Annotated in this window: 50 protein-coding genes and 5 tRNA genes (2 of these 55 cut by a window edge); 33 read left to right on the top strand and 22 right to left on the bottom strand. The window is 62.6% G+C overall.

The genetic code is table 11. The features are described from left to right. The 5 genes from B0G80_RS10670 to earP form a co-directional block, all read right to left on the bottom strand. Positions 1–908 carry the 5' portion of a sigma-54 dependent transcriptional regulator gene (locus B0G80_RS10670; RefSeq protein ID WP_116119622.1) on the bottom strand. The gene continues 475 nt to the left of window position 1, outside the view, so only the first 908 of its 1383 coding nucleotides appear in the window; it begins with the start codon at positions 906–908; its stop codon lies off the left edge, out of view. Between the two features lie 327 nt (positions 909–1235). Continuing rightward, complete coding sequence (locus B0G80_RS10665) at positions 1236–1442, bottom strand: CsbD family protein (RefSeq protein WP_012433871.1); 207 nt, start codon at positions 1440–1442, stop codon at positions 1236–1238. 32 nt (positions 1443–1474) lie between these two features. Beyond that, positions 1475–1693, bottom strand: coding sequence for a hypothetical protein (locus B0G80_RS45230; protein ID WP_147309853.1), 219 nt, complete (start codon positions 1691–1693; stop codon positions 1475–1477). Positions 1694–1724: 31 nt separating this feature from the next. Beyond that, complete coding sequence (efp, locus tag B0G80_RS10660) at positions 1725–2282, bottom strand: elongation factor P (RefSeq protein WP_012433870.1); 558 nt, start codon at positions 2280–2282, stop codon at positions 1725–1727. A 409-nt stretch (positions 2283–2691) separates the two neighbouring features. Continuing rightward, entirely contained in the window at positions 2692–3885 is a 1194-nt protein-coding gene (gene earP, locus B0G80_RS10655; protein WP_116117968.1) for an elongation factor P maturation arginine rhamnosyltransferase EarP, read from the bottom strand. 268 nt (positions 3886–4153) lie between these two features. On the opposite strand from earP, the gene uvrC reads away from it, so the two are divergent. The 8 genes from uvrC (at position 4154) to B0G80_RS10615 (ending at position 10690) form a co-directional block, all read left to right on the top strand. After that, positions 4154–6346 carry an excinuclease ABC subunit UvrC gene (gene uvrC, locus B0G80_RS10650; protein ID WP_116117967.1) on the top strand — a complete coding sequence of 731 codons (2193 nt, stop codon included), beginning with the start codon at positions 4154–4156 and terminating at the stop codon, positions 6344–6346. 155 nt (positions 6347–6501) lie between these two features. After that, the gene (gene pgsA / locus B0G80_RS10645) at positions 6502–7092 is read left to right on the top strand and encodes a CDP-diacylglycerol--glycerol-3-phosphate 3-phosphatidyltransferase (RefSeq protein ID WP_106283830.1); all 591 of its coding nucleotides are present in this window, start codon (positions 6502–6504) and stop codon (positions 7090–7092) included. A 217-nt stretch (positions 7093–7309) separates the two neighbouring features. After that, a tRNA-Gly gene (locus B0G80_RS10640) sits at positions 7310–7385 on the top strand. A gap of 62 nt (positions 7386–7447) precedes the next feature. Then, positions 7448–7523 (top strand) — tRNA-Gly (locus tag B0G80_RS10635). Between the two features lie 105 nt (positions 7524–7628). Continuing rightward, positions 7629–7702, top strand: a tRNA-Cys gene (locus B0G80_RS10630). A 485-nt stretch (positions 7703–8187) separates the two neighbouring features. Then, positions 8188–8946: a TraB/GumN family protein gene (locus tag B0G80_RS10625; RefSeq protein WP_116117966.1), complete on the top strand. Its 759-nt coding sequence runs from the start codon at positions 8188–8190 to the stop codon at positions 8944–8946. 180 nt (positions 8947–9126) lie between these two features. Further along, positions 9127–10107, top strand: a complete 981-nt coding sequence (locus B0G80_RS10620) for a sensor domain-containing diguanylate cyclase (RefSeq protein WP_116117965.1) — start codon at positions 9127–9129, stop codon at positions 10105–10107. An 88-nt stretch (positions 10108–10195) separates the two neighbouring features. Continuing rightward, positions 10196–10690: a GNAT family N-acetyltransferase gene (locus B0G80_RS10615; RefSeq protein WP_116117964.1), complete on the top strand. Its 495-nt coding sequence runs from the start codon at positions 10196–10198 to the stop codon at positions 10688–10690. A gap of 59 nt (positions 10691–10749) precedes the next feature. On the opposite strand, the gene B0G80_RS10610 is transcribed toward B0G80_RS10615, so the two are convergent. The 3 genes from B0G80_RS10610 to B0G80_RS10600 are packed head-to-tail and all read right to left on the bottom strand — an operon-like array spanning position 10750 to position 12746. Next, positions 10750–11634, bottom strand: a complete 885-nt coding sequence (locus B0G80_RS10610) for a cytochrome c oxidase assembly protein (RefSeq protein WP_116117963.1) — start codon at positions 11632–11634, stop codon at positions 10750–10752. A 17-nt stretch (positions 11635–11651) separates the two neighbouring features. Then, positions 11652–12113 carry a copper chaperone PCu(A)C gene (locus B0G80_RS10605; RefSeq protein WP_116117962.1) on the bottom strand — a complete coding sequence of 154 codons (462 nt, stop codon included), beginning with the start codon at positions 12111–12113 and terminating at the stop codon, positions 11652–11654. 18 nt (positions 12114–12131) lie between these two features. Beyond that, the gene (locus tag B0G80_RS10600) at positions 12132–12746 is read right to left on the bottom strand and encodes an SCO family protein (RefSeq protein ID WP_116117961.1); all 615 of its coding nucleotides are present in this window, start codon (positions 12744–12746) and stop codon (positions 12132–12134) included. Positions 12747–13152: 406 nt separating this feature from the next. Here B0G80_RS10600 and otsB point away from each other — a divergent pair, with 406 nt between their 5' ends. Both otsB and otsA read left to right on the top strand, forming a co-directional pair. Beyond that, positions 13153–13902, top strand: coding sequence for a trehalose-phosphatase (otsB, locus tag B0G80_RS10595; protein ID WP_116117960.1), 750 nt, complete (start codon positions 13153–13155; stop codon positions 13900–13902). A 55-nt stretch (positions 13903–13957) separates the two neighbouring features. Then, positions 13958–15418, top strand: coding sequence for an alpha,alpha-trehalose-phosphate synthase (UDP-forming) (gene otsA, locus B0G80_RS10590; protein WP_116117959.1), 1461 nt, complete (start codon positions 13958–13960; stop codon positions 15416–15418). 117 nt (positions 15419–15535) lie between these two features. Here the strand turns inward: otsA and B0G80_RS10585 are convergent, their stop codons facing one another. Continuing rightward, complete coding sequence (locus B0G80_RS10585) at positions 15536–17371, bottom strand: ABC transporter ATP-binding protein (RefSeq protein ID WP_106283741.1); 1836 nt, start codon at positions 17369–17371, stop codon at positions 15536–15538. 690 nt (positions 17372–18061) lie between these two features. Here B0G80_RS10585 and B0G80_RS10575 point away from each other — a divergent pair. From B0G80_RS10575 to B0G80_RS10565, 3 genes are all read left to right on the top strand, one after another. Then, a complete protein-coding gene (locus tag B0G80_RS10575; protein WP_106283738.1) occupies positions 18062–19126 on the top strand; it encodes a glycosyltransferase family 4 protein in 1065 nt (354 codons plus the stop codon). Positions 19127–19361: 235 nt separating this feature from the next. Further along, a complete protein-coding gene (locus tag B0G80_RS10570) occupies positions 19362–20222 on the top strand; it encodes a hypothetical protein (RefSeq protein WP_116119621.1) in 861 nt (286 codons plus the stop codon). 151 nt (positions 20223–20373) lie between these two features. Next, the gene (locus B0G80_RS10565; RefSeq protein ID WP_116117957.1) at positions 20374–20838 is read left to right on the top strand and encodes a DUF2214 family protein; all 465 of its coding nucleotides are present in this window, start codon (positions 20374–20376) and stop codon (positions 20836–20838) included. Between the two features lie 185 nt (positions 20839–21023). On the opposite strand, the gene B0G80_RS10560 is transcribed toward B0G80_RS10565, so the two are convergent. The 5 genes from B0G80_RS10560 to B0G80_RS10540 all read right to left on the bottom strand — a co-directional run bounded on the left by B0G80_RS10560 (position 21024) and on the right by B0G80_RS10540 (position 25644). Continuing rightward, the gene (locus B0G80_RS10560) at positions 21024–22904 is read right to left on the bottom strand and encodes an ABC transporter ATP-binding protein (protein ID WP_116117956.1); all 1881 of its coding nucleotides are present in this window, start codon (positions 22902–22904) and stop codon (positions 21024–21026) included. Positions 22905–23400: 496 nt separating this feature from the next. Further along, positions 23401–23475: transfer RNA gene (locus tag B0G80_RS10555), tRNA-Val, on the bottom strand. A gap of 48 nt (positions 23476–23523) precedes the next feature. Beyond that, positions 23524–24258: a DNA polymerase III subunit epsilon gene (gene dnaQ, locus B0G80_RS10550; RefSeq protein ID WP_116117955.1), complete on the bottom strand. Its 735-nt coding sequence runs from the start codon at positions 24256–24258 to the stop codon at positions 23524–23526. Positions 24259–24337: 79 nt separating this feature from the next. Continuing rightward, entirely contained in the window at positions 24338–24784 is a 447-nt protein-coding gene (gene rnhA, locus B0G80_RS10545) for a ribonuclease HI (RefSeq protein ID WP_106283734.1), read from the bottom strand. After that, the gene (locus B0G80_RS10540) at positions 24781–25644 is read right to left on the bottom strand and encodes a class I SAM-dependent methyltransferase (protein WP_116117954.1); all 864 of its coding nucleotides are present in this window, start codon (positions 25642–25644) and stop codon (positions 24781–24783) included. The genes rnhA and B0G80_RS10540 overlap by 4 nt, the downstream gene beginning before the upstream one ends. 19 nt (positions 25645–25663) lie before the next feature. Here B0G80_RS10540 and gloB point away from each other — a divergent pair, with 19 nt between their 5' ends. From gloB to B0G80_RS10505, 7 genes are all read left to right on the top strand, one after another. Then, on the top strand, positions 25664–26455 hold the full coding sequence (gene gloB / locus B0G80_RS10535; RefSeq protein ID WP_116117953.1) for a hydroxyacylglutathione hydrolase: 792 nt from the start codon (positions 25664–25666) through the stop codon (positions 26453–26455). A 156-nt stretch (positions 26456–26611) separates the two neighbouring features. Next, the gene (locus B0G80_RS10530; RefSeq protein ID WP_116119620.1) at positions 26612–28306 is read left to right on the top strand and encodes a transglycosylase SLT domain-containing protein; all 1695 of its coding nucleotides are present in this window, start codon (positions 26612–26614) and stop codon (positions 28304–28306) included. 209 nt (positions 28307–28515) lie between these two features. Beyond that, complete coding sequence (locus B0G80_RS10525) at positions 28516–29757, top strand: nitrate/nitrite transporter (protein ID WP_116119619.1); 1242 nt, start codon at positions 28516–28518, stop codon at positions 29755–29757. 495 nt (positions 29758–30252) lie between these two features. Continuing rightward, entirely contained in the window at positions 30253–31407 is a 1155-nt protein-coding gene (carA, locus tag B0G80_RS10520; protein ID WP_116117952.1) for a glutamine-hydrolyzing carbamoyl-phosphate synthase small subunit, read from the top strand. A 241-nt stretch (positions 31408–31648) separates the two neighbouring features. Further along, complete coding sequence (gene carB, locus B0G80_RS10515) at positions 31649–34903, top strand: carbamoyl-phosphate synthase large subunit (RefSeq protein ID WP_116117951.1); 3255 nt, start codon at positions 31649–31651, stop codon at positions 34901–34903. Positions 34904–35054: 151 nt separating this feature from the next. Beyond that, a complete protein-coding gene (greA, locus tag B0G80_RS10510; RefSeq protein ID WP_012433846.1) occupies positions 35055–35531 on the top strand; it encodes a transcription elongation factor GreA in 477 nt (158 codons plus the stop codon). A gap of 20 nt (positions 35532–35551) precedes the next feature. Then, positions 35552–36061, top strand: a complete 510-nt coding sequence (locus B0G80_RS10505) for a DUF4149 domain-containing protein (protein ID WP_106309784.1) — start codon at positions 35552–35554, stop codon at positions 36059–36061. A 107-nt stretch (positions 36062–36168) separates the two neighbouring features. Here the strand turns inward: B0G80_RS10505 and B0G80_RS10500 are convergent, their stop codons facing one another. Beyond that, complete coding sequence (locus B0G80_RS10500; protein ID WP_116117950.1) at positions 36169–36696, bottom strand: YhbY family RNA-binding protein; 528 nt, start codon at positions 36694–36696, stop codon at positions 36169–36171. Positions 36697–36879: 183 nt separating this feature from the next. Here B0G80_RS10500 and B0G80_RS10495 point away from each other — a divergent pair, with 183 nt between their 5' ends. From B0G80_RS10495 to phoR, 11 genes are all read left to right on the top strand, one after another. Then, positions 36880–37542, top strand: coding sequence for an RlmE family RNA methyltransferase (locus B0G80_RS10495; protein ID WP_106283726.1), 663 nt, complete (start codon positions 36880–36882; stop codon positions 37540–37542). A gap of 188 nt (positions 37543–37730) precedes the next feature. After that, positions 37731–39620, top strand: coding sequence for an ATP-dependent zinc metalloprotease FtsH (gene ftsH / locus B0G80_RS10490; protein WP_012433842.1), 1890 nt, complete (start codon positions 37731–37733; stop codon positions 39618–39620). Between the two features lie 170 nt (positions 39621–39790). Further along, on the top strand, positions 39791–40603 hold the full coding sequence (gene folP, locus B0G80_RS10485; protein ID WP_408968000.1) for a dihydropteroate synthase: 813 nt from the start codon (positions 39791–39793) through the stop codon (positions 40601–40603). 28 nt (positions 40604–40631) lie between these two features. After that, complete coding sequence (gene glmM, locus B0G80_RS10480) at positions 40632–41990, top strand: phosphoglucosamine mutase (RefSeq protein WP_116117948.1); 1359 nt, start codon at positions 40632–40634, stop codon at positions 41988–41990. Positions 41991–42444: 454 nt separating this feature from the next. Next, a complete protein-coding gene (gene pstS, locus B0G80_RS10475; RefSeq protein ID WP_116117947.1) occupies positions 42445–43476 on the top strand; it encodes a phosphate ABC transporter substrate-binding protein PstS in 1032 nt (343 codons plus the stop codon). 160 nt (positions 43477–43636) lie between these two features. Then, positions 43637–44638 (top strand): phosphate ABC transporter permease PstC, encoded by a 1002-nt coding sequence (pstC, locus tag B0G80_RS10470; RefSeq protein WP_106283723.1) that lies wholly within the window; start codon positions 43637–43639, stop codon positions 44636–44638. Beyond that, positions 44635–45531 (top strand): phosphate ABC transporter permease PstA, encoded by an 897-nt coding sequence (gene pstA, locus B0G80_RS10465; RefSeq protein ID WP_106283722.1) that lies wholly within the window; start codon positions 44635–44637, stop codon positions 45529–45531. Before pstC ends, pstA begins: the two co-directional genes overlap by 4 nt. 17 nt (positions 45532–45548) lie before the next feature. After that, complete coding sequence (gene pstB, locus B0G80_RS10460) at positions 45549–46397, top strand: phosphate ABC transporter ATP-binding protein PstB (RefSeq protein ID WP_106283721.1); 849 nt, start codon at positions 45549–45551, stop codon at positions 46395–46397. A 27-nt stretch (positions 46398–46424) separates the two neighbouring features. Next, entirely contained in the window at positions 46425–47129 is a 705-nt protein-coding gene (gene phoU, locus B0G80_RS10455) for a phosphate signaling complex protein PhoU (protein ID WP_106283720.1), read from the top strand. A 26-nt stretch (positions 47130–47155) separates the two neighbouring features. Then, positions 47156–47857 (top strand): phosphate regulon transcriptional regulator PhoB, encoded by a 702-nt coding sequence (gene phoB, locus B0G80_RS10450; protein WP_006051991.1) that lies wholly within the window; start codon positions 47156–47158, stop codon positions 47855–47857. 110 nt (positions 47858–47967) lie between these two features. Then, on the top strand, positions 47968–49281 hold the full coding sequence (gene phoR, locus B0G80_RS10445) for a phosphate regulon sensor histidine kinase PhoR (protein WP_116117946.1): 1314 nt from the start codon (positions 47968–47970) through the stop codon (positions 49279–49281). 100 nt (positions 49282–49381) lie between these two features. On the opposite strand, the gene ppk1 is transcribed toward phoR, so the two are convergent. Further along, positions 49382–51445, bottom strand: coding sequence for a polyphosphate kinase 1 (gene ppk1, locus B0G80_RS10440; protein ID WP_106283718.1), 2064 nt, complete (start codon positions 51443–51445; stop codon positions 49382–49384). A 200-nt stretch (positions 51446–51645) separates the two neighbouring features. Between ppk1 and ppx the strand changes: the two genes are divergently transcribed. After that, positions 51646–53271, top strand: coding sequence for an exopolyphosphatase (ppx, locus tag B0G80_RS10435; protein WP_106283717.1), 1626 nt, complete (start codon positions 51646–51648; stop codon positions 53269–53271). A 120-nt stretch (positions 53272–53391) separates the two neighbouring features. Here the strand turns inward: ppx and B0G80_RS10430 are convergent, their stop codons facing one another. From B0G80_RS10430 to B0G80_RS45795, 5 genes are all read right to left on the bottom strand, one after another. After that, complete coding sequence (locus B0G80_RS10430) at positions 53392–54204, bottom strand: GNAT family N-acetyltransferase (protein WP_106283716.1); 813 nt, start codon at positions 54202–54204, stop codon at positions 53392–53394. Positions 54205–54534: 330 nt separating this feature from the next. Further along, positions 54535–54993: a histidine phosphatase family protein gene (locus tag B0G80_RS10425; protein WP_106283715.1), complete on the bottom strand. Its 459-nt coding sequence runs from the start codon at positions 54991–54993 to the stop codon at positions 54535–54537. A gap of 219 nt (positions 54994–55212) precedes the next feature. Beyond that, positions 55213–55289: transfer RNA gene (locus tag B0G80_RS10420), tRNA-Pro, on the bottom strand. A 93-nt stretch (positions 55290–55382) separates the two neighbouring features. Beyond that, the gene (locus B0G80_RS10415; protein WP_116117945.1) at positions 55383–55541 is read right to left on the bottom strand and encodes a DUF3309 family protein; all 159 of its coding nucleotides are present in this window, start codon (positions 55539–55541) and stop codon (positions 55383–55385) included. A 354-nt stretch (positions 55542–55895) separates the two neighbouring features. Then, entirely contained in the window at positions 55896–56069 is a 174-nt protein-coding gene (locus B0G80_RS45795) for a hypothetical protein (protein WP_166679042.1), read from the bottom strand. A gap of 182 nt (positions 56070–56251) precedes the next feature. On the opposite strand from B0G80_RS45795, the gene B0G80_RS45790 reads away from it, so the two are divergent. Further along, entirely contained in the window at positions 56252–56422 is a 171-nt protein-coding gene (locus B0G80_RS45790) for a hypothetical protein (RefSeq protein WP_181196632.1), read from the top strand. A gap of 208 nt (positions 56423–56630) precedes the next feature. Here B0G80_RS45790 and B0G80_RS10410 read toward each other — a convergent pair whose 3' ends face one another. Beyond that, a protein-coding gene (locus B0G80_RS10410; protein ID WP_116117944.1) for an MATE family efflux transporter crosses the window boundary here: on the bottom strand, positions 56631–57474 show its 3' portion. 524 nt of this gene lie beyond the right edge of the window; the window shows 844 of its 1368 coding nt (coding positions 525–1368); its start codon lies off the right edge, out of view — the gene reads right to left on this strand; its stop codon occupies positions 56631–56633.

The following is a 57474-nucleotide window of genomic DNA, read 5'->3' as shown; positions in this document are numbered from 1 at the left end:
TCGTGCAGGCTGCCGTCGGCTACCGCCGCGCGCGGCACCTTACGCGTCGACGCGATCAGACGGAAGTCCGTCACCACCTGATTCGTGCCGCCGACCCGCATGAAGGTCTGCGAGTCGAGCGCGCGCAGCAGGGCTTCCTGCTGGGCGCGCGGCAATTCGGCGATTTCTTCGATGAACAGCGTGCCGCCGCTCGCCTGTTCGAACAGGCCCGGTTCGCGCTGCTCGGCGCCGTTGAACGCACCGCGTTCGTGACCGAACAGCTGGCTTTCGAGCGAGCGTTGCGCGACCGCGCTGTTCGCGCTCCGGCAGTCGAGCGTGATGAACGGACCTTTGCGGCGCCGGCTCATGTCGTGCATCGTGCGCGCCGCGATTTGCTTGCCGGTGCCGGTTTCGCCGGAAATCAGCACGGCGGCTTCAGTCGGCGCGATATGTTCGATCGTGTCGTAGACGTGTTGGATCGCACCGCTGCGGCCAAGCATCGAGCCGAAACGGCCGAGTTGACGCAGCGACGCGCGTAGCGTCTGCACTTCCTCGGTCAGTTCGTACGGGCGCGGGATGCGTGCGAGCAAGCTGCGCAAACGCGGAATGTTGACCGGCTTGAGCAGGTAGTCCCAGATGCCGTGGCGCAAACCTTCGATCGCGCTTTCCACCGTCGCATTGCCGGTCATCACGATCACGGGCAGGGCGCCACCGGGCGGATGAGCGGGCAGATGCTGCAGCAGGTCGAGCCCGCTGCCGTCCGGCAGGTTCAGGTCGACCAGCACGACGTCGGGAATGAAGCGCGCCAATGCGGCTCGGGCCTCCGCGATCGTCGTCGCGGTGTCGACGGAAAAGCCGTCGGCCGCGAGGATGGCCGACAGGCCTGACAGGCTATTAGGATCGTCTTCAACAATCAGGGCGTGTGGCATGGCGAGCGCAATTTTTAGATGAATGGAATACCCGATGCGCTGCGCCGATACGTTGGCGCGCGGCACGAGCGCAATGCTGGCCGGTACTGTCGGTCGGATGCCGAGTCGGATCTTGTGCCGCGTGCATAGCCTCGGCCAGCGCGGTCGCGATACAGGAGCGGCCGGCTGGCATAGGCGGACTGGCCGGAGCGCACACCAAGCACGGCACCGGCACAACGGCGGCGATTCGACTCAAGCGGTTCGGGTCCTTTGCGTGATTAAATTGACTGCCTGTCCCAACGTTTTTTCAGCGTGGAACCGGCGCCTGTATTTCCTTCACTCGGGCTGTCAGAAATCCCGATTGCTGTCGAAGAAACGCCGCACTTCGCGTTCCGCCTCTTCGCGCGTCTTGCCGTAACGCTCCTGAATCAAACCGGCGAGCTTGTCGGCGCGGCCTTCGGCCTTGGTCAATTCATCGTCGGTCAATTCCCCCCAAGCGGTCTTGGCCTTGCCAACCATTTGCTTCCACTTGCCTTCAGCGATGTCATTATTCATGCCGCATCTCCAGAGTTGAAGAAGATAAAGCCCTATTGGCTGTATCCAGAGATAAGCATGGACTGTGCCACGACTATTTGTATAGATTTATCAATGGTTTGCTCGACGGCATACGGGAAAATTTGAGTGCGCGGCGTGGCAATTTCGAGAAGACTGCCGGTAAAGTTTTCCTTAACCATACACGGCGGCGCAAAAAAGAAAAAGCGCCCAAATTGGGCGCTTTTTTTGCCATTTTTTTCGCAGCGCCCCAATGGGAGCGCCGGATTCAGGCGAGCAGGGCGCTTAAGCGCGGCTGCGGTACTCGTGCGTACGCGTGTCGATTTCGATCTTGTCGCCGATGTTGCAGAAGAGCGGCACTTGCAGTTCGAAACCGGTGTTCAGCTTGGCGTTCTTCAACACCTTGCCCGACGACGTGTCGCCCTTGACAGCCGGTTCCGTGTAGATGATTTCGCGGACCAGCGTGGTCGGCAGTTCGACCGAAATAGCTTTCTCGTTGTAGAACACGACTTCGCAAGCCATGCCGTCTTCGAGGTAATGAAGGGCGTCGCCCATCATTTCGCCTTCGACTTCGAACTGGTTGTAGTCGGCGTCCATGAACACGTACATCGGGTCAGCGAAGTACGAGTACGTGACTTCCTTGCGTTCCAGTACGACGACGTCGAACTTGTCGTCGGCCTTGTACACGCTTTCCATGCCTGCGCCGGTCAGCAGGTTCTTGAACTTCATCTTGACGACGGCGGAGTTGCGGCCCGATTTGTTGTATTCGGCCTTCTGCACAACCATTGCGTCTGCGCCGATCATCACGACGTTGCCGGTGCGGAGTTCCTGTGCGGTCTTCATAAAACTGTCCTGTACGAATTAAGTAGCTTCAACTTGTGCTCAACGGCATACGGCGCAAGCGGCTTCGGCGCTTTGCTCATTGCGTGCCGCACCGCCGAAGCGGCTCGGCGGGTCGCGAGCGAGTCAAGCGTGGCCGGCTTGCCGCCGGGCGCGGCGGGAGCGCCGCAAACGCGCGGTCTCTGCCACTCCCAGCAATCCGTTACCTGCTTTTTTACCCTGTGCGGGCGTGTACACGAGTGGCGCCGATTCGCAACATGCGTCCCTTTTTTAACATTCCCCCCATCAAGCTTTGACTCAGGAGATGTCTGGCCTCTTTCGAAGCCAAGGTTGACGGGCCGCCAAAGCGAGTTGTTTGGATTGCGCCGCTGCGATCGGGCCGCGCTTGCGTCGTCGGCCGTTGGATAACCGCTTATTTTAACTGACTTTTTGCGAACAAGGCCAGATTTCCGGCAAGGTCGCCCACTTGAGCCAGTTCGCGGGCCCACGCTGCTGCGCGTTGCCTGAGCGCAGGCAGGTGACGCTGGAATTCCGTCCAGTCCGGTCGGCCCATGCCGTTCCAGGCGCGCCAGAAGCGCGCGAGCGCGTCGCGGGCGTCGGCGGGCAGGGTGCGCGCGTAGTGCGCGAGCGCGGCGTCGAGCTTTGGCAGATGGGCGTCGTCCGCTTGCGGGTAGATATGCCAAACGAACGGTTTGGCGGCCCACTGGGCGCGCACGAACGAATCCTCGCCGCGCACGAAATTGAGGTCGCTCGCCCACAGCAGCGTGTCGTAGCCGGGCTGGTCGGTAAAGGCGAGGGCGTGCGCGCTGAGGTTGCCGCGCGCCGCATGCGAGCCGGCGCCGAACGCCGGGAGGTCGAAAAAGCGCGCTACCGAGCCTGAAATGCGGCCTTCCGGCACGAGCAGGACGACCGGCTCCGCGCTGTCGCGCCATTGTTCGAGCAGGCTGTCGACAGCGGGGTTTTCGTAGGAGAACAGCGAGACAACGGTCGCGCCAGCAGGCGGCGGCGCGTGGCCGGTGGTTTGCCGCCACCATGCTTCGCGCGTGCTGGGCGACGCTTCAAAATCCGCCCGCGCGCCGTCGAGATGCCGTTCCTTCAGCACGCCGCCGGTGCCGGGGCCGAGTCCGGGGAAAAAAAACGTCTTGGTCAGCGGATAGCGCGGATGAGGCGACGGCCGCAGATGAAAATCCGCGACCCAGTCCTCGGCGCTCAGATATTCGAGGTTGAACCACACCGGCGTGCGCTCGCGCGCCGCCATCGCCGCGATATAGATGGGCGGCAGTTCGCAGCCGAACGCTTCGATCACGACGTCGGCCACTTCGAGCGTATCGCCCGCATGGGCCGGCTCGTGCCAATGTTCAACGACGACCCCGTCCACCGTCTGGCGCGCATGTCCCAGCGTCAGCGACGGGCACAGCTTCTGGAACGCATGCAGGTCGTCGACGAACACGCGCACTTGCCAGCCGTGTTCGCTCGCGAGTTGACGCGCGAGGCGCCAGCACACGCCGATGTCGCCGAAATTGTCGATCACCGCGCAGAAGATGTCGCAGGCGATTGCCGAGGGCGTGTCGGCGGCTTGCTCGGGTTGGGACGTAGCGGAAGACATGATGGCCTGGGTCGCGGATTCGAACGGATGAGGGAAGCGAGGCAGTGCGAGCGATGCGACCGCGTTGCACTTCGCCGCAAGCTGACGAAGCTGCCGCCGATGCGTGTCCCGATTCGAGCCGACAAGGTTCGGACGCGCGCGGAATGTTCTAAACTGGCGATTCTAAAGCACTCGTTCACGATTGCGCGCGCAGGGCGCCCTCCGGTTCGCCGCGGCGCGCGGCAACGGAGCAACGCTTCGCGAGACCGTCCCACCCGACCGATTCTGCATGACCGAACCCGAAGCAACCGACGTTTTCGAGCCAAAAAAAGTGCTCGCCCAACTGCCGCATCTGCCCGGCGTCTATCGCTATTACGATACGCACGGCGCGGTGCTTTACGTGGGCAAGGCACGCGATCTGAAGAAGCGCGTCTCGAGCTACTTCACCAAGACGCTGCTGTCGCCGCGCATCGCGATGATGGTCACGCGCATTGCGCGCATCGAGACAACCGTCACGCGCTCTGAGGCCGAAGCGCTGCTGCTCGAAAACAACCTGATCAAGGCGCTCGCGCCGCGCTACAACATTCTGTTTCGCGACGACAAGTCGTATCCCTACCTCAAGCTGACCGGCCACAAGTTTCCGCGCATGGCGTATTACCGTGGCGCCGTGGATCGCAAGAATCAGTACTTCGGTCCGTTTCCGAGTGCGTGGGCGGTGCGCGAGAGCATCCAGATCCTGCAGCGCGTGTTCCAGTTGCGTACGTGCGAAGACTCCGTGTTCAACAACCGCACGCGGCCTTGTCTGTTGCATCAGATCGGTCGCTGCACGGCGCCGTGCGTCGCGGCGATCAATGAAGAGGATTACGCGCGCGACGTCGCCAACGCATCGCGCTTTCTGCTCGGCCGTCAGGGCGAGGTGATGAAGGAGCTCGAGCAGAAGATGCATGCCTTCGCGAGCGAACTGAAGTTCGAGCAGGCCGCGGCGGTGCGCAACCAGATGAGTTCGCTGTCGACGGTGCTGCATCAGCAGGCGATCGAAGTCGGCAGCGACAGCGACGTGGATATTCTTGCGGTCGTCGCGCTGGGCGGCCGCGTGTGCGTGAATCTGGCGATGGTGCGCGGCGGCCGGCATCTCGGCGACAAGGCGTATTTCCCGGCGCACGTGGAAAGCGCGTTGACGGCGGACGAGGGCGGACTGGAAGAAGATAGCGCCGCGTTGGCCGATGTGGCGCTCGCGTCGAACCCGCTCGCGCAAGTCAGTGTCATCGACGATGAAACGGCGGGGTTGGCCGATGCCAGTGACGCTCTTGCGCTCGCGCAAGAGATGCCATCGGAGGACGAGCAGGATGAAGAGGACGCCGCCGAAGAAGCCGACGTAGCCGACGAAGCCGGCTCCGAACCCGCAAAGCCGCGCAAAGGTCGTGCCGCAACCGGTGGAATCGAAGCCGAAGTCCTCGAAGCATTCATCGCCCAGCATTACCTGGGCAACCGCGTGCCGCCGGTGCTGGTGGTCAGCCACGCACCCGCCGATCGCGAGCTGGTCGACGTGCTGATCGAACAAGCCGGCCACAAGGTCACGGTGCTGCGCCAGCCGCAAGGGCAACGGCGCGCGTGGCTCGCGATGGCCGAACAGAACGCACGGCTCGCGCTCGCGCGCCTGCTTTCGGAGCAGGGCTCGCAACAAGCCCGCACACGCGCGCTGACGGACACGCTCGGCATGGAGTGCGACGATCTCGCGCACTTGCGTATCGAATGCTTCGACATCAGCCACACGATGGGTGAGGCGACCCAGGCTTCCTGCGTGGTGTATCACCATCACAAGATGCAGTCGTCGGAATACCGCCGCTACAACATCACCGGCATTACGCCCGGCGACGACTATGCCGCGATGCGCCAGGTGCTCACGCGCCGCTACGAGAAGATGGTCGAGCAAGCCGCCGCGAACGCCGCCGACGAAGCCGCCGAGTTGCAGAGCGATGCGGCCGCCGATCCGTCGCTCACGCCGGACGCCGCGGAGCCGGTCGCGGCCGGCGGCATCCTGCCGACTATCGTGCTGATCGACGGCGGCAAGGGCCAGGTCGAAATCGCGCGTCAGGTGTTTACGGAGCTGGGTCTCGATACCGGCATGCTGGTCGGCGTCGCGAAGGGCGAAGGGCGTAAGGTCGGCCTCGAAACCCTGATTTTCGCCGACGGCCGCGCGCCGCTCGAACTCGGCAAGGAAAGCGCCGCACTCATGCTGGTCGCGCAGATCCGCGACGAAGCGCACCGCTTCGCCATCACCGGCATGCGCGCGAAGCGCGCCAAGACGCGCCAGACCTCGCGGCTGGAAGAGCTGGAAGGCGTGGGCGCGAAGCGGCGTCAACGGTTGCTCGCGCGCTTTGGTGGATTGCGCGGCGTGGTTGCGGCCAGTGTCGAGGATCTGGCGAGCGTCGAAGGCATTTCGCAGGCGCTCGCGGAGCAGATTTACCGGCAATTGCACTGATGGCGGCGGTCGCGGCCGGCCGCTCAACCGCTTTCGAGCAGCGCCGCGGCGGCGCGCACGGCAACATCTGCGCGCTGCTTTGCCGCCGCTTTGCTTGTGGCAGGCCTTATGACACGGCACAATTGCATCTCCCTTGCCAGACGCTGCGCCTGCCCATGCCGTTTAATTTCCCGATTTTCCTGACCTGGCTGCGGATCGTCCTGATCCCGCTCGTCGTCGGTGTGTTCTATTTGCCCAACATGATGATGAGCCCCGCGCACCGCAATCTGGCGGCCGCGACCATCTTCATTCTGGCGGCGCTGACCGACTGGTTCGACGGCTATCTGGCGCGCAAGTGGAATCAGACCTCGGCATTTGGCGCGTTCCTCGATCCGGTCGCCGACAAGCTGATGGTGACCGCCGCGTTGCTGGTGCTCGTGCAACTCACGCGTATCGATTCTGCGATTGCGCTCGTGATCGTCGGGCGCGAAATCGCGATCTCGGCGTTGCGCGAATGGATGGCGCAGATCGGCGCGTCGAAGAGCGTCGCGGTGAATTCGCTCGGCAAGCTCAAGACCGTTTGCCAGATGGTGGCGATTCCCATGCTGCTGTTCTACGGCCCGCTGTCATTCGGCGGCGTGGTGATCGACACGCGCGTGTGGGGCCTGTGGCTCATCTATCTGGCCGCGTTCCTGACGATCTGGTCGATGCTCTACTACATGAAGCTCGCGTGGCCGCAGATCCGCGAACGGGGCGGCGTGGCCTGAGTTTTCGTCGTAGTGGAGCGCGCCCGGCGTATGTCCGAACTTCGCTGCCGCATGAGTGAAATCTGTTCGGTAAAAGAGATTCGCAAAAGGGGTTGACACGTTTCAGTCGTTTCTCCATAATCTCGTTTCTCCGATGCGCGCAGTTCGAAACATCGGTGGCAGTAAGCGAGCAGTTGCAGTAACAAGGCAGCAGATAGCACGGCAAAAGCAGCACAATGCGGGAGTAGCTCAGTTGGTAGAGCGCAACCTTGCCAAGGTTGAGGTCGCGAGTTCGAGCCTCGTCTCCCGCTCCAGATTTTTAAAGCAGCGCATTGTTTGGCAAGTGGAAGTGCAGTGCGTTGTGAAGCAGTTCAATGCGGGAGTAGCTCAGTTGGTAGAGCGCAACCTTGCCAAGGTTGAGGTCGCGAGTTCGAGCCTCGTCTCCCGCTCCATACATAAGGGGAAGCAACGCTTCCCTTTTTGTTTGGTGGCCCGGTTCTTCCGGTTGCCCGCCAGACAAAATCTGCGAATCTGTTGCTAGGTTCCAGTCCGCTTGCGGCGCGATAGCAAAGCGGTTATGCAGCGGCCTGCAAAGCCGTTTAGGCCGGTTCGACTCCGGCTCGCGCCTCCAGTAGTTGATGTAGCGAAAAGCCCCGACTCGTCGGGGCTTTTCGTTTTTCGGCCTCGGTTTCGCTGGCGAAGCGGCTGCGGGCGCTCGCGCGGTTGCAGGTTTCGATGCAAGGCCACAGGGTAGCGAGAGCACGTTGCCCACTTGCGATCATCAGCGCTTCGAGTGGGCGCGAATGACCAGCGCTGCGCGGCACGTTCGACCACCAACATCAAATGCTTGGCTACCATTTGCGTTGCCCGCACTTTCACCTTCGTTTCATAGTCTTTCAAATCTGATTTGCTCATCGTTTAATACACAGAACGATGCATCGAGGGCATTCGGCGATTGCCATTAACGTAGCGTGTGCAATAGCATCCTCGCGTTCATAAGCATTGCTTGTCACCGCTTCCAATTGATGGCAATGCTTTGTATCGCGAAAGCACAGGGCCGGGCAAACCCGCGACAACTGCTGGAACATCGTCATTGCCTATCAATACCGAGGCTGCATGTACCTACAACTCACCGGCACTCAAGTTCGCCTGCTCGGCTCGATGCATCTGTTTCCGGCGACGAGCCGCAGAACGCAGCCGTGGATCGCCGAGGCCTATGACTGGGCCGAGGCGCTCGTCTTCGAGTCCGATCCGCCGACGATCCTGCCGTTTCTAAAGGCCGACGGGCAAGGCAGTGCGGAGCAACTGCAGCCCTTGCTATCCGCCGACGCATGGCGGCAACTTCACGCGGCATGGCCCGTTGATGGACCGCTGGCGCCGCTCGCGGATCTGCGTCCGTGGGCTGCGCTGATCGTCGCGCCGACGTTGTTCCAGCAGGTCGTCGAAGGTGTCGAGCCGCGTATGCTGCGCTCGGCGATCACGCAGGCCAAACCTTATCGGTATCTCGAGACCGCGGAGGAGGTGGCGACGGCGCTCGAATCGATTCCGCTCGATGCCGTCGGCGCGGCGCTCGGCCTGCTCATGGCTGATCTCGCCGAACCACAGCGCACGCTCGAGCGCATGCACGCGGCCTGGCTGAATGGCGACCTGCTCGCTGTGCATCAGATCGCCATCGAGTCGCCGATGTTCAATCTGCCGGGCATCCGGCATGCGATTCTCGACGCGCGCAATCGCGCATGGGCGGCGCGCCTGACCGGGTTGCTCACGCGACCGGAGCGCACGCTGGTGGTCGTCGGCGCGCTGCATCTGTGCGGTCCCGGCAATCTGATCGACTGTCTCGCGCAGCCTGTCGAACCGGTCTTCGCCAACCCGTAGTAGAGCCATAGCCGCGCGAGCGTGCAGGACGATGCAACCAGCATCGGCGCGAACACGATCCGGCGCGCACACGAAATCGGCGGGAACTCTCGCGCCCCGGTTTTGCCCCAGCGTAAAGAACGTCGCTATACACTACCTGCCAGCCACTTTAGCCACGCCGGCCGACCCAGGGAATACAACATGCATGTCCCACCGACGCCCAGTAATGAAAGCGCCCGTCTCGACACCCTGCGTGCGCTGCATATTCTCGATACGTCGCCGGAAGAGCGCTTTGATCGTCTGACCCGGCTCGCCAGGCGGCTCTTCAGCGTGCCCATCGCGCTCGTGAGTCTGGTCGACGCGGAACGTCAATGGTTCAAGTCATGCGTCGGCCTGAAGGCGAGCGAGACCTCGCGCGACGTATCGTTCTGCGCGCACGCGATTCTGGGCGACGAAATCCTGATGGTGCCCGACACGCTTGCGGACGAGCGGTTTCACGACAATCCGCTCGTCACGGACAACCCAAATATCCGCTTCTATGCCGGCTGTCCGCTGACCGTGCCCAACGGCAACAAGCTCGGCACGCTGTGTCTGATCGACACCAAACCGCGTGGCCTCGACGAAGAAGAACGCGAACTGCTGCGCGATCTGGCGCATATGGCCGAGCAGGAGTTGGCGGCAGTGCAGTTGGCCACGCTCGACGATCTGACGCTCCTGTCCAACCGGCGCGGTTTCGAGGCGCTCGCGCAACATGCGCTGAACGTTTGCAAGCGGATGCACAAATCGGCGTCGCTGCTGTTCTTCGACCTGAACGATTTCAAGCAGATCAACGACACGCTCGGGCATGCCGAAGGCGATCGCGCGCTGAAGACCTTCGCCGAGGTCTTGCGCACCGCACTGCGTGAAAGCGATGTGATCGGGCGGCTCGGCGGCGACGAGTTCGTCGTGCTGCTCACCGATTCGGACAGCGGCACCACGCAGGAAGTGACGCAGCGTCTCGCGCAGATGCTGGACGCCCGCAATGCCGAAGCGCAGCGCGGTTATCACATCCGCTACAGCGTCGGGCAGATTCAATACGATCCTGTCTGGCACCAGTCGATTGCCGAACTGCTGGCGGCCGCCGACGCTGCGATGTACAGCCACAAACAGGCGTCGAAGGCGCGTGCTGCGCGTCGCAACTGAGCGCCGCACAGCGGCGAAGCCGTCACGCGCGGCATAATCACGCATCGCCGCTTCAAGTGCGGTGCGACTCTTCTCTTAGAACGTTGTCATGACTGAACCGCAGCAAACCGCCGCCATGCGGCTCGCGCTACTCGATTGGCGCTGGAAATTCTTCGATGAACTCTCGGGCGTCGAGGTCTACACGATGCTGGGCGCACGCGCCGCGGTGTTCGTCGTCGAACAGAATTGCCTGTACGGCGATATCGACGGGCTCGACATGGATGCGTGGCACCTGCTGGTCTACGGCTCCGATAAAGGACGGCCGGCGCTCGCGGGTTATCTGCGCGTGCTGCTGCCCGATGCGGACGACAGCGATATCCGCATTGGCCGCGTGCTCACGACCGCCGGATTCCGCGGTATCGGTCTGGGCAATTCGATGCTCGAGCGGTCGCTGACGCATATTCGCGCGCAGTGGCCTGGCACGCCGATTCGGTTGCATGCGCAGGCGCATCTGCAAGGTTTCTATGGTGCGTTTGGCTTCACGCCGGTTTCGGAGATTCACGAGGAAGACGGTATCCCGCATATGTGGATGCGGTCGGCCTGAAGCGGCTCCTGCAATCAGAGCCTCGCGCGGCGCGCCAGGTTGTTAATCGAATCGTGGTGTCAGCGTTGACCGCGCGCCGGCGCTGAAGCGGTGGGCGCCGCCGCCTGCTTCGCCGTCGCGCGCCGTTCGCCACGCAAACGTCCGCGCGACGACAGCCGCATCCAGTGACGCAAGGCGAGCAGCGCGCCGATCACGCTCATCATCGAACCCGGAATCCACAGCAACAGCCCGCCGATCTGCTGGTCGCGCATCGGGCTCAACCACGTGAATGCGCGGCCGCAGATCGAGTAGATCGGATACAGCTCATGCGGCGTGAAGAAGATGAACGCGCCGAGAATGATCTGCGGCGGAATCGCGGCGATCACCACCAGCACGCGCTTGCCCGGCGACAGCCGCGCGGGCGGCGCGGGACGCGGATCGAGCACGAGCCACCAGAACAGCAGGCCGTCGATCACCATGCTCCAGTTCATCACGCGATAAAGCCGCCAGTCGAGCATCGCCACGAAATGAATCGGCGACATCAGCCAGAAGTAGATCAGCCCGACGAACAGCGTCACCGCGACCACGGGATGCATCACCACGTCGAGGAACTTGCGCACCACCGGAGTTTCGAGCGCGGGCCGCACGAAGCGTTGCCGCCAGCTGAACGGAATACCCGCACGTAACGCGGTGCCCGGATACGACAGCGCGATGAAAAATGGCCCGAGGTGATGCAGCACCAGATGCTGCGCGCGATGCATGAAGAACTCATGCTCGAAGAAATAATCGAGCCGCGTATGCAACGCGACATACAAAGCCGCCAGTCCGAACCAGAAGGAGATACGCCGCGCGACCGACACCTTCGCTTTACGCGCGCCACGCACGAACAGGATCGCGGGCACCAGCAGCGCGATCACGACGGTCGGCGAAAACTCCCACGGATCGAGCCAGTAGAGCAGATTCATCGCGGCACGTTACCCGGTTACTTGGTTTGCGCCGGCGACTTGACGGCGAACGGCGTATCGAGCGTTTCGCCGTCGGAGAATTTGAGCTTGAGATGTACGGTGTCGCCCGGCGCGACCTTGTGCTTCGCGTCTTCGAGCATCACGTGATAGCCGCCGGGCGCGATCGAGACCTGGCCGTGCGCGGGTATCGTCAGCTTGTCGACCATCACCATCTTCTGCGACGAACCGTTCGACACGGTCTGATGCAGCATTGCGTCGCCGTAGTCGTTGCTGGAAATATCGACGAGGTCGACCGGTTTGTCGCTCGCGTTGACGAGCGTCGCATAGCCGGCGGCGGGCAGGTTGTTGGGCAGCCAGCGAACCCACGCGTCCTTGACGCTGACCGCATTGGCGCCCGCGGCTTGCGCGGTCGATGCGACACCGAACGAAAGGGCAAGGGCGCAACTCAGTGCAGCGAACGTTTTGATCTTGATCGACATGGTTGAACTCGGGAAAGGTCAGGAACGGTCATTGATGATGCGGCGCAGGTCTTGCGCGATCGCATCGGGCGTGTCGTGGTCGGTAGCCAGCAGGCGCGCGTGGCCCTGGCTGTCGAACACATAGACGGCGGAACTATGGGTGACTTCATAGTTGCCGGAAGGGTCGCGCTTTTCCATCTGATAAGCGACGCGATAACGCTTGGCGAGCGACTCGATCTGCCAGTCGGTGCCGGTCAGCCCTTCGGCGTGTTGTGCGTCGAAGGCGCCGACATAATCGTGCAAGGCCTGCGCCGTGTCGCGCGCGGGATCGACGGTGATGAACAGGATGCGCACCTTCTGCGCGTCGGGGCCGAGCTTGTCGAGCACCTGCATCAGCCGGCCCATCGTTTCAGGGCAGACGTCCGGGCAATGCGTGTAGCCGAAATAGACGAGCGAGGTGCGGCCCTTGAATGAATCGCCGGTGACGGGGCGGCCATCGTCGCCGGTCAGCGTAAAGTCGAGATCCGGCAGATGGCCGGTCACATTGGTCAACTGCCAGGTTTCCGTGCGATGCGTGCAGCCGGCGAGCGCGGTCAGCGCGCCCAGCGTCAGGGTCAGCGCAAGCAGGCGCGCGGACCGCAGCCTGCGTGACATTGCGAAGAACGGTTGCGAGTGCCGGGATGAGAAGATCGGGAACAAAGCAGGGTTTAGTTACTCGATTGAATTGCGGCGCCGCTCGATGCGCGTGCCGCGCTTGCGCGGTCATAGTGTGCAAATATGGTCGTAACCGCGATGTTTCGCGTGGCTGCGACTTTAGCGCAAATTTCCCGATGACGTCGCGCAGCGCCCACGGGCGCACGGTTTGCGAGGCAATTTGACGCAGGCGGCTGAAAGCCGGGTGAAGCCCGATTGTTCCCATTTTGAACGCAATCGCCGCCGACCGTGGCTGCGACGCCCGGCTGGGCCGGTGCCCAGCCTTACTTTCTCGAAAAATTGATGGATGCGCGGTAAGATGCGCACACTTTTCCGGCCGCAGAAGGCTGAAAGGCAAAACTAACCGATGCAAGCACTTCCGGCTGTTCTGTCTCCGAGCGAGACAGCATTCTTCTTCGATTTCGACGGCACGCTGGTCGAACTCGCGCCCACGCCGGACGGCGTGCTGGTGGAACCTCGCGTGATCGATTTGCTAACCGAACTGCGCAGCTTGACGAACGGCGCGGTCGCGGTCGTGTCGGGGCGCGGTATCGACAGCATCGACAGTTTTCTCAACATGCCCGATCTGCCGATAGCCGGCCTGCACGGCGCCGAGCGGCGCGACGCGAACGGCGACACGCAGCGCATCGGCTTCCATGACGAGCGGCTGCTGCGCATGGAGCAGGTGCTCGCGCAGGTGGTCAACGAGAACGCGGGCATGCTGCTCGAGATCAAGGGCGCGGCCGTGGCGCTGCATTACCGCAATGCGCCCGATCGCGAGCCGGTGGCGCGGGAGGCGACCGAGCGGCTGGTGGCCGATTACGCCGGCTCCTACGTGCTGCAGCCCGGCAAGATGGTCTACGAAATCAAGCCTAAAGATGTCGACAAGGGCCGTGCGCTGCGCGCCTTCCTCGACGAGCCGCCATTCGTCGGCCGCAAGCCGGTCTTTGCCGGCGACGATCTGACCGACGAGAAAGGCTTCGCGGTCGTCAACGAGCGCGGCGGCGTGTCGATCAAGGTCGGTCCGGGCGAGACGCTGGCGCATACGCGTATCGACTCGGTGTCGCATCTGCTCGACTGGCTGGCATCGATCGTCGCGGCGGCGCGCACCGCATGATGGCCGCGTCGCATCGCCCCAGGCAAACCGAGCAGTGCATCGGGAATCGCGCTTCATGAGCCGACTGATCATCGTATCGAACCGGGTTGCGCCGATCTCGGAGGGCGGCCCGGCGGCGGGCGGTCTGGCGGTCGGCGTGTACGACGCGCTGAAGGAAACCGGCGGCATGTGGTTCGGCTGGAGCGGCGACGTGCTCAGCTCGGGCCAGCCGCAGATCAAGGTCGAGGAGCGCGGCCCGGTGACTTTCGCGACCATCGCGCTGATGCGCCGCGACTACGATCAGTACTATCGTGGCTTCTCGAACGCTACGCTGTGGCCCGCATTCCACTATCGCGCCGATCTGCTGCAATACGACCGGCACGATTTCGAGGGCTACGGCCGCGTCAATGCGTGGCTGGCGCAACAACTCGTGCCGCTGCTGCGCGACGACGACGTGATCTGGGTCCACGACTACCATCTGATTCCGTTCGCGCAGGCGCTGCGCGCGGCGGGTGTGAAGAATCGCATCGGCTTTTTCCTGCATATTCCGTTTCCGGCTTCGCAGGTGCTGCTGGCAGTGCCGCCGCATCGCGAACTGGTGGAAGCGCTGTGTTCGTTCGATCTGCTCGGCTTCCAGACAGCGCCGGATCTGCGCGCGTTTTGCGACTATATCGTCAATGAGGCGAACGGCTCGGTCGACGCATCGGCGAAAGGCCCGCTGACGATCGACGCGTTCGGCCGCACGCTGCGCGCGGCGGCGTATCCGATCGGCGTTTATCCGGACGAGATCGCCGAACTTGCGAAAGCGGGTGAGCGCGGCAAACCGGTGCGCACCATGAAAGCGACGCTGCATTCGCGCAAGCTGATCATGAGTGTGGACCGACTCGATTATTCGAAGGGATTGGTCGAGCGGTTTCGCGCGTTCGAGCGTCTGCTCGAACACGCGACCGCGCAACGCAACAAGGTGTCGTTCCTGCAGATCGCGCCGCCGACGCGCGCCGACATGCATGCGTATCAGGATATCCGCTTGCAGCTGGAAGGGGAGTCGGGGCGGATCAACGGGCGTTTCGCCGAACTGGACTGGACGCCGATTCTCTACATCCACAAGCAGTACGAGCGCTCGGTGCTGGCCGCGCTGTTCCGCACCGCGCACGTTGGCTATGTGACGCCGTTGCGCGACGGCATGAACCTCGTCGCCAAGGAGTATGTGTCGGCGCAGGATCCGGAAAATCCCGGCGTGCTCGTGCTGTCGCGCTTTGCCGGCGCCGCGCAGGAACTGGACGGCGCGTTGATCGTCAATCCGGTCGATATCGACGGCATGGCCGAGGCGCTCGCACGGGCGCTCGACATGCCGCTCGCGGAGCGTCAGGCGCGTCATCGCGACATGATGGTGCAGTTGCGCGAGAACAATGTGTCGGTGTGGCGCGATAACTTCATGCGCGATTTGCAGGGCGTCGCTGGTGCAAAGAGCACCCGAAACAGGAAGGCGCGCGCGGTGTCGGGGAAAAAGGCGGCGCGGGAGACGCAGGCTGGGTAGGCCGCGGTCGGAACTGCTGTTGTGGCAACGCGCGTAAAAGAAAAGCCGCTCCGAGAGCGGCTTTTCTTATGAATGGCGACGACGGCGCGCGGCTCAAAGCATGCCGCGCTCGCAGGCTTACACCACGTGCTGTTCGTCGACCTTCTTGCCGCCGATGTGCAGCGTATGGCCCTTGCCATACTGCTTGGTCAGCAGATCGCGATACAGGCCGGGACGCTGGCGCAGTTCTTCCGGACTGCCGTCGTCGATGACCTTGCCGGCGCTCATCACGATGATCCGGTCGAAGTTGTTCAGCGTCGACAGCCGGTGCGCGATCGCGACCACGGTGCGGCCGACCATCAGCCGGTCAAGTGCTTTCTGGATCGCTTCTTCCGACGCGCTGTCGAGCGCCGACGTGGCTTCGTCGAGGAGCAGGATCGGCGCATTCTTCAGGATCGCGCGTGCAATGGCGATCCGCTGACGCTGGCCGCCCGACAGCTTCACGCCGCGGTCGCCGACGATCGTGTCGTAACCTTCCGGCATCGCCTCGATGAAATCCGCGCAGCGCGCCTCGCGCGCGGCTGCGAGCACTTCTTCGCGGCTCGCCTCCGGACGTCCGTAAGCGATGTTCTCGTACACCGTGCGGTGGAACAGCGAGATATCCTGCGGCACCAGCGCGATCGCATGGCGCAAGCTGTCCTGCGTGATGGTGGCGATGTCCTGGCCGTCGATCTTGATCGCGCCACCTTGCGTCTCGTAGAAACGCTGCAGCAGCGCCAGCACGGTGGATTTGCCCGCGCCCGACTTGCCGATCAGGCCGACGCGCTGGCCGGGTTCGATATGCAGATCGAAGTGATCGAGAATCGGGCGGCGGCGCGGATAGGCGAACGTCACGCTTTCGAAATCGATGCGGCCGCCTTGCGGCACGAGTTCGGTCGCGCCGTCGCGGTCCGGCATGCCGTGCGGTTCGAGCAGCGTGCGCACGGCTTCCGCAAGACGCGCCACGTGCTGCGTGACGTCGACGAGCGCCACGGCGAGGTCGCGCGTGCCGTGCAGGATCGTGAAGCCGAGCGAACTGACGAGCACGATGTCGCCCGAGGTCGCTTTGCCTTGATCCCACAGCCACAGCGCCCAGCCCAGCAAACCCGCCGACAGCAGCGCGGTGATCACGGCATGCAGCAGACGCAGCTTCTCCAGATACAGCAGGCTCTGCTGGCGCGCGTCCATCTCGGCCTTGACCGTTGCGCCGAAGCGCTGCTGCTCGCGAAACGTCATGCCGAAAGCACGCACGAGGCCCATGTTGCTGATCACGTCCACCAGTTCGCCGTCCACCGACGCCGCCTTGGTCGCGAAATGGTGATGGCGCGCCGAACCGCGCCCGGCCAGCTTGTACAGCACGACCGACAGGATGGCCGAACACAGCATCAGGCCGCAGGCCATCAGCGGATTCACCGCGATGATCATGACGATCGCGCCCAGCACCGCGATACACGGCGGCAGCACGTTCCACGCGGTGGTGTTCTCGGCCGTGTAGACCGCGTTCGAGGTCGCCGTGATCCGGCTTGCGAGCATGCCCGGCTGCTTCTCGGAGTAGTACGTGGGCGAGTGTCCGCTCAGATACTGGAACAGGTCGCGCCGCAGATCGCCGGTCACGGCGACGAACGTATGCGCGGCGACCCAGCCGCCGACCCGCCATAGCAGGTTGTCGGCGGCGATCAGGCCGACCAGGATGGCGAACGCGCCCCACAGCGGGCCGGGATGGTGCCGGCCCTCGCCAAGCACGTCGATCAGATGTTTGATCGCGTACTGCGAAGCGAGCGCGCAGCCCACGGCCGCAAACACGCTGCACAGGACGATCGCATGCGCGAGCGGATGGCGACGGATGAAGCGGAAAAGGAACGCGAGCGGCCGGTGCGCATAGCTCGCGAGCTTTGCGTTCTCGGCATTACGCTGGGCGATGGTTAAATGTTCCAATTGATCGTGAGGTTCGTATGTTTCGGGTTGTGCATGCAAAGCGTGGGCCACATGGAAAGGTTCGCCGCGAAGCCGATGCTTCGCATTGTAAACATGCAAAAGCGATTGCGCCCTGTGTATCCGGGCCGCGGCGCGATTGATTTCGCGATAGACGTCCGCCACCTGCGGCTGTTCGACCCGTCTGAAAGGCCGGGGGCCGCACGAGTTGCGGAAAATTTCGGGATATAATTACAAATTGCATTCAACCGCAGTGCGGCATTTCTTCAACGCTTGCCGGCAAAGTTGACGCAGGAGCTTGCCGGACCACTTCGGCGGTCCCGTGCCGCAAGCCAGTTGCCACTGTAGAACTGTCTTAGAAAACAAGGGTTTGCAAAGTGTTTCGCGTTTGTAACAACGTAAAGACTTTGAAATGTTGTGGTGCAGCGTGAACCCCGGCATCGATAATGCATGCTCTGTAGGCCCACCGAATTTTCTGACAGTTTGTCAACGTAGGTGTCATGTGTGCGTTTACCGGCACATGCGCAGACATTGATCACGGGTCTGGGCTCACTACCCAAGCGATCCATCGCGGGATTTCTCGAAAGAATCAGGCCCGCGCCGGCAAGTCCGGCCAGACTGCCCTGGCGAGCAAGCGAGTCGCTTTTATCAAACGCAGCACCTTTGCCTGATTTTTTACGAGGAGTTTTTCATATGCGAATCGCTCAAATCGCTCCGTTGCACGAGGCGGTTCCTCCCAAGCTGTATGGCGGTACGGAACGCGTGGTGTCTTATCTGACTGAAGCTTTGGTCGAGCAGGGCCACGACGTCACGCTCTTTGCGAGCGGCGATTCGATAACCTCGGCGAAACTCGAAGCTTTCTGGCCGCAGGCGCTGCGCCTCGACCCGACCATCCGCGACGTCATGGCGCCGCACATGCTGCTGCTCGAAGAAGTGCGCCGCCGCGCGGACGAATTCGACGTGCTGCATTTCCACATCGACTACTACCCGTTCTCGCTGTTCGCCCGTCAGCCGGTGCCGTTCCTGACCACGCTCCACGGTCGTCTCGATCTGCCGGAACTGCAACCCATTTTCAACACGTTCAACGACGTGCCGGTGGTGTCGATTTCGGACAACCAGCGCATTCCGCTGCAACAGGCGAACTGGCTGCAAACCGTCTATCACGGTCTGCCGGAAAACGTGCTCACGCCGATCCCCGACGTCGAGCCGGGCTACCTCGCTTTCCTCGGCCGCGTCTCGCCGGAGAAGGGCCTTGACCGCGCGATCCGCATCGCCGGCCAGGCAGGCATGAAGCTCAAGGTCGCGGCCAAGATCGACAAGGCCGACCGCGCCTATTACGAAGAAGTGATCAAGCCGCTGATGGCGCTCCCGCACGTCGAGTACATCGGCGAAATCGGCGAAGCCGAAAAGCGTGAGTTCCTCGGCAACGCGCATGCACTGGTGTTCCCGATCGACTGGCCGGAGCCCTTCGGTCTGGTCATGATCGAAGCGATGGCGTGCGGTACGCCGGCAATCGCGTTCAACCGCGGTTCGGTGCCGGAAGTGATCGAAAACGGCGTGTCGGGCTTCGTCGTGGAAGACGAAATCAGCGCGGTCGCCGCAGTCAAGCGTCTGCACACGCTGTCGCGCGCCGGTGTGCGCAAGGCGTTCGAGTCGCGCTTTTCGTCGAAGGTCATGGCGAAGAACTACGTCGCGACTTACGAAGAACTGCTGCGCCAGAAGCACCGCACGGTGCTGCGCGAAGTCAACGCCAGCTAATGCGCGACAGGTAAAGTCATAACGGTTCGAGAAGCGCTCACGCGTTTCGACGACCGCCAGCAACGCCCCGTGCGCCGTCCGCCCACGGGGCGTTGTTGCAAGCGCGCCGCGTTTTTTTCTTTCAACCGACGAAAGTGTGGGTTTCGGTCCGTAAGAATGAGCCGCTGTCCGTAATATCCCTATAATGGCCGTGCCGCAAATTTGGCTGCGGCGCCGCCGACGACAGGAGGATGCCTTGGCGAGAACGAAAGAGACGCGCGCGAACGCGGCGCCCGGCGCCGGAACGATTTTCGCGCTGCGCGCCATCGGTCTCGTGATCCTCGCTCGCTGGCTTTTTTCGATGGCGGATCTGGATGCGGGCGCGTCGCTGCTGGCCATGCTGTCCTCGCCGTGGGCGTGCATCAACCTCGTCTTCCTGTTTCTGCTGATCTTCCTGCCGGGCGCTCGCGCCGTGGCCGAGCGTCCATTTCATCCGCTGCCGCAATGGCTGCGGCAGGCGCTGCGTCTGTTTGCTTTCCTCGGGTTCCTGTTTGCGGTCTGGTCGGTCGGCGCGTTTGCCGCGAGCGCCGGCTGGCGGCGTGCCGCCAATGCGGTGGCGGCCTCCAACGGCTGGTTGCTGGCCGCGCCTGCGCTGTATGCGGCCGTGCTGTGGATCTGCCGGCCGCGCGCGCTGTGGCGCACCAATATCGCCGCGCGCCGTTTCGCGATCGGCCGCTATGCGGTCGCGCTCGATCCGGCCACGCGGACGGTGATCGTGTGGGCGGAGCGCCGCAAGGTGGGGCAATACGACGCTCGCGAATTGACCGTGCGCTGGGCAGCGGGGCACGACGCACGAGCCACGCCGACGCCAACGCCCACTCCCGCCGTGGCGTTCGGCGCCGTCGGCGAGTCGAATGGATCCGGCGCGTCGCTTGGTGCGGCGACTGCGCCGTCGTTGACCCGCGGCGACTTCGGCCGCCGTCCGAAGATCGAGTTACTGTGGGATTCGCCGGCCGCTGCGGGCCACAACCGTCAAACCGTGTTCCGCACCGCGCTGACGACCGAAGGCGATCGGGTCGCCGCCCGCGCGCTTGACACATCCTTGCAGCAGGTCTGAATCTGCCGATTTGTGCAGTCGGCCACACCCCGTGGCCGAAGCAGGCGTTGTAGATTGAGCCGTAGTCGATAATGAAGTCATGGCGCCCGGCACTTCAGCGCGGGCGAGTGAGACATACAACGATCGTGTCGCGTCCTTTGCAGGAGTCGCCATGCTGGTTCGCTGGTTGCTTGCCGCCATCCATCTGCTTGCTTATGGCTTTGCGCTCGCGTCGATTCTGCGGCGCACCTGGGCGTTGCGCCGTGCCACCGTGCCCGCCGCGCTGCGCTCCGTGTTCCGGGCGGATACAGGGTGGGGCATTTCGGCATTGGTGCTGATCGTCACCGGATTGATGCGCGCTTTCGGCGGTTTCGAAAAGGGCGCCGACTACTATCTCCACGAGCCGCTCTTTCATCTCAAGATGACGCTGCTCGTGATCATTCTCATCCTCGAAGTCCCGTCGATGCTCGCGCTGATGCGATGGCGCGCCGCAATCAGGAAAGGCGCCGCGCCGGATCTGCACAAGGCGCGCTCTTACGCACGCTATAGCGTGATACAGACGATTTTGATGGTGTTGATGGTGTTTGCAGCGACCGGGATGGCGCGCGGGGTGGGGTTGCCTGCGGGCGTGGTGTAGTTCGCAGCGCCCGGCATTCGCGCGGCGCATGAACGAGGCGTTTGGACGGTTCGCGCCGATGAGCACATACGCTTGCGCGTTAGAACCCGCACCCGCGCGCATAAAAAACGGGCGGTGGAACGCCAACCGAAAGCGCGCCTGAATACTCGCGATTTCTAGCTGACGTCCCGCACGCCCACTTCAATTTACTTCCCGACCAGCAAGCTGGAGTCGTCGGTCCGGTTCACGCTCTGCCGCGCGGCCCGAGTCGTCGCGAGTTCCGGTTCACCCAGACCCTTGATCAACTCCAGCGCCTGGCGCTCGAACAACCGCCGGTACAGGCCGTTCTCGAGTCTGATCAGCGCGTCGTGGCTGCCTTCCTCGATTACCTTGCCCTTATCCAGCACCAGCAGCCGGTCCAGCGCGCGCACGGTGGAAAGACGGTGCGCCACCACCAACGTGGTGCGGCCCATCATCAGCCGTTCCATGGCCTGCTGGATCAACACTTCGCTTTCGCTGTCGAGACTCGACGTCGCCTCGTCCAGAATCAGGATCGGCGCGTCGGCGAGAAACGCTCGAGCGATGGCGACGCGCTGACGTTCGCCGCCCGAGAGCTTGACGCCGCGTTCCCCGACCAGCGTGTCATAGCCATTGGGCAGCGCCGTGATGAAGCCGTGCGCGCTCGCAAGCTTCGCGGCGTGCTCGATCTCGGCACGGCTCGCGCCGGGCCGCGCATACGCGATGTTCTCGGCGAGCGAGCGGTGAAACAGCACCGGCTCCTGCTGAACGATCGCGATCTGGCTGCGCAGCGACGCCTGCCGCACCTGGGCGATGTCCTGACCGTCGATCGTGATCCTGCCTTCCGAAATGTCATAGAGCCGCTGGATGAGCTTGATGAACGTAGTCTTCCCCGAACCCGAATGTCCGACCAATCCGACGCGCTCGCCCGGCGCAATGCGCACGGAGAATTTGTCGTAAAGCGGCTGACCGTTCGTTCCGTAGTGGAAGGTGACGTGCTCGAACCGGATCTCGCCTTTGCCGATCGTGATCGGACCCGCGCCGGGGCGGTCCTCGATACCGAGCGGCTGGCTTTCCTGCGACACCAGTTCCTCCATGTCGTTGACCGAGCGTTGCAGGTTACGGATGTGCATGCCCACTTCGCGCAAATAGCCTTGCAGCATGAAGAACATGGTCAATGCGAATGTGATGTCGCCGACACCCGCCTCACCGCGCGCCCACAACAGCAGCGCCGCGCCGAGGATCGCGGTCTGGATCGCCACCAGCATGCCGCCCTGGACGCCGCCGTTGATCGTGCCGCGCATCCATGTGCGGCGCGTGCGGTGCCGCCACTTGGCGATCACGCGCGCGAGCAGCGCTTCTTCGCGCTCTTCCGCGCCGAACGCCTTGACCACGCCGTTGCAACTGACCGCGTCAGCGAGCGCGCCGCCCATGCGCGTGTCCCACGCATTCGCGAGACGTGCGGCCGGCGCGACAAAGCCCAGCGACATGGCCACCGTCACCACGATGTAGAGCACCGAGCCGATGCCGACGACCGCGCCCATCATCGGCCAGCGCCAGCCGAGCAGAACGGTCGCGCCGAGCAGCATGACGAGAGACGGCAACAGGGCGACCAGCAGCGTGTCGTTGAGCAGGTCGAGCGCCCACATGCCGCGCGTGATCTTGCGCACGGTGGAACCGGCGAAGCTGTTGGCGTGCCAGTCGGTCGAAAAGCGTTGCACGCGATGAAACGCGTTGGCCGCGATCTCGCTCATCATCTTGAGCGTGAGCCGGATGATGTTGAAATACACGCCTTGCCGCAGCAACGTGGCGCCGAGGCCGAGCGCGCCCAGCACGCAAAAGGCCGTGATCGCGGCACGCCAGGCGACGGCGTTGCTCGCCGCGCCGGACGCGATGGCGTCCACGAGGCGTCCCGCGAACATCGGCGTGAGTACGTCGGCCAATGCCGAGAGCAGCACCAGCGCCGTGATGACGACGATGCGCCAGGGCTGCTGCGCCCAGTGGTGGAAGGTAAAGCCGAGGACGTCCTTGAAGGCTTGTCCGCGAAAGTCGAGTTTTTTTCTGGTCATTTGTCACGCCCCGTGGCGCATGAGCGCAGCGAGGTTCCAGTCAGAAGCGAAAGGGCGAGACAGTCAAAACGCGCCGGAATACATCGGCGATTGAACTGCGGACTGTCTGGGAACGCGCGGAGTGCCTGATTCAGGCGACACCACGTGAACGGCAATTCGGCGACTTAATCGGACAGATTAAGGTCGCGAAAACGCTCGCGAGACCATGCCGGGGACGGCGATACGCATTGCAAACATGTGACGCCTCCCTATGGTCGAATGAAGTGGAAAGATGGACGGGGCGAAGCCCGAGTGCGAACTATATCAGTAGTTTCAGGCGGCCGCAAACGTACGAAGATTCGGAGTTGACGACTGGGCCCGACGTTGAGCGTTGGAATCTGCCTGGCATTCCGTACGGTTTCCGCACACAGATCCATAAGCCAAACAAGAAATGAAAAAGGGCTCGCGCATTTCTACGTGAGCCCTTTAGTCTTCGGTGATCGACACACCAAAATTCTGGTGGGTAGTACTGGGATCGAACCAGTGACCCCTGCCGTGTGAAGGCAGTGCTCTACCGCTGAGCTAACCACCCGAAGAGAGCCGAATTATGTCAGCAATTTTCGGGCTCGTCCAGTACTTTTTAAGCGGTTTGCTCATCCGCAGCGGGCGCCGGTTCGAGGCGCCACACGCTCGTGCCCTTGACCGCCTTGTCGAGACCGTCAAGCACCGACTGGTGCGCGGCGAGTTCATCCTCGCTGGCGGAAATCACGATCAGGTCAAGCGAACTGATCGCCACGCGCGGCGCATGCGAATCGCCGCCGCCGTGCGACTCGCCGAGCATGTCGATGACAAGGCTTTCCTGGCCGCGCGTCATCGCCAGATAAACTTCGGCGAGCAGTTCCGAGTCGAGCAGGGCGCCGTGCAGCGTACGGTGCGCGTTGCTGATGCCGAAGCGGTCGCACAGTGCGTCGAGCGAATTGCGCTTGCCGGGGAACATCTGCTTGGCGCGCGCCAGCGTGTCGATGATTTCGCCGCAGTAGGTTTTCACCGGCGGCAAACCCAGCAGCGCGAACTCGGCATCGAGAAAGCCGATATCGAACGGTGCGTTGTGGATGATCAGTTCCGCGTCCTGGATGAAGTCGCGAAACTGATCGGCGATCTCGGCGAACTTCGGCTTGTCGCTCAGGAACTCGGTGGTCAGTCCGTGCACGGCCAGCGCGCCCGGATCGCTGTCGCGTTCCGGATTGATATAGAAGTGCAGGTTGTTGCCCGTCAGCCGACGGTTCACCATTTCGACGCAACCAAGTTCAAGGATCCGGTCGCCGGTGCGGGCATTCAGGCCCGTGGTTTCGGTATCGAGGATGAGTTGACGCATGTCGGATTAGCCTGCCTAAAGATATTTGCGGAAAAAAGGGTGCGCACGCGGTGGGCGGCGCGCGCCGTCGCGGCAGGAGTTACATCTGTGCGAGCGATGCGACGCCGCGATTGGCCAACTGATCGGCGCGCTCGTTTTCCGGGTGGCCGTTGTGCCCGCGCACCCAGCGCCACTCGATTTCGTGTTGCGCGACGAGCGCGTCGAGCCGCTTCCACAAATCCGCGTTCTTGACCGGTTGTTTCGCGGCGGTGATCCAGCCTTTCTTCTTCCAGCCGTGGATCCATTCGCTGATGCCTTTCTGCACGTATTGCGAGTCGGTGTGCACGACCGCTTTGCAAGGGCGCTTCAGTGCTTCGAGCGCGGCGATCACGCCCATCAACTCCATGCGGTTGTTGGTGGTGTTGGCTTCGCCGCCGAACAGTTCTTTTTCCTGGTCGCCGAAGCGCAGCAGCGCGCCCCAGCCGCCCGGGCCTGGGTTGCCCTTGCAGGCGCCGTCGGTATAAATATCGATGAGATCGGAAGTCATTGAGTATGGTTGCGTGTATTCGGTGTGGCGGCGGGCGCGAGGCCTGCGGCGAGGACGGGTTTCTTCACTTTCAGCGGGCCGACGAGACGCATGCCGCGCACGCGCTTGATCGCCTTGATCATGTAGGTGGCGCCGAAAATCGGCCACCAGCGGTCGCCGGCGGCTTCCATGAAACCGTAGCGGGCGAGCCATTGCTCGCTGCCAAGCGGCGGACGATAGCAGCCGAAACGCCCGCGTTCAAGGTCGAAGCCGAGCAGCTTGATCCAGTCTTTCAGGCGCGTGAAGGCGATCAGGTCGACGGCGGCCGGCACGAACGGCCGGCCGGTCATCTTGCCGACCGATTGCCGCGCGCCCCACAGCGACAGCGAATTGAAGCCGAGAATGATCAACTGGCCTTCGGGCATCAGCACGCGCTCGGCTTCGCGCAACAGACGGTGCGGGTCGCTCGTGAATTCCAGCGTGTGCGGCATGACGATCAGATCGACGCTTTGCGCTTCGAACGGCAGGTCCAGCAGGTCGCACCAGACGGCGCTCCGTCCAGCCGGCGCCGGCAGGCCCACAAGTCCGCTCTGTGTGGTGCCGTTATGCGAACCGTTGCGATCGCCATTGCCGGCACGCCCCGCGCCGCGCGGATACGCATACGGCGCGCTCGCTCCGCTCGCGGCGTCGAGCACAAGCCCGCGGCACGGCATGCGGTTCTCGCGCAAGGCGTCGAGTTGCGGCAGGCCAAGTTGCAGCGCATGGTAACCGAACACGTCCGACACCACGCGGTCGAGTTGGGTCTGCTCCCACTCGAGTACGTATCGGCCAGGTGGCGAGTCGGTCCAGGCGGGCCAGTCTATAATCGCTCGGTCAGTCATATCAAAGAATGCGTCGCCTATGAATGCGCTCGAGTACGTACCGGTCCCGGCGTTTGATGACAATTACATCTGGGTCGTTTCCGACGGACACCACGCGGCGGTCGTCGATCCGGGTGAGGCCGCCCCCGTAAAAGCCTATCTGGCGAAACGGGGTTGGCGGCTGAGCGCTATTTTACTCACGCACCATCATCAAGACCACGTCGGCGGGGTGGCCGATCTGCTGAATGGCCAGGCCGTGCCCGTCTACGGCCCCGCTGGTGAAGCGATCGAGCATCTCACGCATCGTCTCAAAAATGGCGATCACGTGTCGATTGCCGCGCCCGCGCTCGAATTGAGCGTGCTCGACGTGCCGGGCCACACCAGCGGCCACATCGCCTATTTCCAGGCGGCCGACCCGCACGGCACGCCGCACGTGTTTTGCGGCGACACGCTGTTCGCCTGCGGTTGCGGCCGGCTGTTCGAAGGTACGCCGAAGCAGATGCTCGCCTCGCTGGACGCGCTGGCCGCGCTGCCCGGCGCGACCGAGGTTCACTGCGCGCACGAATACACGCTGTCGAATATCCGCTTCGCGCTCGCCTGCGAGCCTGGCAACGCCGAACTGCAAGCCTGGCGGGACAAAGCGAGCGAACTGCGCGCGCGCGACGTGCCCACGCTGCCCACCACGATCGCCCATGAACGCGCCGTGAATCCGTTCTTGCGCGCGGGCGTTGCGGCGGTTCAGGCGACCTTGCAGGAGCAGTTGCACGAGAAGGTGCCGGATCGATTAACAGCCTTTACCTTGATGCGCGAATGGAAGAACCGCTTCCGTTGACCCACCTCCCGGCAGGGTAATCCTCACGCGAAGAATCGGAAAAATTCGCCAAGCCCAAGATTTACTTGATTTTTTCGTAATTTTCCGATTGACGTAAACGTTGCCGTTTCGTACTATCGGCTGCAAATTCCAGCCCTTGTGGAAGCCGAGATTTTCATGCGATTTATCTTTAGTGCGTTGCTGGTCCTGACGCTCGCCGCCTGCGCGAGCCAGGGACCGACGACGAGCATTCCGAACACCGCAACCAACCCCGCCAGTCAGCAAGCCGTAGCAGACGCCCTTCGCAAGTCAGCCACCGCCAAAGAGACGATCAACGTCGATCAAGGCTCCGTCACTCAGTTGACGAGCGCCGACGCCGACCTTTGGGGCCGTATTCGCCGTGGTTTCCAGATGCCTGACCTGCAAACCGACCTCGTCGACATGCAGGTCAACTGGTATGCGCAGCGTCCTGATTACGTGCAGCGCATGACCGAGCGCTCGCAGAAGTACCTGTACCACATCGTCGAAGAACTCGAGGCGCGCCATATGCCGACCGAGCTCGCGTTGCTGCCGTTCATTGAATCGGCGTATAGCCCGCAGGCGTTGTCGGTGGCGAAGGCGGCCGGCATGTGGCAGTTCATGCCGGGCACGGGCCGCACCTACAACCTCAAGCAGAACATGTGGCAGGACGAGCGCCGCGACGTGCTGGCCTCGACCAGCGCCGCGCTCGACTATCTGTCGCGTCTGCATGACATGTTCGGCGACTGGCAGTTGGCGCTCGCGGCGTACAACTGGGGCGAGGGCAACGTGCAGCGCGCGATTGCGCGCAACGAGGCGGCGGGCTTGCCCACCGACTACCTCAGCCTGCGCATGCCGAACGAGACGCGTAACTACGTGCCGAAGCTGCAGGCGGTCAAGAACATCGTGATGAACCCGCAAATGTACGGGCTCACGCTGCCGACCATTCCGAACCACCCGTATTTCGTGACGGTGACCACCTCGCACGACATCGACGTGGACATGGCCGCCAAGCTCTCCAATCTGTCCCTTGACGAGTTCCGCTCGCTGAACCCGTCGTTCAGGAAGCCGGTGATTCTCGGCGCAACGCAGCCGCAGATCCTGCTGCCATTCGACAACGCCAGCGCCTTCGAGCGCAATCTGAAGACTTACTCCGGCTCGCTGTCGTCGTGGACCACGTACACGGTCACCGAACGCGCGACACCCGCGGCGATCGCGCAAAAGATCAGTGTCGACGCCGACACGCTGATGGAAGTGAACAAGATTCCGGTCGGCATGCGGTTGAAACCCGGCTCCACGATTGTGGTGCCGCGCGGCTCGGACGACGACGAGGACATTAGCGCCGACGTTGCCGAAAGCGCCGTGCTGGCTATGGAGCCCGACGTCCCCGATACGCGCAAGATGCTGATCCGCGTACGCCGCAATCAGTCGATGGCAGCCATCGCCGTGCGTTATGGCGTATCGGTCGGGCAGTTGAAAGCATGGAACCGTACACATCGCGACGCCGTTTCGCGCGGTCAGGTGATCGTGCTGCATGTGCCGGTCGGCAAGGCCATGCCTAGCGAGCCGGGTCCGGAACGCATCGCGACCGATGTGCAGGGCGGCGGTGTCGAGAAGATCGGCACCCGCGTCGCGGACACCAGAAGCGAATCGCGCTACGACAAAAAGAAGGGTCGTGGCCGGGCCGAGGTAGTGAAGGTTTCCGAGCCGGTAGGCAGGGTCGTCAAGCCGACCGCATCCAGCGCCAGCAAGGGCAAGGTGACCAAGGTGTCGGCTTCCACGTCCAGCAAGGCGTCGAAGGCTGCGGCAGAGAGCCGCCCAAAGACCACGGCCAGCGCGAAGAAGAGTAAGTAGGCCAATAACGGCTCACACGGCAGTGACCACATGCGTTGCGGGGCAGCGCATGAATTGCGCTCCGATCACGCACCGCGCTTTTTCCAACGCCGTCACCTGTGGTGACGGCGTTTTTCATTGTGCAGATCGTTTCGCGCAAAGCCGGCGCTTTTCCTTTATCTTTCGTGCTTCGGTCAAACCCATTCGGCCAGCCGCCTAACTCAAAGCTCATGTCGTCGACCCAGTTGCGCGTCTTCTTGCTGTTCTCCGCCGGCTATTTCGTTTCCTACGTGTTCCGCGGCGTCAATCTCGGCTTTGCGCCGTTCATTACGCATGATCTCGGCCTGTCGGCTGCGGATCTGGGCTTGCTCACGAGTCTTTATTTTCTCGGCTTTGCGGGCGCTCAGATTCCGGCCGGCGTCCTGCTCGATCACTTCGGCGCGCGGCGTGTCACGGCCGTCACGTTGCTATTTGCCGCGCTCGGCATTTGGGTGTTCGGCGCCGCTCATAGCATCGGCGTGATGATGGTGGGGCGGCTGCTGATCGGCGTCGGCGTCTCCGTGTGTCTTGGCGCCGCGTTCAAGGCATTGGCGCAACACTTCGCCGCCGCGCGCTTGCCGCTGATGAACGGCCTCGTGATGGCGATCGGCGGCTTCGGCGGCGTGATGGTCGGCTCGCCGCTGACGTGGGCGCTGACGTTCGCCAGCTGGCGCACCGTCTGCGTCGGGCTCGGTATCTTGACAGTGCTGGTCGCGCTGGCGCAGTGGACGCTCGCGCCGGACACGAAGGAATCGCATCATCAGGCGAGTCTGGGTGCCCAGTTCAAAGGCACGCTGCATATTCTGCGCAGCGCGGCGTTCTGGAAGATCGCGTCGTTCTCGGTGGTCACGCAAGGCGTCTTCTACGCGATGCAGTCGCTTTGGGTCGGCGCGTGGCTGCGTGACGTGCAGGGCTTCGAGCCGCGCGAAGCCGCGGCGCTTGTTTCGATTCTCGGCTTCGCGATGATGGCCGGCTGCGTGGGCTTCGGCGCGGCGGCGCGCGGTCTCGAGCGGCGCGGCATCTCGCTTTACGCGTTTTGCGGCATCGGCATGGCGCTGTACGTCGTGACCCAGTTGCTCATCATGTTCAAGGCGCCGCTGCCCGCGGGCCTGTTGTGGGCGGCGTACGGCATTTTTGGCGGCACCGGCATTCTCAGCTACGCGGTCATGGCGCGGCACTTCCCGGCGCAGATGATCGGCCGCGTGAATACCACGCTGACGCTGATCATATTCCTGCTGATTTTCGGCTTCCAGATCGGCGTCGGCGCCGTGCTGTCGCATTGGCCGGCGAGCGGCGGCCACTATCCGGCGGCCGCGCATCTGATGGCTTGGGGCATTCTCGTGGCGTTGCAGGTGGCGAGCGCGATCTGGTATGTCTTGCCGGGCCGTAAGCTGGTTCACCCGGCCGAGGTCCACGCCGAACAGGACGCTTGAAGCAAAATCAGGCCCGCAGTCTGCCGCCGGACACGCCCATTCGCCGGTCGTCACGGCACCTGGCGCCGGGTGATTCGCCGGTGGTGCCCCATCTCCCGGCACTGTCCCGATTTGCGCTGGCAGAAACGCTCCAGATCACCGTCCGCGCCAGACATGACAGCACTTTCAGCGATTTCGAGCCGCACCGTGCCATATGCCGACGTCATCTCGGATTTGGAGGGAAGGGCAGTTTCACGCTATAATTCCGAGGTTTGAGCTTATCAACCCGCACCCTAGCGCCTACCTCTCCCATACCGTTCATCCGCCGCGCGCCACCGGCGTAGCAAGCAGGGCCACGCCCCCAGCCGATCCGTCCACACAATGGACTCATCGCGCCCCTTGCAACGTCAACGGCAGTTCGCGAGCGAGTCTGCGCGCGCATCCCGGATGCGTTTCGCTGCGGCTCGCAGTCGGATAGACAGGTCGGCAACAGGGTGTTCCCCCAAGGAGTCTCCCGTGTTGCCGTCATTTTCTCCCGCTCTGCTCGCGCTCGCCGACGGCACGGTCTTTCGTGGTTACTCGATCGGCGCCCCCGGGCATACCATCGGCGAAGTCGTGTTCAACACCGCTATCACCGGCTATCAGGAAATCCTGACTGACCCGAGCTACGCGCGCCAGATCGTGACCCTCACGTATCCGCATATCGGCAACGTCGGCGTGAACGCCGAAGACGTCGAAGCTACGAAAGTCCATGCCGCCGGCCTGATCATTCGCGATCTGCCGGTTCTCGCGTCGAACTTCCGCATGGAGCGCACGCTCCCGCAATACCTCAAGGACGAAGGCGTGGTTGCCATCGCCGGTCTCGATACCCGCATGCTGACTCGCGTTCTGCGCGACAAGGGCGCGCAGAACGGCGCGATCCTCGCCGGTTCGGACGACGAAGCCAAAGCCATCGAACTCGCACGCTCGTTCCCGGGCCTCTCGGGCATGGACCTCGCGAAGGTCGTGTCGACCAGGGAAACCTACGAGTGGACCCAGACCGAATGGCGTCTGGGCGAGGGCTACGGCACGCAAAAGGCGCCGAAGTACCGCGTCGTGGCGTTCGACTACGGCGTCAAGTACAACATCCTGCGCATGCTGGCCGAACGCGGCTGCCACGTCACCGTGCTGCCGGCGCAAGCCAGCGCTGCTGACGCGCTCGCTCTCAATCCGGACGGTATTTTCCTGTCGAACGGTCCTGGCGACCCAGAGCCGTGCGATTACGCAATCACGGCCACCAAGGAACTGATCGAGCGCGGCATTCCGACCTTCGGCATCTGCCTCGGCCATCAGATCATGGGTCTGGCGGTCGGCGCCAAAACCATGAAGATGAAGACCGGCCACCACGGTGCGAACCATCCGGTGAAAGATCTGGAGGATGGCCGCGTGGTGATCACGTCGCAGAACCACGGTTTCGCGGTCGATGCCGACACGCTGCCCGCCAACGCCCGCGCCACGCACGTTTCGCTGTTCGACGGCACGCTGCAGGGCTTCGCGCTGACCGACAAGCCGGCGTTCTGCTTCCAGGGTCACCCGGAAGCGTCGCCTGGTCCGCATGACATCGCCTATCTGTTCGACCGCTTCACAGCGTTGATGGACACGAAGAAGGCTGGCAAGACCGCAGCGGCATAAAGCGGCAGACAAGTCCCGGCGGCGCACGGCTCACGCCGCGCCGCGCGTGACCGGCGCACACGCCGACGTACATGGCGTAAAGCGACGCACACGCGGCGAGCCGCACCGGACAGAGTAGAGCGCGCGCAACGCCACGGCGGCGCGCGCCGACGGAAAGAATAGCAACCAGGTTGCATGGCACCGGAGTAAGGCGCTAAAGCGCCAACTCCGGTGGACACAGGAATACATTAGCGAGAGCGTTATGCCCAAGCGGACAGACATCAAGAGCATCCTCATCATCGGCGCGGGTCCGATCATCATCGGCCAGGCGTGCGAGTTCGATTACTCGGGCGCGCAGGCATGCAAAGCGCTGCGTGAGGAAGGCTACAAGGTCATTCTCGTCAACAGCAATCCGGCGACGATCATGACCGACCCGAACACGGCCGACGTGACCTACATCGAGCCGATCACGTGGGAAGTCGTCGAGCGCATCATCGCCAAGGAGCGCCCCGACGCGATCCTGCCGACGATGGGCGGCCAGACCGCGCTGAACTGCGCGCTCGACCTGCACGCGCACGGCGTGCTGAAAAAGTACAAGGTCGAGCTGATCGGCGCGTCGCCGGAAGCGATCGACAAGGCGGAAGACCGCCAGAAGTTCAAGGACGCGATGACCAAGATCGGCCTCGGTTCGGCCAAATCGGGCACCGCGCATTCCATGGAGGAAGCGCTCCAGGTGCAGGCCGAGATCGCTCTGCAAACGGGCAGCGGCGGCTATCCGGTCGTGATCCGTCCGTCGTTCACCTTGGGCGGCTCGGGCGGCGGCATTGCGTATAACCGCGACGAGTTCGAAGAGATCTGCAAGCGCGGTCTCGATCTGTCGCCCACGCGCGAACTGCTGATCGAAGAGTCGCTGCTCGGCTGGAAAGAGTACGAGATGGAAGTGGTCCGCGACAAGAAGGACAACTGCATCATCGTTTGCTCGATCGAAAACCTGGACCCGATGGGCATCCACACCGGCGACTCGATCACCGTCGCGCCGGCGCAAACGCTCACGGACAAGGAATATCAGATCCTGCGTAACGCATCGCTTGCGGTGCTGCGCGAGATCGGCGTCGACACCGGCGGCTCGAACGTGCAGTTCTCGATCAATCCGAAAGACGGCCGCATGGTCGTGATCGAAATGAATCCGCGCGTGTCGCGCTCGTCGGCGTTGGCGTCGAAGGCGACCGGTTTCCCGATCGCGAAGATCGCCGCGAAGCTGGCGGTTGGCTACTCGCTCGACGAGCTCAAGAACGAAATTACCGGCGGCCAGACTCCGGCGTCGTTCGAACCGACCATCGACTACGTCGTCACCAAGATCCCGCGTTTCGCGTTCGAAAAATTCCGCGAAGCCGATTCGCGCCTGACTACGCAGATGAAGTCGGTCGGCGAAGTGATGGCGATTGGACGCACCTTCCAGGAATCGTTCCAGAAGGCGCTGCGCGGACTGGAAGTCGGCGTCGACGGTCTGGACGAAAAGACCGATAACCGCGACGAGATCATCCGCGAGATCGGCGAAGCCGGTCCGGATCGCATCTGGTACGTGGGCGACGCGTTCCGTATCGGCATGACGGCTCAGGAAATTTTCGAAGAGACCTCGATCGACCCGTGGTTCCTCGCGCAGATCGAACAGATCATCCTTAAGGAAAAGGCGCTGGCGGGCCGCACGCTCGCAAGCATCTCGAAGGAAGAGCTGAAGTACCTGAAGCAGAGCGGCTTCTCGGATCGTCGTCTGGCAAAGTTGCTTGGCGCGAAGCCGGCGGAAGTGCGTCAACGCCGTATCGAGTTGAACGTGCGCCCGGTGTACAAGCGCGTCGATACGTGCGCGGCCGAGTTCGCCACGAAAACCGCCTACATGTACTCGACCTACGAGGAAGAGTGCGAAGCGAACCCGACCAGCAACAAAAAGATCATGGTGCTGGGCGGCGGCCCGAACCGGATCGGCCAGGGCATCGAGTTCGATTACTGCTGCGTGCACGCCGCGCTCGCCATGCGCGAAGACGGCTACGAAACGATCATGGTCAACTGCAACCCTGAAACCGTTTCGACCGACTACGACACGTCCGATCGTCTGTACTTCGAATCGCTCACGCTCGAAGACGTGCTCGAAATCGTCGACAAGGAAAAGCCGGTCGGGGTGATCGTGCAATACGGCGGTCAAACGCCACTGAAGCTCGCGCTCGACCTCGAAGCGAACGGTGTGCCGATCGTCGGCACGTCGCCGGACATGATCGACGCCGCCGAAGACCGCGAGCGTTTCCAGAAGCTGCTGCAGGACCTCGGTCTGCGCCAGCCGCCGAACCGCACCGCGCGCGCCGAAGACGAAGCGCTCAAGCTGGCCGACGAGATCGGCTATCCGCTGGTGGTGCGTCCGTCGTACGTGCTCGGCGGCCGCGCGATGGAAATCGTCCACGAGCCGCGCGACCTCGAGCGCTACATGCGCGAGGCCGTGAAGGTGTCGAACGACTCGCCGGTGCTGCTCGACCGCTTCCTGAACGACGCGATCGAATGCGACGTGGATTGCATCTCCGACGGCGAAGCCGTGTTCATCGGCGGCGTGATGGAACACATCGAACAGGCGGGCGTGCACTCGGGCGACTCGGCGTGCTCGCTGCCGCCGTATTCGCTGTCGAAGGAAACTGTGGCTGAGTTGAAGCGTCAAACCGGCGCGATGGCGAAGGCGCTGAACGTGATCGGCCTGATGAACGTGCAGTTCGCGATCCAGCAAGTGCCGCAGGCGGACGGCTCGAAAGAAGATGTCATCTATGTGCTCGAAGTGAATCCGCGCGCTTCGCGCACGGTGCCGTACGTATCGAAGGCGACCAGCCTGCCGCTCGCGAAGATCGCGGCGCGCGCCATGGTCGGTCAGAAGCTCGCTGAACAAGGCGTGACGAAGGAAATCGATCCGCCATACTTCAGCGTGAAGGAAGCCGTGTTCCCGTTCGTCAAGTTCCCGGCAGTCGATCCGGTGCTCGGACCGGAAATGCGTTCGACCGGCGAAGTGATGGGCGTGGGTCAGACTTTCGGCGAAGCGCTGTTCAAGTCGCAGCTCGCGGCGGGTTCGCGTCTGCCGGAGTCGGGCACGGTGCTGCTGACCGTGATGGACGCCGACAAGCCGAAGGCCGTCGAAGTGGCACGCATGCTGCACGAACTCGGCTATCCGATCGTCGCGACCAAGGGCACGGCTGCCGCGATCGAAGCGGCCGGCGTGCCGGTGAAGGTCGTCAACAAGGTGAAGGACGGCCGTCCGCACATCGTCGACATGATCAAGAACGGCGAGATCGCGCTGGTCTTTACGACCGTCGACGAAACCCGCGCCGCGATCGCCGACTCGCGTTCGATCCGCATGAGCGCGCAGGCGAATAAGGTCACGTACTACACGACCATGTCCGGCGCGCGTGCCGCAGTGGAAGGGTTGCGCTATTTGAAGGATCTGGAAGTCTATGATTTACAAGGCCTGCACGCTCGCCTAAACTAAGGCTTCGAATACCTGTCCAAGATGTAAGTGCCGCGGTTAAGCGGCGTTCCGCAGGTGCTTGGCGCCGGGTTTTGCCCGGCGCTCTGGCCCCTGCGGAATGCACTTAACCGCGGTGATTTTTTTTACGGCTGTTTTTTGCATAGAGTTGTTTATGAGCACTGTTCCATTGACGAAGCGCGGCGCGGAAATGTTGCGCGATGAACTGCAGCGCCTGAAATCGGTTGAGCGTCCTTCGGTGATCAATTCGATCGCGGAAGCGCGTGCCCAGGGCGATCTGTCGGAAAACGCGGAATACGACGCGGCGAAGGAAAAGCAGGGCTTTATCGAAGGCCGGATTGCTGAAATCGAATCGAAGCTGGCCGGCGCGCAGGTGATCGACCCGGCGGCAGTGGAAGCGGACGGGCGCGTGGTGTTCGGCGCGACCGTGGAACTGGAAGACCTGGATTCGGGAGCGTCGGTCAAATACCAGATCGTCGGCGACGACGAGGCCGACATCGATCATGGCCTGATCTCGATCAGCTCGCCGATCGCGCGCGCCCTGATCGGCAAGTCGGAAGGCGACGTTGCGTCGGTGCAGGCACCGGGCGGCGTGCGCGAATACGAAATCATCGCGGTTAGCTACGTTTGAAGGCGGCTCCGGTGTCCTTGATGCCGCATCGTTTTTTCCGCTTATTGACGGTGGTGTGGGTCGGTAGTCTGCTGACTATCGGCTATGCGGTCGCGCCTGTGCTGTTCACGTCGCTCGACCGGATGACCGCTGGCGCGGTGGCCGCGCAACTGTTCCGCATTGAAGGCGTACTGGGTGCGGTATGCGGCATTTTGCTGCTCGGTCTCGCGAACGTGCTGGTTCGACGCGGCAGCGATGCGTATCGTCGTTTGCGCTGGCTGATCGCGGGGATGCTGGTGTGCGTGCTGGTCGGTTACTTCGCGTTGCAGCCGTTTATGAATGCAATGCGCATCGCCGCGCTAGAAGCGGGCAGCGATGTCGGACATTCGGCTTATGCAACACGCTTCGGCATTTTGCACGGCGTGTCGAGTCTGTTCTACCTGATCGAAAGCCTGCTGGGTGTGGCGCTGGTGTGGAAACTGCCTGCGGGCGCAGGCGTGGCGTCGGCTGAGCAGGGTGCTCGCGGCACGGCAGGGAACGTGGCCGGCTGACTGCAAACCAGAACGCGGCGAGCTTGCTGAGCGATCTCAGGTTTTGAAGTCGTGATCAAGCCGCCCACGTCGAGGTGCGGACGCCGCCCGCACCTTTCATCATTCGCTTATTTCGACGACTGATGCGAGCGCTTCGCGCTGGCCTGGCGTTTCTTGGCGCGCTTGATGTTGCCGCCTTGCGTCACGCGTTCATTGCCACGCACCACGACGGCTTTGGCCTTGGGTTTGCGCATCGGGATTTCGCTGGGCTTCACCACGGTCACGACGCGCGGCGCGCGGCCCTTGCCCGGTTTGGCTTCGACAGCGGCTTCGCGGGCGCTCGGCAGGGCGCCACGTTTGGCCTTCACCGCCGGTTGGGCGGCTTCCGGCTTCCAGATCACCAGCAGCTTGCCGATATGCTGGATCGGCGCGGCGTTCAGCTTGTCACAGATTTCTTCGTAGATCGCGATGCGCTCTTCGCGTTCGTCACCGAACACGCGGATTTTGATGAGCTGATGAGCGCCAAGGTGAACCTTGATCTCGGAGAGCACAGCGTCGGTCAAGCCTTCGGCGCCGACGAGCACGACCGGTTTGAGCGCATGTGCCTGGGAGCGCAACTCGGCGCGTTGGTCGGAAGAGACTTTGAGGGCGGGCATGGAAAGTGGGAGACTCGACTAAAATGGCGGCACCTGCATTTCCGAGAGATTCGGCTAATAGGGCAGGGCGGCGCGTCAGAACAACAGAATCGCGGATGACTGCCAGTTTTGGCGGCGTCCGCGCGAATTAACCGCGTATTATCCCCTAAAGCGTGTCATAACGCAGCAAGAGTTCAACGCTTAATGGCAAAAAACAAATTCAACACGGCGTGGTTGCATGATCACATCAACGACCCGTACGTAAAAATGGCGCAGCGGGAGGGCTATCGTGCCCGCGCGGCCTACAAGCTCAAGGAAATCGACGAACAGGACAAGCTGATCCGTCCCGGTCAGGTGATCGTCGATCTCGGTTCGGTGCCCGGCAGTTGGAGTCAGTACGCGCGTAACAAGCTTGCCAAGGGTTCGCAGCGCGACGCCGAGCGCGAAGGCGGCATCGACGGCACGATCATCGCGCTGGACATCCTGCCGATGGAACCGATTGCCGACGTCACTTTTATTCAGGGCGACTTCCGCGAGGACAGCGTGGTTGGTCAACTGGAAGAATTGGTCGGCGAACGCCAGGTTGATCTTGTAATTTCGGATATGGCGCCCAACCTGTCGGGAGTGGCGGTGGCGGATGCCGCGCGAATCGAGCATCTGTGCGATCTCGCGCTGGAATTCTCACAAAATCACCTCAAGCAGGATGGTGCCCTTTTAGTCAAATGCTTTCACGGCAGCGGTTACAGCCAGATTGTCGAAAAGTTCAAGCATCAATTTAAGGTGGTGGCGGCCCGTAAGCCGAAAGCGTCGCGGGACAAATCGTCAGAAACGTTTATTTTGGGTAAGCATCTCAAGCGGCCCGCATAGGACGCTGCAGGACGGTTCCGCATCTGCCGATAATGCGATCATGGCCTCGGAAATGGGTGCGGCACTGACCCGCTGTCCTATTTCTGTGGTAGTGAAACCTTATGGCAGGGGTCTGCGGACTGGATTAGAATGCTTTCGTGGTGCCGCAAGGCAAATGTAGGCGCCCGTCTAAGTGAAGGAGTGGTGCTTTGAACAACAATATGTTTTCGAAAGCAGCAGTGTGGCTGGTTATCGCACTGGTGCTGTTTACGGTGTTCAAGCAGTTCGACAAGCCCCGTGTCCAGGAAGGCGTTTCCTATTCGCAGTTCATGGACGACGCGAAGAACGGCAAAGTCAAGAACGTCATTGTCCAGGGGCGGAACCTCACGGTCACTCCAGCAGACGGCCAGAAGTACCAGATCGTGTCGCCCGGCGACATCTGGATGGTCGGCGATCTGATGAAGTATGGCGTTCAGGTGAGCGGCAAGGCTGATGACGAACCCAACGCGCTGGTGTCCGCGCTGTACTACCTCGGACCGACGATCCTGATCATCGGCTTCTGGTTCTACATGATGCGACAGATGCAGGGGGGCGGGAAAGGCGGTGCGTTCTCGTTCGGCAAATCCCGTGCACGTCTGATCGACGAAAACAACAACGCAATCAATTTCACCGATGTCGCCGGTTGCGACGAAGCCAAGGAAGAAGTCTCCGAACTGGTCGACTTCCTGCGCGATCCGCAGAAATTTCAGAAGTTGGGCGGCCGCATTCCGCGCGGCGTGCTGCTGGTTGGGCCGCCGGGAACAGGTAAGACGCTGTTGGCGCGTGCTATCGCGGGTGAAGCGAAAGTGCCGTTCTTCAGCATCTCAGGTTCGGACTTCGTCGAAATGTTCGTCGGTGTCGGCGCGGCTCGTGTGCGCGACATGTTCGAGCAGGCCAAGAAGCATGCGCCTTGCATCGTGTTCATCGACGAAATCGACGCGGTCGGCCGTCATCGCGGCGCCGGCATGGGCGGCGGTAATGACGAACGCGAGCAGACGTTGAACCAGATGCTGGTGGAGATGGACGGCTTCGAAGCGAACTCGGGCGTGATCGTGATCGCCGCAACGAACCGTTCGGACGTGCTCGACAAGGCGCTGCTGCGTCCGGGCCGTTTCGACCGTCAGGTGTACGTCGGTCTGCCGGACATTCGCGGCCGCGAGCACATCATGAAGGTTCACCTGCGCAAGGTGCCGATTTCGAACGACGTCGACGCAGCGGTGATCGCGCGCGGCACGCCGGGCTTCTCGGGCGCCGATCTGGCGAATCTCGTGAACGAAGCAGCTTTGTTTGCGGCTCGCCGCGGCAAACGTATCGTTGAAATGAACGACTTCGAAGACGCGAAAGACAAGATCTTCATGGGTCCGGAGCGCAAGTCGGCTGTGATCCGCGAAGAATCGAAGCGTGCTACGGCGTACCACGAGTCGGGCCATGCGGTGATCGCCAAGCTGTTGCCGAAGGCCGATCCGGTGCACAAGGTCACGATCATTCCGCGTGGCCGTGCGCTGGGTGTGACCTGGCAATTGCCGGAGCATGACAACGAAACGTATTCGAAGGACTACCTGCTGGATCGCCTGGCGATCCTGTTCGGTGGCCGCGTCGCGGAAGAGTTGTTCCTGAACCTGCTCAGCACCGGCGCGTCGGACGACTTCAACAAGGCCACGCAAACCGCGCGCGCCATGGTGGCCCGCTTCGGCATGACGGACGCACTTGGACCGATGGTCTACGTCGACGACGAAAACGACGCCACGCCGTTTGGCCGCGGCTTTACGCGCACCATTTCGGAAGCGACGCAGCAGAAGGTCGATGCCGAAATCCGTCGCGTGCTGGACGAGCAATACAATCTCGCGAAGCGCTTGCTGGACGAGAACCGCGACAAGGTCGAAGCGATGACCGCCGCGCTGATGGAGTGGGAAACGATCGACGCCGATCAGATCAACGACATCATGGCAGGCCGTCCGCCGCGTTCGCCGAAGAGCTCGCCGCCGTCGGCAACCGACGCCTCGTCGGGCGGCAGCCCGGGCACCGAGGTCAAACCGGGCAGCGCGACCGCGCCGGCCTGATAGGCGACCAGTAGAAAGTGCGGGCCGGTGTGTTTTCACACCGGCCCGTTTTGCATTTATCCGTTTGCATGAAGCACTTCCACGTGTCGAAAGTCGAATTCCCTTTTTTGCCTATTCCCGAGCCGCTGCAGTGCGGCCGTTTCAAGCTGACCTTTGAGCGCCCGTTGGTCATGGGCATTCTGAACGTCACTCCCGATTCTTTTTCCGACGGCGGCAAATACGCGATGCGCGGCGATGCGTTGCGCCAGGCCGAGCGTATGATGCTCGACGGCGCTGACATTATCGATATCGGCGGCGAATCGACGCGTCCGGGCGCGCCGCCGGTGTCGCTCGACGAAGAACTGGAGCGGGTGATCCCGCTCGTCGAGCAGTTGCGTGGCGCGAATGTGCCGTTGTCGATCGACACCTACAAGCCTGAAGTGATGCGCCATACGCTGGCCGCCGGCGCCGATCTGATCAACGACATCTGGGGCTTCCGCATGCCGGGCGCAATCGACGCGGTGCGCGACAGTCAATGCGGCGTGTGCGTCATGCACATGCTCGGCGAGCCGCAGACCATGCAGGTCGGTGAGCCCGCTTATGACGATGTGGTGAGCGAGGTTCGCGATTTTCTCGAGGAGCGGGTCGCGGCGCTCAAGCAGGCGGGCATTGCGCGTGCTCGTATCAGCGTGGACCCAGGTTTCGGCTTCGGCAAGACTGTAGTCGAGCATAATTACACGCTGCTCGCGCATCTGCCGGACACGGCGCCGCGAGCTGAGCCGCCATATCCCATTCTTGCTGGCATGTCGCGCAAGTCGATGGTCGGCGCGGTGGTGGAACGCCCGGCGCCGGAACGCGTCGCGGGCAGTATTGCGGCGGCCGTGTGCGCCGCTGAACGGGGCGCTGCGATTCTGCGTGTACACGACGTCGCGCAAACTGTAGATGCATTGAAAGTATGGGCAGCCATGCGCGACGCGGCGAAGCACAGCCGCGCGCGCGGTTGAACCCACAAGCCAAGGAGGAAGATAAAACATGGCACGTCGTTATTTCGGAACGGACGGCATTCGGGGCAAAGTCGGCGAAGGACCTATCACGCCGGAGTTTGTATTGCGGCTCGGCTACGCGGCCGGCAAGGTGTTGGCAGGCGCGGACCGCTGGGCCAAAAGCGGCACGCGGCCAACCGTGTTGATCGGCAAAGACACGCGTGTGTCGGGCTACATGCTCGAAGCCGCGCTCGAGTCAGGTTTCTCCGCAGCGGGTGTGGACGTGATGCTGGCCGGTCCGATGCCGACTCCCGGCATCGCCTATCTGACGCGCGCGTTGCGGCTCGCCGCGGGCGTGGTGATCAGTGCATCGCATAACCCGTACTACGACAACGGCATCAAATTTTTCTCCGCCGACGGCAACAAGTTGCCGGACGAGGTGGAAGCGCAGATCGAGGAGCAACTCGATCTGCCGCTCGCCTGCGCGGCATCCGAGCAACTCGGCAAGGCGCGGCGTCTCGACGACGCGGCAGGCCGCTACATCGAGTTCTGCAAGAGCACGTTTCCGGCGGCGTTCGACCTGCACGGCCTGAAGCTGGTGGTCGACTGCGCGCATGGCGCCGCGTATGACGTTGCGCCGCACGTGTTCCACGAACTCGGCGCCGAAGTGATTCCGATCGGCGTCGCGCCGAACGGCTTCAACATCAACGACGGTGTCGGCGCGACCGCGCCGGATGCGCTGGTGCGTGCCGTGCGCGCGAATCATGCGGATCTGGGCATCGCGCTCGATGGCGACGCCGACCGTCTGCAGGTGGTCGACGCGGCAGGGCGTCTCTACAACGGCGACGAACTGCTCTACATCCTGGTCAAGGATCGTGTCGCGACCGACGGCAAAGTGGACGGCGCAGTCGGCACCCTGATGACGAATATGGCGGTGGAAGTGGCGTTGCAGGAAGCCGGCGTGAAGTTCGTGCGCGCGGCGGTCGGCGATCGCTACGTGCTCGAACAGTTGCGCGAACACGGCTGGCAACTGGGCGCCGAGGGCTCCGGCCATATTCTTTCGCTCGACCGTCATTCCACGGGCGACGGCATCGTCTCGGCGTTGCTGGTGCTGGCAGCCATGAAGCGCAGCGAGAAAACGCTCGCCGACCTGCTCGACGGCGTCACGCTGTTCCCGCAGAAGCTGATCAACGTGCGCATGAAGCCTGGCGCGGACTGGAAGAGTAGCGACGTAATCCGCCGCGCCATCGCCAAGGCGGAGAGCGCGCTGAACGGCCGTGGCCGCGTGCTGATCCGCGCGTCCGGCACGGAGCCGGTGCTGCGCGTGATGGTGGAAGCGGAAAATGCCGCCGACGCACTTCTTCATGCGGAATCGATTGCCGGCGCGGTCAAAGAGGCCACGGCGTAAGCCACACGCGCTTGCGGCGGGCGGGATGTTGGGACGATGCGTATCGCGTCCTGACGCCCTCGCTCGCTGCCCTCAGTCTCAGTCGGCGAACTGCGCAAAAGGCACATCGCAAAGTAGGCCGGCGCCCAAAAACACAAAATCAAAAGCCAGTCCCAACGCTCACAGCCATGCCCGAACCACCCTCTCACCCGTGGCCCATTGCCGCACGACCCAGGCCGCATCTTTTTCCCGAACGCGCACTCGCAAACGTTCGCGCCCCATCTTTCTTCGACTAATCTAAAGAGCGTCACGGCTTTCGCCGGAAGTCCAGGTTTTCTCTGACAAATCGGCTTTCAGCCGTGTAATCCTACTGTCACATCCGTTTCACGTTAAGTCACGTTACTGTCACAAAGAGACCCTAAGCTTCGCGGTGTTCGTCTTACACGCTCACACCGCTCACACCTTTGGAGGTCTCATGAAATTGATGCAAACCGTGTTCGCTGGCGTCGCTGGCGCGCTTTTCGCGATCGCAGCGCAAGCCGCAGACATCACCGGCGCGGGCAGCACCTTCGCAGCACCGATCTACACGAAGTGGGCCGACTCGTATCAGAAGTCGGGCGGCGGCAAGGTTAACTATCAAGGCATCGGCTCGTCGGGCGGCGTGAAGCAGATCGTCGCGAAGACCGTCGACTTCGCTGGTTCGGACGCTCCGCTGAAGGACGACGAACTCGCCAAGGAAGGCCTGTTCCAGTTCCCGACGGTGGTCGGCGGCGTGGTGCCGGTCGTCAACGTGCCGGGCGTGAAGCCGGCTGAACTGACGCTGTCGGGCGAAGTGCTCGGCGACATCTATCTGGGCAAGATCAAGAAGTGGAACGATCCGGCGATCGTTGCGCTGAACCCGAAGGTCAAGCTGCCGGATACCGACATCGCCGTGGTTCGCCGCGCTGATGGCTCGGGCACCAGCTTCATCTGGACGAACTATCTGTCGAAGGTCAACGCAGACTGGAAGTCGAAGGTCGGTGAAGGTTCGACGGTCAACTGGCCGACGGGCACGGGCGGCAAGGGCAACGACGGCGTCGCGGCCTTCGTGCAACGTCTGCCGGGCGCAATCGGCTACGTGGAATGGGCGTACGCGAAGCAGAACCACATGACGTATGTCGCGCTGAAGAACTCGACGGGCACGGTTGTCGAGCCGAAGACGGAGACCTTCAAGGCAGCGGCAGCAGGCGCGGACTGGTCGAAGTCGTTCTATCAGATCCTGACGAACGAGCCGGGCAAGAATGCATGGCCGATCGTCGGCGCGACGTTCGTGCTGTTGCACACGGCGCAGGACAAGCCGGCGCAAGGCGCCGAAACGCTGAAGTTCTTCGACTGGGCATTCAAGAACGGTACGCAAGCCGCAAACGATCTGGACTACATCTCGCTGCCGGATTCGGTCGTGGCGGAAATCCGCACGCAATGGAAGGCAAAGGTGAAGGACGCTTCGGGCAAGGCAATCACCGAGTAAGCGAAGCAACGGGTGCGGCAATGAGCAAAGCGCCCGGCATCGGCAGTACGTAACACGTTGGCCGTCCTCCTGTGAGGACGGCCAATGGCTTTAACCCCCGGCATTACCGGCCGCATGACACGTGTCGTACGGCAACTGGAAACAGGTCCATCAGGCTCTCATGTCCGATATCCAATTAGCGCCCGGCGCGAGCAGGTCGACCCCGCCCGGCAGCGCGTCGCAGCAGAAAGCGCCCAGCCGCGCCGGCGACGTGATCTTCGGCGGTCTCGCGCGCTTCGCCGCCATCATCACTTTGCTGCTGCTCGGCGGCATCATCGTCTCGCTGATCGTCGCGTCCATGCCGTCGATCAAGCAATTCGGCCTCAGCTTCCTGTGGACCGCCGACTGGGATCCACCCAGCAAGCAATTCGGCGCCCTGGTGCCGATCTACGGCACGATCGCCACGTCGATCATTGCACTCATCATCGCGGTGCCCGTCAGCTTCGGCATCGCGCTTTTCCTGACCGAACTCGCGCCCGCGTGGCTGCGCCGTCCGCTCGGCATCGCGATCGAACTGCTCGCCGCGATTCCGTCGATCGTGTACGGCATGTGGGGTCTGCTGGTGTTCGCGCCGATCTTCGCGACGTACTTCGAAAAACCGCTCGGCGTCGTGCTCGGCGGCATTCCGTTTGTCGGGGCGTTGTTTCAGGGCGCGCCGATCGGCATCGGCATCCTGTGCGCGGGCGTGATTCTCGCGATCATGATCATTCCGTATATCGCCTCGGTGATGCGCGACGTGTTCGAAGTCACGCCGGTCCTGTTGAAGGAATCGGCATACGGCATCGGCTGCACGACGTGGGAAGTGATGTGGAAGATCGTGCTGCCCTTTACGAAGAGCGGCGTGATCGGCGGCGTGATGCTGGGTCTGGGCCGCGCGCTCGGCGAGACCATGGCTGTCACCTTCGTGATCGGCAACACCAATCTGCTCGATAACGTGTCGCTCTTTTCGCCGGGCAACAGCATCACGTCGGCGCTCGCCAATGAATTCGCCGAAGCGGATCCGGGCCTGCATACGTCGGCGCTGATGGAACTCGGCCTCATTCTGTTCGTGATTACCTTCATCGTGCTGGCGATCTCCAAGGTCATGCTGCTTCGCCTCGAAAAAGGGGAGGGCGCGAAATGAGCCAGCCCACTTTGAATATGCCGGGATCGAACGACGCCGTCGCGCTCGAAGCGATGCGCGTGCGTCTGCAAGGCCGCCGCCGCATGAAGAACGCGGTTGCGCTGACCATGTCGCTCGCCGCGATGGCGTTCGGTCTGCTGTGGCTGATCTGGATTCTGTACACGACCTTGCGCCTGGGCATCGGCGGCTTGTCGGTCGAACTATTCACGCAATCGACGCCGCCGCCGAACACCGATGGCGGTGGTCTCGCCAACGCGATCGTCGGCAGTCTGATGCTGGTCGCACTCGCGACTTTCGTCGGCACGCCGATCGGTATTCTGGCTGGCGTCTATCTCGCCGAATACGGCCAGAAGGGCTGGCTCGCGAGCGTCACGCGTTTCATCAACGACATTCTGTTGTCGGCGCCCTCGATCGTGGTCGGCCTGTTCGTCTATGCGCTGGTGGTGGCGAAGATGGGCCACTTCAGCGGCTGGGCCGGCGTATTCGCGCTTGCCTTGCTGCAGATCCCGATCGTGATCCGCACCACGGAAAACATGCTGAAACTGGTGCCGAACGCACTGCGTGAAGCAGCCTTCGCACTCGGCACGCCGAAGTGGAAGATGGTGCTGTCGATCACGCTGAAGGCTTCCATCGCGGGTATCGTGACCGGCGTGCTGCTCGGCGTGGCGCGTATCGCAGGCGAAACCGCGCCGCTGCTCTTTACGGCGCTGTCGAATCAGTTCTTCTCGATGGACATGGGCCAGCCGGTCGCGAACCTGCCGGTCACGATCTACAAGTTTGCGATGAGCCCGTTCGCGCAGTGGCAATCGCTCGCGTGGGCCGGTGTCTTCCTGATCACGCTCGCGGTGCTGGGACTCAACATCCTCGCGCGCACGATCTTCTCGAACAAGTAAGGGCGGAGTGTAATCCGATGAATATGGCAGAAACTCAACTCAATCCGATCGCGCGTCCTACCGCGCCCGCCGGTTTCGATCCCGCCCAGAGCGGCCAGTCGCAGGCGCCGTCGCGCCCGAAGATCGAGATCAACGACCTGAACTTCTTCTACGGCAAGTATCACGCGTTGAAGAACATCAATCTGCAGATTCCCGAAGGCAAGGTGACCGCATTCATCGGCCCGTCGGGTTGCGGCAAGTCCACGCTGCTGCGTACGCTGAACAAGATGTACGCGCTCTATCCGGAACAACGCGCTGAAGGCGAGATCCTGATGGACGGCGAAAACCTGCTGACCTCCAAGCGCGATATTTCGCTGCTGCGCGCACGGATCGGCATGGTGTTCCAGAAGCCGACGCCGTTTCCCATGTCGATTTACGACAACATCGCGTTCGGCGTGAAGATGTTCGAAACGCTGCCGCGCTCGGAGATGGACGACCGCGTGGAATGGGCGCTGACCAAGGCCGCGCTGTGGAACGAAGTGAAGGACAAGCTCGGCCAGAGCGGCTACGGTTTGTCGGGCGGCCAGCAGCAGCGTCTGTGTATCGCGCGCGGTATCGCGATCCGTCCGGAAGTGCTCCTGCTCGACGAGCCGTGTTCGGCGCTGGACCCGATTTCGACGGGCCGTATCGAAGAACTGATCGCCGAATTGAAGAGCGATTACACGGTGGTAATCGTCACGCACAACATGCAACAGGCGGCCCGCTGTTCGGACTACACTGCCTATATGTACCTCGGTGAGTTGATCGAATTCGGCGACACCGAAAAGATCTTCATCAAGCCGGTCCGCAAGGAAACCGAGGATTACATCACTGGCCGCTTCGGTTAACACGCCGAACAAACAAGGGAGTACGACATGTCCGACAAACACCTGTCCAGCCAGTTCGACGCCGACCTGAATCTGGTTTCCTCCAAAGTGCTCGAAATGGGTGGCCTGGTCGAATCGCAGATCGTCAAGGCCATGCAGGCGCTCAACGAATTCGATCTCGACATCGCCGAACAGGTGATCGCCGCGGAAGAGCGTCTGAACAAGATGGAAGTGGACATCGACGAAGAGTGCAGCAACATCATCGCGCGCCGTCAGCCGGCCGCGCGTGACCTGCGTCTGTTGATCGCGATTTCGAAGACCATCACGAATCTCGAGCGCGCCGGCGACGAAGCCGAAAAGATCGCCAAGCGCACCAAGCGTTTGATGGAAGACGGCGCGTCGCGCACCATCAACATCGCTGAAATCAAGTTGTCGGGCGAGATGGCGGTGTCGATTCTGCGCCGCGCGCTGGATGCGTTCGCGCGCCTCGATACGGTCGCCGCCGCGCAGATCGTGCGTGACGATAAAGCGATCGACGAAGAATTCCGCGCCTTCGTGCGCAAGCTGATTTCGTACATGACCGAAGATCCGCGTTCGATCTCGGTGGGCCTCGACTTCCTGTTTATCGCCAAGGCGATCGAGCGGATCGGCGACCACGCGAAGAACATCGCCGAGTTCATCATTTACATCGTGAAGGGTACGGACGTGCGGCACAAGTCGCGCGACGCGCTCGAACGCGAAGCACTCAGTTAATCCAGATATAAGGACAAGAGGTGCCGATGCCCAGCAGCATTCTCGTCATTGAAGATGAGCCCGCCATTTCCGAATTGATTTCGGTCAATCTTCAACACGCCGGACACTGCCCGATTCGCGCGTACAACGCGGAGCAGGCGCAGAACCTGATCAGCGACGTATTGCCGGACCTCGTCCTGCTCGACTGGATGTTGCCGGGTAAATCGGGAATTGCGTTCGCGCGCGATCTGCGCAACAACGAGCGCACCAAGCATATCCCGATCATCATGCTGACCGCGCGCGGCGACGAGCAGGACAAGGTGCTCGGCCTCGAAATCGGCGCGGACGACTACGTCACCAAGCCGTTCTCGCCGAAGGAACTGATGGCGCGCATCAAGGCGGTGTTGCGCCGTCGCGCCCCGCAGTTGACCGAAGACGTGGTCGCGATCAATGGCCTCAAGCTCGATCCGGCGACACACCGCGTGGCCGCGCATGCGGAAGGTAGCGAGATCAAGCTCGATCTCGGTCCGACGGAATTCCGTCTGCTGCATTTCTTCATGACGCACCCGGAGCGCGTGCACAGCCGCACGCAACTGCTCGATCAGGTGTGGGGCGATCACGTATTCGTCGAAGAGCGCACGGTCGATGTGCATATCAAGCGCTTGCGCGCGGCGCTCAAGCCCGCCGGGTGCGATGCTATGATTGAGACGGTACGCGGCAGCGGCTACCGGCTTGCGAAGAGCGCCTGAGGCGCGCATTGGCGGCGTTCCCGCCGCCCGCGTCGGGTACGTCTGTTCGCAACCATAGGCGCCGCGATTTTCATCCCGGCGCATAGGCTTTTCTCTTCGATCGCTAGACCATGAACATCATCTGGGCGCGCTCCATCGTGTCGGTCGTGCTGCTGGCTGTTCTGTGCGCGGTGGTCGGCGCACTCGTGAACGTCAAGGCAGCGCTCGTCCTCGCGATCGTCATGCTGCTCGCGCAGAGCCTTTTCAGCACCTTTCATAAGCAGCGCCTGTGGCGTTTGCTCGACGCGCCGGTTTATGGCGAAGTGCCGAGCGCCCCCGGCATCTGGGGCGAAATCTACTACCGTCTGCACAAGCTCGCGAAGCGCTGGCACGCCCAGGTGCGCTCGGTCGAGCAACAGCACTCGCGCTTTATTCAGGCGATCCAGGCCTCGCCTAACGGCGTCGCCATGCTCGACGATCACGACCAGATCGAGTGGTGCAACGCGATCTCCGAACTCCATTTCGGCCTGGATGCGAAGCGCGACCTGCGCCAGCACATCACGCATCTGGTGCGCCAGCCGGACTTCGTTCGCTATCTGAATTCGCATCGCTACGAAGAAATGCTGATCATGCGCGGCATGGGCGACAAGCGGCAGAACGTGCTGTCGGTGCAGGTGTTTCCGTACGGCGAGAATCGCAAACTGGTGCTGTCGCAAGACATCACCGAACTCGAACGCACGGATGCAATGCGGCGCGACTTCGTCGCCAATGTGTCGCATGAACTGAAGACGCCGCTCACGGTGCTCTCGGGTTTTCTGGAAACCATGCGCGAGTTGCCGTTGAGCGAAGCCGAACGTTCGCGCTATCTCGAACTGATGGAGCAGCAGGCTTCGCGCATGCGCCACATCGTCAACGATTTGCTCGTGCTCGCCAAACTCGAAGGCGACAACAAGCCGCCGAGCGATCAGATGATCGATATGCGCGCGGTGTTGCGGCATTTGCACGACGACGCGGAAAGCCTGTCGAGCGATCATCACAAGATCACATTCGATGCCGACGAAGGGCTCACGGTCACCGGCGTCGAGACGGAAATTCTCAGTGCGCTCGGCAATCTCGTCACGAACGCGATCCGCTATACGCCGGATGGCGGCGCGATCAGAGTGGTTTGGCACGCGCAGGGCGGCAATGCGATATTTTCGGTGACGGACAGCGGACTCGGCATTCCCTCTGCGGACATTCCGCGGCTGACGGAGCGTTTCTATCGCGTCGATCGCAGCCGTTCGCGCGATACCGGTGGCACGGGCCTCGGCCTTGCGATCGTCAAGCATGTGCTGCAACGTCACGATGCACAGCTCGATGTGAAGAGCGAGGAAGGGCGCGGCAGCACGTTCACCGTGCGCTTTCCGGTGTATCGCACGGCGCGCCGGCAACCGGCGCCGGCTTGAGCGTGGCCGCATCGGCATGAAGAAAAGCCCGCCTATAGCGGGCTTTTTTACGCGTGCCACTTTTGTTGGCGGCCCGCCGAGGCGAGCGCAGTCACTCACGTTACGAACAGAATTTCCCCAACAGACTCATCTGCGCGTTGCGCGAGGACTTGCCCGGCCGGCGGCGCCGGTAATGGCCGTCGCTTTGCATCAGCCACGCGGATTGATTGTCGCCGAGGAACGCGGACAGACCTTCAGCGATCACCCGCCGCTTCAAACGCCGGTTGTTGATCGGAAAGGCGACTTCAACACGCCGGAAGAAATTGCGGTCCATCCAGTCGGCGCTCGACAGATAGACCTGTTCCTTGCCACCGTCGTAAAAGTAGAAGATACGATGGTGTTCGAGAAAGCGCCCAACGATCGAGCGCACGGTGATGTTCTCCGAAAGCCCCGCGACGCCTGGCTGCAACGAACACACGCCACGCACGATCAGATCGATTTTGACGCCCGCCTGCGCGGCCTCGTACAACTCGGCGATCACCGTGGGTTCGAGCAGCGCATTCATCTTCGCGACAATGCGTGCTTTCTTGCCGGCACGCGCATGCTCGGCTTCGGCGCGAATGGCTTCGACCAGTTTCGGATGCAGCGTGAACGGCGATTGCCACAACTCGTGCAGCTTCAGTTCTCCGCCAATGCCGGTCAGTTGCTGGAACACGTGATGAACGTCTTCGCAGATTTTCTGGTCGGCGGTCATCAAACCGAAGTCGGTGTAGAGACGCGCCGTGCGCGGATGGTAGTTGCCGGTGCCGAGGTGCACGTAGCGCTTGAGCGTGGTCTTGCCGCCCACCGACACGCGCCGCACGATCAGCATCATCTTCGCGTGGCACTTGTGGCCCACCACGCCGTACACGACGTGCGCCCCGACTGCTTCGAGCTGCGAGGCCCAGTTGATGTTGGTTTCTTCATCGAAACGCGCGAGCAGTTCGACTACGACTGTGACTTCCTTGCCGTTGCGCGCCGCCTGCATTAGCGCGTCCATCAGCGGCGAATCGGTGCCGGTGCGATAGATGGTCTGCTTGATCGCGACCACGTTCGGATCTTTGGCTGCCTGCAGCAGCAATTCGAGCACCGGCTGAAAACTTTCGTACGGATGATGCAGCAGCACGTCGCCCTGATCGATCACGTCGAACATGCTGGCGCTGTTGGCGACCTGCGGCGGAATCGCGGGGATGTGCGGCACGAACTTGAGATCGGGGCGGTCCACCATCTCCGGTAATTGCATGAGCCGCACCAGATTGACGGGGCCGTCCGCGTAATAGCAATCCTTGTCGGACAGGCCGCTTTCGTCGAGCAGGCGCCGCACGACATGCGTGGGCGTTTCCGCCGACACTTCGAGCCGCACCGCGTTGCCCAGATGCCGCGCCGGCAATTCGCCCTGCAACGCGACGCGCAGATTGGTGATTTCATCTTCGTCGACGAACAGTTCGCTATTGCGCGTGATGCGAAACTGATTGCAACTGCGCACCACGAGGTTCGGAAACAGTTCGCCGACAAAGCGTTGCAACAGCGAGCTCAGCAGCACGAAGCCATGCGGGTAGCCCGACAGTTCCTGCGGCATGCGCACGAGCCGCGGCAACGCGCGCGGCGCCTGCACGATGCCCATCATCGCCTGACGGCCGAACGCGTCCTTGCCTTCCAGTTCCACGACGAAGTTCAGGCTCTTGTTGAGCACGCGTGGAAACGGATGCGCCGGATCGAGGCCGATCGGCGTGAGCACGGGCAGCAGTTCGTCGAAGAAGTAGTTGCGCGCCCATTCGGTCTGCGCTTCGTTCCACGCTTCCGTGCCGTGAAAATAGATGCCTTCTGCTTCGAGCGCCGTGAGCACCGTGTCGTGCAGCATGGTGTACTGGCGATGCACGAGTTTCTGCGCGCGTTCGACCACGAGGTCGTACACGTGCTGCAGCGACATGCCGTCCGGCGATAGCGCGCCGGGGTTGTCGCGCATCTGTTCCTGTAGTCCGGCCATGCGGACTTCGAAGAATTCGTCGAGATTGCTACTGGTGATGCAGATGAAACGCAGGCGTTCGAGCAAAGGGACGGCTGGGTCGGCAGCTTGTGCCAACACACGCTCGTTGAAACCCAGAATGCCCAGCTCGCGATTCAATAAGGGGTAGCGGATGGACATCGGCAGCGAGAATGGAATGTCAGGAAGAGAGGCGGAAAGACGCTCGGAAATTCTCACAGTATGATGACGTTGTTATGACATTCTCGATTTTTTATTCTACGCCGTAATCGCCGCGTGTCGTCAATATGACGCAGTCTGTATGGGACCATCGGCCACCCCCATTGCTGCGAGGTGACATCGTGAGGCCCGGTACGCTTAGAATGGCGTCTTTGAACCGCGCGGCCGGCCGTCAGGCGCCCAGGGCACCCGATGGACACGGAGCGTTTCCCGCATCCAACGCCGCCGCGCTCGCGCGCATGGAGTCCGCTTACTCGATGGTCAATACTCCGCAACTCCTCGCCGCCGTCGATCTCGGTTCGAACAGCTTCCGGCTGATTGTCGGCCGGGTCGAGGAAACCGACGCGGGCAGCCAGATCTACCAGGTCGATGCCTTGCGTGAGCCGGTGCGTCTGGCCGCCGGTCTGTCGCGCGACAAGATGCTCGACCGAGCTTCGCAGGTGCGCGGCTGGGACGCGCTCAAGCGTTTCGGCGAGCGTCTTCGCGACTTTCATCCCGATCACGTTCGCGCGGTCGCTACCAATACATTGCGCATCGCCAAGAATGCCGGCGAATTTCTCGGTGAGGCGCAAGCCGCGCTCGGTTTCCCGATCGAAGTGATCGCCGGGCGTGAAGAGGCGCGCCTGATTTACGCGGGCGCTGCACACTCCGTGCCCGCGAGTCCGGGCAAACGTCTGGTGGTCGATATCGGCGGCGGCTCGACGGAATTCATCATTGGCTCGCATTACACGCCCATCAAGATGGAGAGCCTGTATATCGGCTGCGTGAGTCATAGCCGGGCGTTTTTCCCTGCCGGCAACGTCGACGAATACACGATGCGCCAGGCCGAACTCGCCGCCGGCCGCGAAATCCAGATCATTTCCGCCGAGTACAAGAAGACCGGCTGGGAGCAGGCGATCGGCTCGTCGGGCACCGCGCGCGCATTGGCCGAACTGGTGGAGGCCAATAACTTCAACGATCCGGGCGTCACGCACGGCATCTCGCGCGGCGGGCTCGAACGCCTCAAGCGCGCGCTGATCAAGGCGGAGAACGTCAACCGGCTGAAGCTCGTCGCGTTGAAGGGCGATCGCATTCCGGTGCTGGCCGGCGGCCTGTCGATCATGATCGCGGTGTTCGACGAACTCGGTGTCGATTACGTCGACACGACGGATGGCGCGCTGCGCCTTGGCGTGCTGTACGACCTGCTAGGCCGTTCGCAGCACGAAGACATGCGTACGGTCACGGTGGAAGGCTTCATGCGCCGCTATGGCGTGGATCGCGCGCAGGCGGGGCGCATCGGCGAACTCGCGGTGCGCTTCTACGAGCAGTTCGAGGAACCCGACGAAGAACGCCGCGTCGAAAACCGCATGTTTCTCGGCTGGGCGGCTGCGCTGCACGAAATCGGTCTGTCGATCTCGCACAGCGCGTATCACAAGCATTCGGCGTACATCGCCAGCAACGCGGACATGCCGGGCTTTTCGCGCACCGATCAGGCGCGGCTCGCCGCGCTTGTGCTCGGTCATGCGGGCAAGCTCGGCAAGCTATCGCAAACGCGCGAAGTGGAGTGGCCGCTGCTGTTCTGTCTGCGGCTCGCGGCGCTGCTGTGCCGCCGGCGAGCCGACGTCGGCTTGCCGGGCATCTCGGTGACGCAGGTCAACGGCGGTTACGAGGTGCGGTTGCCGAACGAGTGGGTGGCCAACAATCCGTTGACCGACTACAGCCTGATTCAGGAAGCCGCTGAGTGGGAGAAGGTCGGCATTCCGTATCGCGTGGTTTATACGGACGAATGAAGCCTTGCGCATGGCGCACTGCGGATGAATGAGAAAGCCCGGCCGGTGCCGGGCTTTTTTGTGGCCGCTTGTTTTTGCTTCGCCGACGCGCGTCACAGCGCGTCTTGCGCGCGAAACCGCTCAGCGGGGCAGCGCATCGCCGAGGAAGTGGCGAGCGTAACGTGCATTGATATCGGACAAGCGGAACAGCGTCAGAAAGTCCGCGGTGTTGAAATCGGGATCCCATGCTGGCGCGCCGCAAATCTTCGCGCCGAGACGCAGATAACCCTTCACCAGCGGCGGCGGCGCCACCTCGGCGCCCGTTTGCAGTTCATCGACCGGCAGCGGCGTGTGCGCAAACGCGCGATATTCCGGCGCGGTCAGCGCGCTGTCGCGCAGCGAGCAATACAGATTCGCCGCGTAGTGGCCGCCGTCGACCATCGCCACGCTCGCGCAGCCGAGCATCGTTTCATAGCCGTTGTGCTTCATGTAGGCGGCAAGGCCGGCCCACAGCGACATGATCACCGAGCCGCTGCGATAGTCGGGGTGCACGCACGAACGGCCCACTTCGACCATCTTGGCGCGCAGGTGGGTCAGACGCGACACGTCGAATTCGCTTTCCGCATACAGACGGCCGATACGCGCGGCCTGATGCGGCGGCAACGCGCGGTACGTGCCGACCACTTTCAACGTGTCGAGATCGCGCACCAGGAGGTGATCGCAGTAGGCGTCGAACGAATCGACGTCGAGACCCGCGGGGCCCGTCAGCCGTGCGCCCATTTCGTCGGCGAACACGCGGTAGCGCAGACGCTGGGCTTCGCGCAGTTCTTCGTCGGTGCGAGCCCACGTGACTTGCAGGCGATGCTGGGCGGTGACCGTTTCCTCGGCGCGCGGCAGACGGCGCGACTCGAAGATCGAAGCGAGGGGCAGGGTAGGCGTCGGCAGTTCTCGCATGGGGGGGTCCTGGTCGAAAAAAGGGAGATTTCTTTTTTCGCCAATGTAGTAACGCCTGGTGACGCTCGCATGGCAAACCCATGACGATTGGATGACTGCCCGTAAGCTGCGTGCCCGCGGCTTGTAATATCGCAAGTGGGGACGACGAGTGTTGTTTCCGCGCGAAAGGTGGGGAATCGAGGAAACGGGTGGGGGCGATTCAAGCGCCGGGATGGTGAGGTCCCGGCGCTGTGGGTGACGCGTGTGATCGGTTTGGCTGCTTCGGCGCCGTTTCGTGTGGCGTGTGGGTTTTTATGGGCGCAACCCCCGCCTGGTTAAAGCGAATCCGGCTCAGACCAGATCGGGAGTCATGGCGGCGCGCAGCACGGCCTGGTCGTCGCCGTCGCGCTCGCGGCTTGCGATCCACCACACGCCCGCTTTCTTCAGCGGCCAGCTCGCGTCGCTATTGCCGAGCAGCCGGGCGGCGACGTGGCCGAGCGTCGGCTGATGGCCGACGATCACCACCGTCTGCGCGATGCCCTTGGGCCAGCCTGCGGCGTTGAGCACGTCGTCCGCGCTTGCGTTGGGCGCGAGTTCGCGCACCACGCGATATTGATCGCTCAGCGTCTCGGCAGTCTGGATGGTACGCACAGCAGGGCTAGCGAGCACGACGGCGTCGTCGGGCAGGCGGGTGCGCAGCCATTTGGCGACGTTTTGCGCCTGCTTGCGTCCTCGGGTGGTGAGCGCTCGCGCGAGGTCGGTGCTGGCGAAGTCTTCGGCTTCGGCGTGACGCCAGAGAATCAGATCCATGCGTGTCTCCTTCACTGTGCTTGCGGCGCTTAACCCGATCAGGCCTGCGCCAGGTTTCAGTCACTGTCGCACGTGGACTCGTCGCGCCGCAAGGCAATGGCTCGGGCAACCGTATGAGCACACTGGTATATCGCGGGCGGGAGCCCGCGAGCCTGAAAAAGCCCAAAAAAGCAAAAACCCGCGAAGCCGGAGGCTACGCGGGTTTCGTGTTGCTTTTCGTGGTCGGAGCGAAAGGATTCGAACCTTCGACCCTCTGATCCCAAATCAGATGCGCTACCAGGCTGCGCTACGCTCCGACGAATCCGAGATTCTACGTGGCATTGGGTGCCAGAGTCAATCACGAATTGCACCGGAGCAAAACGGCGGGTCGAATGCGCGAGTCGGCGGCGTTATATACGGCCCATCAGCAGCAACACGATCACGATGACCAGCAAGACGCCCACGACGCCGGTCGGCCGATAGCCCCAGCCGCTGCTGTACGGCCAGCTCGGCAGTGCGCCGATCAGCAGAAGAATGAGCACGATAAGCAGTATGGTTCCAATGGTCATTCGAGTTCTCCCTGTCTGGCCTGAGCCAGTTAGTCTGGTTGGTTCGGCGCATACGCGCCGGGACGCTCGACGCGCAAGCTGCGCGCTTCCTGCACGCCTACGAGCAGCAAGGCACGTGCCTAAAGCAAATTTGGGCGGAAAGGGAAATGGCGGGCGACTGGATGCTTCGGTCGCGACCAGCGACGCGTCAGGAAAATGGGAGCAAGGAGAAACTTGCGCGGTTACAGTGGACAGCCGTAGGCGTCACCGCGCAAGGAGTCGATGTGCGAGCGCGGACTCGCATGTGAAATACGGCGCATCAATCCTTCAACTACTCGGAATGTGCGCAAGCGCCGCTGGCACCTGCATTTCCGTTCAGTGCCGGCGACGCATCCAATGCGGCATGTGCTGATGAGTCAGCCAATGGTGCACCATGCCTTCGCCATCGTGTTCGCGCCGATAGGTTCTCGATTCGTAGATCGACAACACGAGCAACACGAGCAGACCTATTGCAAGTCCGACCAGACCCGCGATCGTTTCAGCATCCATGGCAGCCTCCTATGAGACGCGACCGTGACTTTATAGTAGGTCACGCGCAACCAAATGGGGGAGGGGTTACGCGGGTCGGCGCGGCGGCGCGGAATGCGCTTTGCGGTTAGACTCCGGGCGCTCGCGCTTGCCCGCTCACTGCGGGTAAGCCGCTCTTTCATTCTGTTTCGAGAGACCCTTTTATGATCCGCGTTTCGATGATTGCGTTGCTGCTGGTTGCCGGCGTTGCCGGTTGTGCGAATGGTCCGTCGGGCCATCACGGCGGTCCGCCGCCGCAAGATCCGGCCGACTACCATGGCGTGCCCACCGACAGCCGTCCGCCCACGATGGTGCCTGCACCGGTCTCGCCTTGAGCAGCGGTTGATAACGGCTCCGGCAACGGTGACGAAAAGCAGAGGCGAAGCCCCGGCGCGGGCACGCCGGCGCTTCTGACCCGCGCAGACTGTTCGCGCGGAGAGCGCGGGCTGAAGGCATTCTAGGACGAGCGTCGCGCGTGACTTGTGTGCGCTTGTTTCAAGCCGTAACCGGGTGCCGCGATGCGAAATGGGCAACCCTGCGGGCTCAAGCCGCCGCGCCCGCCATGCCGCGCACGACGCTCGGCACATAACGCGCGAGCGTGAGGCCGCGCAGCGCCATGAAGAGCAGCATCGCGGCCCACAAGCCGTGATTGCCGTACAGCGCCAGCAGGGCCCACGACGCCGCCACGAACAGCGCGAACGACACCACCATCGACATCATGAGTTCGCGCGTGCGAGTCGCGCCGATGAACACACCGTCCAGCAGAAAGCCCCACACGGACACCACCGGCGAGAGCGCGGCCCACGGCAGATAGAGTTCGGCGGTGGCGCGCACGGCGGCCTGATCCGTCAGACGTTCGACGATCCACGAGCCCGCGCCCCAGTACACCAGCGAAAACCCCAGCGCGCCGAGCGTGGACCACAACGCCGTCACCTTGATCGCTTGCGTGAACGCGTGCCGGTCGCGCGCGCCGATCGCTGCGCCGACCAGCGCTTCGGCGGCGTGCGCGAAACCGTCGAGTCCGTAGGCCATGAACGTCTGAAAATTGAGCAGCAGCGCGTTGGCGGCGAGCGTGGCATCGCCTTGCTTCGCGCCCAGGTGCGCAAACCAGCCAAACGACGAGAGCAGGCACAAGGTGCGCACGAAGATATCGCGATTGAGCACCACGAGCCGCTTGAGCGCCGCCGCGTCGAACAAGGCGGCGCGGTTCAGCCCAGGCAGGCCGCGCGGCCTGCCGTGCCAGAGCAGGGCGGCGCCGAGCACGAAGCCGAGCGCGTCGGCGGTGGCCGTGGCCGCGCCGATCCCGGCCACGCCCCAGTCGAAGCCGTGCACATACACGAGCACGGCCACGATGTTCACGCTGTTGATGAACACCTGCGAGAGCAGC

Source organism: Paraburkholderia sp. BL6669N2 (genome assembly GCF_003387275.1).
Lineage (GTDB): Bacteria > Pseudomonadota > Gammaproteobacteria > Burkholderiales > Burkholderiaceae > Paraburkholderia.
Note: the sequence above shows the minus strand (reverse complement) of the source record. Positions and strands in the feature narration are given on the sequence as shown.

Excerpts from the sequence above, each read along its gene's own strand:
- B0G80_RS45790 (WP_181196632.1), top strand. The coding sequence starts at position 56,252 with ATGATCCGCGTTTCGATGATTGCGTTGCTGCTGGTTGCCGGCGTTGCC.
- B0G80_RS10625 (WP_116117966.1), top strand. The coding sequence starts at position 8,188 with ATGTACCTACAACTCACCGGCACTCAAGTTCGCCTGCTCGGCTCGATG.
- greA (WP_012433846.1), top strand. The coding sequence starts at position 35,055 with ATGAGCACTGTTCCATTGACGAAGCGCGGCGCGGAAATGTTGCGCGAT.
- pstC (WP_106283723.1), top strand. The coding sequence starts at position 43,637 with ATGTCCGATATCCAATTAGCGCCCGGCGCGAGCAGGTCGACCCCGCCC.
- B0G80_RS45795 (WP_166679042.1), bottom strand. The coding sequence starts at position 56,069 with ATGGATGCTGAAACGATCGCGGGTCTGGTCGGACTTGCAATAGGTCTG.
- ppk1 (WP_106283718.1), bottom strand. The coding sequence starts at position 51,445 with ATGTCCATCCGCTACCCCTTATTGAATCGCGAGCTGGGCATTCTGGGT.
- B0G80_RS10610 (WP_116117963.1), bottom strand. The coding sequence starts at position 11,634 with ATGAATCTGCTCTACTGGCTCGATCCGTGGGAGTTTTCGCCGACCGTC.
- B0G80_RS10665 (WP_012433871.1), bottom strand. The coding sequence starts at position 1,442 with ATGAATAATGACATCGCTGAAGGCAAGTGGAAGCAAATGGTTGGCAAG.
- B0G80_RS10565 (WP_116117957.1), top strand. The coding sequence starts at position 20,374 with ATGCTGGTTCGCTGGTTGCTTGCCGCCATCCATCTGCTTGCTTATGGC.
- B0G80_RS10600 (WP_116117961.1), bottom strand. The coding sequence starts at position 12,746 with ATGTCACGCAGGCTGCGGTCCGCGCGCCTGCTTGCGCTGACCCTGACG.
- B0G80_RS10525 (WP_116119619.1), top strand. The coding sequence starts at position 28,516 with ATGTCGTCGACCCAGTTGCGCGTCTTCTTGCTGTTCTCCGCCGGCTAT.
- B0G80_RS10425 (WP_106283715.1), bottom strand. The coding sequence starts at position 54,993 with ATGGATCTGATTCTCTGGCGTCACGCCGAAGCCGAAGACTTCGCCAGC.
- rnhA (WP_106283734.1), bottom strand. The coding sequence starts at position 24,784 with ATGACTTCCGATCTCATCGATATTTATACCGACGGCGCCTGCAAGGGC.
- efp (WP_012433870.1), bottom strand. The coding sequence starts at position 2,282 with ATGAAGACCGCACAGGAACTCCGCACCGGCAACGTCGTGATGATCGGC.
- folP (WP_408968000.1), top strand. The coding sequence starts at position 39,791 with ATGGGCATTCTGAACGTCACTCCCGATTCTTTTTCCGACGGCGGCAAA.
- B0G80_RS10430 (WP_106283716.1), bottom strand. The coding sequence starts at position 54,204 with ATGCGAGAACTGCCGACGCCTACCCTGCCCCTCGCTTCGATCTTCGAG.
- pstS (WP_116117947.1), top strand. The coding sequence starts at position 42,445 with ATGAAATTGATGCAAACCGTGTTCGCTGGCGTCGCTGGCGCGCTTTTC.
- phoU (WP_106283720.1), top strand. The coding sequence starts at position 46,425 with ATGTCCGACAAACACCTGTCCAGCCAGTTCGACGCCGACCTGAATCTG.
- dnaQ (WP_116117955.1), bottom strand. The coding sequence starts at position 24,258 with ATGCGTCAACTCATCCTCGATACCGAAACCACGGGCCTGAATGCCCGC.
- phoR (WP_116117946.1), top strand. The coding sequence starts at position 47,968 with ATGAACATCATCTGGGCGCGCTCCATCGTGTCGGTCGTGCTGCTGGCT.
- B0G80_RS10415 (WP_116117945.1), bottom strand. The coding sequence starts at position 55,541 with ATGACCATTGGAACCATACTGCTTATCGTGCTCATTCTTCTGCTGATC.
- pstA (WP_106283722.1), top strand. The coding sequence starts at position 44,635 with ATGAGCCAGCCCACTTTGAATATGCCGGGATCGAACGACGCCGTCGCG.
- uvrC (WP_116117967.1), top strand. The coding sequence starts at position 4,154 with ATGACCGAACCCGAAGCAACCGACGTTTTCGAGCCAAAAAAAGTGCTC.
- B0G80_RS10615 (WP_116117964.1), top strand. The coding sequence starts at position 10,196 with ATGACTGAACCGCAGCAAACCGCCGCCATGCGGCTCGCGCTACTCGAT.
- B0G80_RS10620 (WP_116117965.1), top strand. The coding sequence starts at position 9,127 with ATGCATGTCCCACCGACGCCCAGTAATGAAAGCGCCCGTCTCGACACC.
- B0G80_RS10505 (WP_106309784.1), top strand. The coding sequence starts at position 35,552 with ATGCCGCATCGTTTTTTCCGCTTATTGACGGTGGTGTGGGTCGGTAGT.
- pgsA (WP_106283830.1), top strand. The coding sequence starts at position 6,502 with ATGCCGTTTAATTTCCCGATTTTCCTGACCTGGCTGCGGATCGTCCTG.
- phoB (WP_006051991.1), top strand. The coding sequence starts at position 47,156 with ATGCCCAGCAGCATTCTCGTCATTGAAGATGAGCCCGCCATTTCCGAA.
- otsA (WP_116117959.1), top strand. The coding sequence starts at position 13,958 with ATGAGCCGACTGATCATCGTATCGAACCGGGTTGCGCCGATCTCGGAG.
- gloB (WP_116117953.1), top strand. The coding sequence starts at position 25,664 with ATGAATGCGCTCGAGTACGTACCGGTCCCGGCGTTTGATGACAATTAC.
- pstB (WP_106283721.1), top strand. The coding sequence starts at position 45,549 with ATGAATATGGCAGAAACTCAACTCAATCCGATCGCGCGTCCTACCGCG.
- ppx (WP_106283717.1), top strand. The coding sequence starts at position 51,646 with ATGGCGTCTTTGAACCGCGCGGCCGGCCGTCAGGCGCCCAGGGCACCC.
- B0G80_RS10560 (WP_116117956.1), bottom strand. The coding sequence starts at position 22,904 with ATGACCAGAAAAAAACTCGACTTTCGCGGACAAGCCTTCAAGGACGTC.
- B0G80_RS10530 (WP_116119620.1), top strand. The coding sequence starts at position 26,612 with ATGCGATTTATCTTTAGTGCGTTGCTGGTCCTGACGCTCGCCGCCTGC.
- earP (WP_116117968.1), bottom strand. The coding sequence starts at position 3,885 with ATGTCTTCCGCTACGTCCCAACCCGAGCAAGCCGCCGACACGCCCTCG.
- B0G80_RS10540 (WP_116117954.1), bottom strand. The coding sequence starts at position 25,644 with ATGACTGACCGAGCGATTATAGACTGGCCCGCCTGGACCGACTCGCCA.
- otsB (WP_116117960.1), top strand. The coding sequence starts at position 13,153 with ATGCAAGCACTTCCGGCTGTTCTGTCTCCGAGCGAGACAGCATTCTTC.
- glmM (WP_116117948.1), top strand. The coding sequence starts at position 40,632 with ATGGCACGTCGTTATTTCGGAACGGACGGCATTCGGGGCAAAGTCGGC.
- B0G80_RS10605 (WP_116117962.1), bottom strand. The coding sequence starts at position 12,113 with ATGTCGATCAAGATCAAAACGTTCGCTGCACTGAGTTGCGCCCTTGCC.
- B0G80_RS10495 (WP_106283726.1), top strand. The coding sequence starts at position 36,880 with ATGGCAAAAAACAAATTCAACACGGCGTGGTTGCATGATCACATCAAC.
- B0G80_RS10500 (WP_116117950.1), bottom strand. The coding sequence starts at position 36,696 with ATGCCCGCCCTCAAAGTCTCTTCCGACCAACGCGCCGAGTTGCGCTCC.
- B0G80_RS10575 (WP_106283738.1), top strand. The coding sequence starts at position 18,062 with ATGCGAATCGCTCAAATCGCTCCGTTGCACGAGGCGGTTCCTCCCAAG.
- carB (WP_116117951.1), top strand. The coding sequence starts at position 31,649 with ATGCCCAAGCGGACAGACATCAAGAGCATCCTCATCATCGGCGCGGGT.